This is a genomic window from uncultured Modestobacter sp. (genome assembly GCF_947486615.1).
GTDB lineage: Bacteria > Actinomycetota > Actinomycetes > Mycobacteriales > Geodermatophilaceae > Modestobacter.
The window spans coordinates 512,699-568,307 of sequence record NZ_CANKUD010000002.1; the positions used below are offsets into that span (position 1 = coordinate 512,699).

Sequence of the window (55,609 nt, forward strand, 5' to 3'; positions counted from 1 at the left end):
GTGTGGCACCCGGTCACGGGCACCCTGTCGTCCTCTCAGTCTGCAACAGCGCCAGGATGGGCACATGTCCAGCCCCGTCGCACCGTCGTCCGTCTCCTCGTCCGGCACCGCCCCGTTCGCCGGGCAGGGCCGCGTCGCCGTCGTCACCGGAGCCTCCAGCGGGATCGGCGCGGCCACCGCCGAGCGGCTGGCCGCCGACGGCTTCTCCGTGGTCCTGGCCGCCCGGCGGATCGACCGGCTGACCGAGCTCGCCGAGCGGATCGGCGGCCGGGCGGTGCAGCTGGACGTCACCGACGCCGACTCCGTGGCCGCGCTCGCCGCCGGGCTGGACCGGGTGGACGTGCTGGTCAACAACGCCGGCGGCGCCTTCGACACCAACCCGGTGGCCGACGCCGACCTGGCGTCCTGGGAGAAGACCTACGCGGTCAACGTGCTGGGCACGGTGCGGGTGACCAAGGCGCTGCTGCCGGCGTTGCGTGCCTCGGGCGCCGGTGACCTGGTGTTCGTCAGCTCGACCGCCGGGCTGGTCAGCTACGAGGGCGGCGCCAGCTACACCGCGGCCAAGCACGGGGTGCACACCATGGTCGAGACCCTGCGGCTGGAGCTCGTGGCCGAGCCGGTCCGGGTCGTCGAGATCGCACCCGGCATGGTCAAGACGGAGGAGTTCTCGCTCAACCGCACCCGCTCGCAGGAGCGTGCCGACGCCGTCTACCGCGGGGTGCGCGAACCGCTGGTCGCCGCGGACGTCGCCGACTGCATCGCCTGGGCGGTCACCCGGCCGCACCACGTCAACGTCGACCTGCTCGTCGTCCGGCCCCGTGCCCAGGCCGCCCAGCACAAGGTGCACCGCGAGACCGACTGAGGAAGGACCCCGTCCTCCCCACCCCTCGCGAGCTCGGGGCGGTGCCCTGGACGGGGCCGAACCGGGACGAGGTGGACGCCGCACTCACCGCGGCCGGCACGCGGGTCGGCACGCTGGCCTTCGCCGTCCCCGCGCCGGTCCTGCTCGGCGAGCCGATGGTCCTCGACGTCCGGTGGCTGGCCGCGGTCGCGGCCTCCCGGACGCCGTCCGAGCGGCTGGTGCTGCGGGTCTGGGCGGTGCCGGACGCCGACGTGCCGGTGGTCGCCGGGCTGCTGACCGGCGGCGGGCTGGCCCGGGCGTGCGCCTGGGCGGCCGCGTCGACCGCGCGGGAGTCCCCGGCCGGACGGCGGTGCGTGCTCACCCACGCCGGCGGTGCGCTGCACGTCCTCGAGGGCTGAGGCGCCCGCATCGAGACGCGTCCGACCGCTGGGACCGGACGACTCGACCCAGCAGCCGGCCACACCTCGCGGCCTCGTCGATCCAGACGGCCCCGTCCGACATGATCTCCGGGTGCCCGCTGCCGAGGTCGCGATCCGCCACGCCGTCCCCGCCGACCACCCCGCGGTGCAGGCGCTGGCCGGCGAGCTGACCGCCGGCATGGCGCCGTGGCGACCGGCCGCCGGGGTCGCCGCCGCAGCCGCGGGCTGGGTCACCGACGCCTGCCGGGCTGCTGAGGACGAGCAGCACGTGCTGCTGGTCGCCTGCACCCCCGCCGACGAGGTCGTCGGCTTCGCCGGGGCGAGTGCCCGCAGGCACTTCAGCGGTGAGCGGGAGGCCTACCTGGGCGAGCTCGTCGTGGCACCGGCCGCGCGCCGTCGCGGGGTCGCCGGGCAGCTCATCACCGCAGTCGAGGCCTGGGCCCGGTCCCGCGGTCTGCACCGGGTCACGCTCGACACCGGCGCGGCCAACCACCCGGCCCGGGAGCTGTACGCCCGGCTGGGCTACGCCGAGGAGCAGGTCACCCTGACCCGGGCGCTCGGATGACCGTCGTCCGACGGTGAGGCGCTGGGGCTGGGTCGCGGCCGGGTGGGCCGTCGCGTTCGCCGTCCTGCACGTGTTCTGGGCGTTGGGCGGTTCGGTCGGCCTGGCCAGCTCGGCGGGTGACCGGCTCGCGGCCGAGCGCCCCGGTTGGTTCGTGGCCGGCGGGTTGTGGGGTGTCGCCGTGCTCCTGCTCGTCGCTGCCGGCCTGGCCGTCGCCCTGGCCCGGGCGCGTCGCCGGCGGTTGCTCGTCCTGGCCGGCGCGGCGGTCGGGCTGCTCCTGCTGCTGCGCGGCGTCGGGATCGAGGTGCTGCTGCTGTCCGGGGCCTACGACGGCAACGCCGCCATGAGCGACGCCCAGCGGCACTGGTCCCTGGTGCTGTGGAACCCGTGGTTCGTGCTCGGCGGGCTCGCCTTCCTGCTGGCGGCGCGGCGGTCGACCGTTCCCCCGCCGGCGTGACCGGTCAGTCCTGCTGGCCGGCCCGGCGGAGCAGCAGCTCGTAGGCGCGGGTGACGCGGGTCGGGTCGGCGGAGGTGCCGCTGCGCTGGAACAGCGACTGCGCGTCGGTGACCTCGTCCGGGGTGGCGGTGCCCGAGTTGAGCACCCGGGAGATCAGCCCGGCCAGCGCGGCGTCGGCCTCGACCCGCGCCATCCAGCCGGTCAGCTGGGTGGGGTCCGCGGGCATCGGGGCCGGCGTGCGCAGCGCGTCGTAGAGGGCGCCCAGCTGCAACGACTCGTCCGGCCTCACGGGCGCACCGCCGTCGGCTCGGGCACCAGCGTGACGCCGAACTGCTCGCGCACCGCGGCGACCACCCGGTCGGCGAAGGCCATCAGCTCGGCGGCGGTGGCGCCGGGCTCGGTGGTCAGCGCCAGGCTGTGCCGGGACGACGTCCCGACCTTGCCGGCGCGGGTGCCCCGGCCGTAACCGGAGTGCTGCACCAGCCAGGCGGCGCTCAGCTTCACCTGGGCGGCGCCGTCCGCGCCGATCCCGGCCGGCCAGGACGGGCACTCAGGCACCGCGGTGCCGACGGGCACGACCGGGTTGGTGAAGAAGGAGCCGGCGCTGCGCGAGTCGGGGTCGGCCGGGTCCCAGACCATCCCCTTGCCGCGGCGCAGCCCGAGGACGGCGTCCCGCACCTGCGCCAGCGGCGCGGTCTCCCCCAGCTCGACGCCGAGGGTCTTCGCCAGCTCGGCGTAGCTGACCGGGCTGGACTGCACCGACTCGCGCAGCGCGAACGTGACGGCGAGGACGACGTACGCGCCGGGCTGCTGCTTGAGCCGGCTGTCCCGGTAGGCGAAGCCCAGCTCGGCGGGGCCGAACACCTGCTCCACGCCGGCCGCCCGGTCGTACACGGTGACCTGGGTGATCAGCGCCGCGACCTCCTGGCCGTAGGCACCCACGTTCTGCACCGGCGTCGCACCCGTGGAACCGGGGATCCCCGACAGCGCTTCCATGCCGGCCAGCTGCGCCCCGACGGTGTGCGCGACCAGGTCGTCCCAGGGCTCGCCGGCCTCGACCTCGAGCTCCACGCCCTGGGCGGTGTCGGTGCGGGCGATGCCGCGGCTGCGCACCAGCACCACGTCACCGGGCCAGCCGGCGTCCGGGGCGACGATGTTCGAGCCGCCGCCCAGCACCAGCAGCGGGGTGCCGGCCTCGTCCGCGTCGCGGACCGCGGCGACCAGTTCCGCGCGGGTGGTCACCTCGACCAGCCGGTCGATCGGACCGCCCACCCCGAGGGTGGTCAGGTCCGCCAGTCGGGCGTTCCGGCGTACCTGCACCGCACCACCGTAATCCGCCCGGCGGCTAACCTCGTGCACCGTGAGCGACCACACCCAGCGTGCGTCGCTGCCTCCGGCCCGCAAGGCCCCCCGGCTGGCCGCCGGCCGGGCGCGGGCGCTGGGCCTGCCCACCAGGGGCACCACGAACGCCAACCGGCTGCGCCGGGTCGACCGCTGGCTGGTCGCCACCCAGGTCGCCCGGCTGCGGGACGCCGCCCGGCCGCTGGTCGTCGACCTGGGCTACGGCGCCTCGGCGGTGACCACCCTGGAGCTGGTCGACCGGCTGGCCCCGGAGTGCGACCGGCTCGAGGTCGTCGGCCTGGAGATCGACCCGGAGCGGGTGACCGCCGTCGCCGCCGACCGCGACCCGCCGCGGGTGGACTTCCGGGTCGGCGGGTTCGAGCTGGCCGGGCTGCGGCCGGTGCTGGTGCGGGCGTTCAACGTGCTGCGCCAGTACGACGAGGAGTCCGCCGGCCGCGCCTGGGACACCATGCGGAGTGCGCTGGCCCCCGGCGGGCTGCTCGTGGAGGGCACCTGCGACGAGTGGGGACGGCGGGCCAGCTGGGTGGCGCTGGACGAGGACGGCCCGCTCACCCTGACCTTCGCCGCCCGGGTGTCGGACCTGGAACGCCCCTCCGACCTGGCCGAGCGGCTGCCCAAGGCGCTGATCCACCACAACGTGCCCGGTCAGCCGGTGCACGACTTCCTCCGCGCGTTCGACGCCGCCTGGGCCTCGGCCGCCGGGTTGTCCACCTTCGGCCCCCGCCAGCGGTGGGCCGCGGCGGTGGAGAGCCTGGCCGCCGACGGCTGGCCGCTGGTCGGGCCGACCCGGCGCTGGAAGCACGGCGAGGTCAGCGTCCGCTGGTCCGCCGTCTCGCCGTCGTGAGCCGGCGCGCCCGGGGTCACCTGACCGCGCTGCCCGGGCCGACCGAGGTCGCCGGCGGGACGGCGGAGCTGCTGGCCGACGCCGACCGGGACGGCTCCTGGCAGCTGCTGCTGGACGGCACCCCGCAGTCGCACGTGGACCTGACCGACCCGACGTACCTGGAGTTCGAGTACGTCCGCCGGATGGGCCACGTGCTCGACCTGGTCGCCGAGCCCGGTACCCCGCTGGACGTCGTCCACCTGGGTGGCGGTGCGCTGACCCTGCCCCGCTACGTGGCGGTCACCCGGCCGGGCTCGGCGCAGCGGGTGATGGAGCTGGACGAGCCGCTCACCGAGCTGGTCCGCCGCGAGCTGCCACTGCCGCGGGGCGCCCGGGTCCGGGTGCGCGGCATCGACGCGCGGGCGGGTCTGGCCGCGCTGCCCGACGCCAGCGCGGACGTCGTCCTGGTCGACGTGTTCGCCGGCGCCCGCACCCCGGCACACCTGACCACCGTGGAGTTCGCCACCGACGTGGCCCGGGTGCTGCGCCCGGGCGGCACGACCGCCTGGAACGTCTCCGACGGCCCGCCGCTGCGGTTCGCCCGCGCGGAGGCGGCGACGCTGCGCGCGGTGTTCGGGCACGTGGCCCTGCTGGCCGAGCCGGGCACGCTGCGCGGCCGGCGGTTCGGCAACACGGTGGCGGTCGCCTCGGACGGCGAGCTGCCGATCCCCGCGCTCACCCGGCGCTGCGCGGGCGACCCGATGCCCTCCCGGGTGGTCAGCGGGGACGAGCTGGACCGGTTCGTCGGCCAGGCTCCGCCGGTGACCGACGCCGACGCCCAGCCCTCACCGGCACCACCGGCCGGCGTCTTCGACTGATCGCCGGCGCGGGTGTCCGGTCACGCCGTCCGGCCGTAGGGTCGGGGCCATGACTGCTCCCGCGTCCCGACGGCTCACCCGCGACAGCCGGCACAAGGTCATCGCCGGCGTCTGCTCAGGCCTCGCCCGCCGGTTCGGGCTGTCCCGCACCGGCCTGCGCGTCGCCTTCGTGGTGTCCTGCATCCTGCCCGGACCGCAGTTCATCGCCTACATCGTGCTGTGGGTCGTCATGCCCTCCGACGACCGCTACTGAGGCACCCCATACGGGGGCGCCGGCTCACCAGCTGGTGTTGCCCCGGCGCAGACCGCGGACGGACGGCCGGACGTCCACCAGGTAGACGACGGCGGCGATCACCGCGGGCAGGCCCAGGAAGCTGAGCGGGCCCTGCCACAGCAGGACGAGCGTGGCGATGCCGGTGATCGCCATCCAGGCGGGCTTGGTGAGCTTGCCGGCCGCGACGAACCCGGCGGCCGGGCGGATCACCGCGTCGACGAACGCCCACACGCCGAGGGCGAGGGTCGCATAGAACACCACGAGGTTGACGAGCCCGTCGAAGGAGGCCATGCCAGCAGGATAGGCGCGTCCGCGGCCCGACCGGCCCGGTGCGCCTGCCGACTCCCCGCGGATGCCCCGGCGGGGTGAGACGCATCGCGCCCCGGCTCCCGCGGGTGCGGGCGCCGGGGCGCGGTGTCAGGTGCCCACTGCGGGCGAGGGCAGCGTCAGCCGGCGGTGTCGGGGGACTTCGCCGGGACGGCCAGCGGGTCGGGCAGCGTCTCGGCCGCCGGCGCCGTGGGCGTGGTCGCCTTCGCCGTCCGCTTCGGGGTCGCCTTGGCCGGGGTCGCCTTCGTGGCCTTCGCCGGCTTGCTGGTGGCGGGCTTGGTGGCCCTGGCGGTGGTGCCGCGAACCGTGCGCTTGGCCGACTCGGCCGCCATCTCGGTCTCCTGCCCGACCTCCTCCAGGGTCTTGTCGGCGCGCGCCTTGGTCTTCTGCGCGACCGAGGTGACCTGGTCGGAGGCCTTGCCGACGGTCTCGCCGGTCTCGGCCAGCACGTCCTCGACGCCGTCCTCGACCGCGTCCACGGCGCGCTCGGTGCGGGCGGCGACCTTGCGGAACACCGGCTGGGTACGGAGGCCGCCGACGACCTTCTCACCGCGGCCGGCGAGCTCCTCGATGGCGGACAGCGCCTGGGTGCGGGCGGTGTCGACCAGGCCGGTGACCGTGCCGAGCACCGTCTCCGGGCGCACGGTGGAGGCCGCACTGGTCACCGCGGCGCGGGCCTGGGTGGCGGCACCCTCGGCCTGGCTGCGGGCCTGGCCGGCCCGGGTGCGGGCCTCGGCGGCGGCACGGGCCGCCCGCTCGCGGGCCTGCTCGGCGCGGGTGCGGGCGTCCTTGGCGGCCAGGTCGGCCTGCACCTGCGCCTCGCCCGGCAGGGCCTCGGCGCGCGAGCGGAAGGTGCCGACGACGGAGCGGGCGCGGTCGACCGCCGCGTCACCGGCGCCGAGGGCGGCCAGCAGGCCGGTGCGGACGATGTTCTCGCTCTGCTGCTTGAAGGTCTGGGTGTCGGTGCGGCTCATGCCGTCTCCTCCTGGGGGTTCGGGGTGGTGGGGGCAGCGGCCTGCTCGCGGACCAGCTGGGCGGCGTGCTCCCGGGCGTAGGTCTCGTACAGCTCGAGGAGCACGGCCTTGTGCCGCTCGGACAGCGCCTCGTCGGCGCGGATCGCGGCGACCGTGCCGGCGGTGCCGGAACGACGGTCGAGGATGCCGGCCTGTTCGTAGAGCGTCTCCGCGGAGATCTTCAGGCCGCGGGCGATCTGCGCCAGGATCTCCGCCGAGGGCTTGCGCAGGCCGCGCTCGACCTGGGACAGGTAGGGGTTGCTGACCCCGGCCGCCCGCGCGAGCTCACGCAACGACACCTGGGCGGCGCTGCGCTGGCTGCGGATGAAGTCGCCGACCTGCGAACCGACGGCGGGCACGTTCGAGGCCACCGTCGACGCCTCGGCGGCGGCCGTGGTCACGGTCGCCCGGACCGCGGTCACCTGGTCGCGGACGAACTCCGTGGGTCGCTGCACGGCCCCACACTAACCCAGGGTGCTAGCTCCTGCAAGCGCGGCGCTAGCACCTCGGGGCCCGGCTTCAGCCGCGCCGGGCAGGGATGAGCCGCGTGCGCACGCGGCTCATCCCCACCGGGCGCGGGTCGAGCCGGTCACCGTCACGCCACCACGGGCAGACCGGCGGAACCGGGGCAGTACCCGGCCGGGCCGGGCAGCCCGGGCCGGGCAGCCGAGGACGGTCAGGCGAGGACGGCGGAGGCGCGGACCGAGCCGACCACACCCTCACCACCGGAGACCGGGGTGCTCACCCAGCGGGACAGCGCCTCGGCCGGCACGCCCAGCCGCAGCAGCCCGGCGGCCAGCGCCGGCGTGCGGCCCCGGTCGCCGCCGTCGTCCAGCTTCAGCGCCACCGCGCCCCGGCCGGGCAGCGCGGCGACGTGCACGCCGTCGGCGCCGCCCTTGACCAGCAGCCCGGGCACCGCCTGCATCAGCTCGGTGTCCTCCCGGCCGGTGCCGGCGATCAGCCACGGGTGGGCGCGCATCGCGTCGGCGACCAGCCGCTCCGGGGTGCCCGGCTCGGCCTGCACCAGCGACAGCACCCCGCGGGCCAGCCCGGTGACCGAGATCGCGTGCTGCGGGGCTCCGCAGCCGTCGACGACGACCGCGGCCACCGGCTCACCGGAGGCCTCCCCCAGCCGCGCCTCGATCGCCCGCTGCAGCGGGTGCTCGCGCTCCAGGTAGCCCGCCGTCGGCCAGCCGGCGGCCACGCAGGCCGACAGCATCGCCGCGTGCTTGCCCGAGCAGTTCATCGCCAGCCGCTCCGGCGCCCGGCCGGCGACCAGCCACTGCGCCCGGGTCGCCTCGTGGCCCGGCAGCGCGGGCGGGCAGCCCAGGTCGTCGGCGGTCAGGCCCGCGGCGGCGAGCAGCTCGGCGGCCAGCTCGCGGTGCCCGTCCTCGCCACTGTGCGAGGCAGCGGCGATCGCCAGCTCGCGGTCGTCCCGGGGGCGCCACCCGGCCCGCAGGTACGCGGTCGCCTGCACCGGCTTGTTCGACGAGCGCGGCAGTACCGGCCGGGCGACGTCCCCGGCGGTCAGCAGCGGCTCGCCGTCAGCACCCAGGACGACGAGCGCCCCCCGGTGCACCGACTCCAGCACCTCGTCGTCGAACCCGGCCCGCCACACCTCGACCAGCACCGGGTCCTCGGGCCAGGTGGTCAGGTCGCCGGCCATCGGCATCAGGCGCCGTGCCGGGACTCGTCGGCCAGCAGCTGGGCCACGTCGGCCAGGCCGTCGCGGTAGCGCCGGGCCAGCTCGCCGGCGACGGCGTCCATCACCTGCTGCACGCCGCGGCGCCGCTCGGAGAGGTTCCGCTCCCCCTCACCCAGGGCGCGGGCGGCCTGCTCCAGCCGCTCGTCGGACAGCGACGGCACGTCGGAGAGGTCGACCCCGGGCGCCAGGCCGTTCACCCAGGTCTCGAACTGCTCCGGCGAGGTCGGCTGCACGGTCTGGTGCCGGCCGAGGCCGTGCGCCGGGCCGCGGCCCTTCTCCGAGAGGATCTCCGGCAGCAGGTCGACCAGCGACCGGCCGTCGTGCTCGGCCCGGCGCTGCAGCTCGCGGCGGACGATGTCCAGCCGGCCCTGCAGCAGCCGCCGGGTGTAGGAGAGGTTGACCTCCTCCTGCTCGGCGCGGTGGCGCAGCGCACGCACCTCGGTCATCGGCAGCTCCTCGACACCGTCCAGGAACGACGGGTCGAGCAGCTCGTCGACGCCGGCGCCGCCGGCGGGAGCGGGGGTGGGGGCAGTCATCGCGGGACCTCCACGGGAACGGGGGCGGTACGGGGGCGGATGCCCAGCAGCTGCCGGGCCTCGGTCGTGGACAGCGGCGGACGCTGGGCGATCCGGGCGAGCCCGGCCGCGCGGGCCACCAGCTGGGCGTTGTCGCGCACCGGCTCACCCGGCGCGTAGGTCAGCGTGTCCTCCATGCCGACCCGGAGGTGCCCGCCGGCCGAGAGCGCGGCCAGCATCACCGGCAGCGAGGTGCGACCCACGCCGGTCGCGGCGAAGGTGGCCCCGGCGGGGAGGAACGGCAGGCAGGCGGCCAGCGCCGCCGTCGTCCCGGGCATGCCGCCGGGCACGCCCATCACCAGGTCGACGTGCACGTGGCCACCGTGCGGCGGGCCGTGCCGGTCGAGCAGCCGGGCGAGCGTGGCCAGGTGGCCGAGGTCGAAGGCCTCGTACTCCGGGACGATGCCGCGCTGCTGCATCTGGGTGTGCAGCTCGACGATGAGGTCCCACGGGTTGGCGAAGACGTCGCGACCGAAGTTCACCGTGCCCAGCGAGAGCGACGCGGCGTCCGGCTCGGCGTCCAGCACCGCCAGCCGGGCGTCGGCCGGGTCGGTGACGGCGCCACCGGTGGACAGCTGCACCACCAGGTCGGACTCCGCGCGCACCGCGGCGACCACCTCGCGAACCCGCGGCAGGTCCAGCGTCGGGAGGGTGTCGGTGCCCCGCACGTGCAGGTGCAGCACCGCCGCGCCGAGCGCCTGCCCGTCCCGGGCGGTGGCGGCCACCTCCTCGACCGTCACCGGCAGCGCGGGCACGTCGGCCTTGGCCGACTCGGCCCCCGTGGGCGCGAGGGTGATCAGCGTGCCGGAGGTCACCCGCGCATCGTCGCAGACCGGACGGCCCGCACCCGGTCACGGGCGGCCGCCACGTCCGCGTCGGGTCCGACCGGGACGTCGTCGGGGTCGATCGCGGCGACCGCCTCGCCGACCTTCAGCTCCGCGTCCGGCGCCACCGACTGCTTGACCAGGGCGAGGGCGACCATGCCCAGCTCGTGGTGCCGCACCGCCGTGCCGACCCGGCCCACCTCGCGGGTACCGGCGGTGACCGCGGTGCCCGGCGCGGGCGGCACCTCGCTCATCCCGTCCAGGTGCAGCAGCACCAGCCGGCGGGGCGGCCGGCCCAGGTTGTGCACCCGGGCCACGGTCTCCTGACCGCGGTAGCAGCCCTTCTCCAGGTGGACGGCGGTGCGCAGCCACTCCAGCTCGTTGGGGATCGTGCGGTGGTCGGAGTCGACGCCGGCGCGCGGCCGGCGGGCCTCGACCCGCAGCGCCTCGTAGGCGTCCAGCCCGGCGAGCACGGCGCCGGCGGCCAGCAGCTCGTCGGCGCGCGCGGCCAGCTCGGCCCTGGGCACGAGCAGGTCGACGACCGCCGCCGTCCCGTCGCCGATCGCCGGCATCCGGCGGGCCCAGCCGCCGCCGTCCAGCGGCACGACCGAGTAGGGCGCCACAGGCAGCGGCCAGCCGGCCGCCGTCAGCACCGCGTCGCCCTGCGGGCCGACCAGCGACAGCACTGCCCACTCGCCGGTGACCAGCGCGGGGTCGACCCGGAGCATGAACCGCATCCGCTCCAGGAAGGTGACCAGCGCCGCCCCGGTGCCCGGCTCGACGTCACCCCAGGTGGTGCCGGCCAGCTCGGTGAGGACGACGTGGTGCTCGACGTGGCCCTGCGGGGAGAGCACGAGGGCCTCGGAGCCGGCGGCGTCGCCGAGCCGCTCCAGGTGCTGGCTGGTCAGGCTGTGCAGCCAGGTCAGCCGGTCGGCGCCGGGGACGACGAGCACGTCGCGGTCGCTGCGGTCGACCAGGCCGGCGCCCTCGGCCAGCCGGCGCTGCTCGGGCAGCGGGTCGCCGTAGTGGGCGGCGACCGGGCCGCCCCCCTCGACGTCCAGGGCGACGGCGCCGGGGCGCCGCAGCAGGGGTGAGGTCTCGATCCGCTCGCCCGTCGTCTCCGCGCTCATGCGTTCTCCTTCTCCGCGCAGGCTCGACAGGTGCCGGACAGCGCCACGTGGCCCACGTCCAGGGTGAAACCCAGCTCGGCGCCCAGACGTTCCGCCGCCGCGTCGAGCACCGTCGGGTCGACCGAGCTGATCTCCCCGCAGGACTGGCAGGCGACGTGCACGTGCCGGTGCTGCTGGCCGGCGTGGTAGATCGGTGCGCCCTTGCCCAGGTGGGTGTGCCAGACCAGGCCGAGCCGTTCCAGCAGCTCCAGGGTGCGGTAGACGGTCGAGGTGTCCGGGGCGGCGCCGTCCGGGCCGGCGTCGGCCCGCAGCCGGGCACCGATCTCCTCGGGCGTGCCGTGCTCCAGGGCGGACACCACCGCCAGCACCCGCTGCCGCTGACTGGTCAGCCGCAGCCCGCGGGCGCGCAGCTCGGCCGCCAGGGGCTCACGGGCCGGAGGCCGCGTCGACTGGGCGCTCTCCTCACCGGACACGCTCGGAGCCTAGTTCGCCGGTACGGCAGGGTGGACCCGTGAGCACCCAGCGTGTGGCGGTCTGGCGGAACGGCGCGACCTCGGTGGTCGGTCCGGACGAGCCGGTGGTGACCGCCTTCGACCTGGGCCTGGGTCGCGGCGACGGCGTCTTCGAGTCCGTCCTCGTCGCCGGTGGGACGACGCCGCACCTGGACGCGCACCTGGACCGGCTCCGCCGCTCCGCCGGGATCATGGGCCTGACCCACCCCGGGGACGACGCCGTGCGCGCGGTGGTCACCGCGGTGACCGCCGACTGGCCCGCCGGCACCGAGGGCGCCTGCCGCGTCTTCCTCACCCGCGGCCTGGGCGACGGCACGCCCCCCACCCTGCTGGCGCTGCTGGCGCCGGTGCCGGCCGAGACGCTGCGGCAGCGGGCCGCGGGCATCGCCGTGGTCGCCCTGTCCCTGGGCGTGCCGGCCGACTTCCGCGCCACCGCGCCCTGGCTGCTCGGCGGGGCGAAGACGCTGTCCTACGCGGTGAACATGGCCGCTCAGCGGCACGCGCACGCCGTCGGTGCCGACGACGTCGTGTTCGCCTCGCTGGAGGGCCGGCTGCTGGAGGGCCCCACCTCGACGGTCGTCTGGGCGGCCGGGGGCCGGCTGCACACGCCGCCGGTGGAGACCGGGATCCTGCCCGGCACCACCCAGGCCCGGCTGTTCGCCCGGGCCGAGGCCGACGGCTGGCCCACCGCGGTCAGCTCCGGCACGGTGGACGACCTGCACCGGGCCGACGCGGTCTGGCTGCTGTCCGGCATCCGCGGCGCCACCCCGGTCACCCGGCTGGACGGCGTCGACCGCGGGGACGGCGGGCTCACCGGGCGGGTGCAGGAACTGCTCGCCCGGTAGTGTCATCCGAGGTGCGCCGGGAAGTCTGGTCGGCAACTCCCTTCCCGACCCCGCACATCGGAGCCGCCACGTGACCACACCCACCCGCCTGTTCAGCCGCGGGTCCTACCCGGAGGCCACGCGCATCGCCGCGATCCTCCGCAAGGAGACCATCGGCGGGGCCCTGCTCCTGGTGGGCACGGTGATCGCCCTGATCTGGGCGAACTCGCCGTGGGCCGAGTCCTACGAGTCGCTGCGCGACACCCGCGTCGGCCCGGAGTCCCTGCACCTGGACCTCACCCTCGGCACCTGGGCGGCCGACGGGCTGCTGGCGATCTTCTTCTTCGTGGTCGGGCTGGAGCTCAAGCGCGAGTTCGTCGCCGGCGACCTGCGCGAGCCCCGGCGGGCGGTCCTCCCGGTCGCCGCGGCGGTCGGCGGCATGGTCGTCCCCGCCGCCCTCTTCGTCCTGGTGAACCTGGGCACCGGCGACGGCGCGCTGCGCGGCTGGGCCATCCCCACGGCCACCGACATCGCCTTCGCCCTCGCCGTCCTCGCGGTGATCAGCACGCACCTGCCCACCGCACTGCGCACCTTCCTGCTGACCCTGGCGGTGGTCGACGACCTGCTCGCCATCACGGTCATCGCGATCTTCTACACCTCCGAGCTGGCGATCACGCCGCTGCTGCTCTCGCTGGTCCCGCTCGCCGTCTTCGGGTTCCTGGTGCAGAAGCGGATCCGCTCCTGGTGGCTGCTCATCCCGCTCGCCGTCGTCACCTGGGTGCTGATGCACGAGTCCGGCGTGCACGCCACCGTCGCGGGCGTGCTGCTGGCCTTCACCGTGCCGGTCGTCCGCAGTCAGGCCGCCGGCGGCCCGGACGCCGGGCCCGGCCTGGCCGAGCACTTCGAGCACCGCATCCGCCCCATCTCCGCCGGGTTCGCCGTCCCGGTGTTCGCCTTCTTCGCCGCCGGCGTCACCATCGGCGGGTTCTCCGGTCTGGTCGAGTCGCTGTCCGACCCGGTGGCGATCGGCATCGTGGTCGGCCTGGTGGCGGGCAAGACGATCGGCATCACCGGGGCCACCTGGCTGGTCTCCCGGTTCACCCGCGCCGAGCTGGACGAGTCGCTGGGCTGGCCCGACGTCATCGGCCTGGCCATGCTCGCCGGGATCGGCTTCACCGTCTCCCTGCTCATCGGCGCGCTCGCCTACGGGGAGGGGTCGCTGCGCGACGAGCACGTCAAGGTCGGCGTCCTCGTGGGCACCCTGACGGCGGCGCTGCTGGCCTCGATCCTGCTCAAGACCCGGGACCGCCGGTACCGCCGGATCGCCGCGACCGAGACCGAGGACCGCAACCAGGACGGCGTGCCCGACGTCTACCAGACCGAGGACGGCCGGGAGATCCACACCGTGGACGACAAGGCCAACCACGACCCGGACTGGAAGGGCACGACGCCGCCGGGGCGCCCGTCCGCCGAGGGCTGAAAAAGGTCGTTGCCGAGCCCCTCTCCGCGTCGTACCGTCGAGGTACACGAGAGAGGAGGTGGTCCCTAAGTTGATGACTTACAGGACGCGTGAGGTGGCTGTCCGCTAGCCGCCGTCCAGATGGGCCGCCCGCTCAGCCCCTGTGGAAGACCCACAGCCAGGACTGAGCAGCGGCATCCCGCCCGTCCGTCGATGGCGGCGAGCGAGAACCGGACAGTCACCCGACCCCCGGGCTGCCGACGTTGTCCAGTCGGCCCGTGCGCAGCTGTCCCACTACGGTGGGCACAGCGCCACGGAGCAGCCCGGGGGTTGTCCGTTGTCCGGGGGAGGTCAGACCGTGCAGTTCGCCGGCCGGCCCGTCGCCCTGGACACCTCCGCCGGCATCTGGCTGGCCGAGTCGGCCGGGGCCGCCGCCCCCGGGACGGTCGCCGCCCTGGTCCCCGCCTCCTTCGAGGCCGTCGCCCGGGTCTTCCACCCGGCCGTGCGCTACGTCGGGGACGACGACGTCGAGGTCCCCTGGGCCTCCGTCGCCGCGGCCAACGGCACCACCGCCCACCCGCTGATGCAGTGGGGGTCGGTCACCGGCTCGATGGAGTACTTCGAGAACGACGACCAGGCACCGCTGTGGCACGGGGCGCCGGCGCGGGGGCACCTGCCCGCACCGGTCGCCGAGCGACTGGTCGACGTGCTCACCCGCTGGACGACGACGCCGGACGTGTGCTGGCTCGCCGTCGCGCAGGGCGGCGCGGTGATCACCGACCACCCGACGCTGAGCCTGCCCGGCCGGGAGTACTGGGTGGTCAACGGGCCCGTCTCGCTGGCCGCGGTGAACATGGCCGCCGAACCGTTCGAGCAGAGCGCCAACCTGTGGTGGCCGGCCGACCGCGCCTGGTGCGTGGTGACCGACATCGACCTGGTCACCACCTACGTGGCCGGCGGCGCCGACTGCATCGCCGACGTCATGGCCGCCGAGGGTCTGGAGACCGCCCCGGCCGAGTTCCGCGAGCGCACCACCTGGGACGCCGACCAGGTCAACCCCACCCCCGCCGACGCCCCCGACTAGCCAGCCCCCGTCCCACCCTCGGCCATGTTCGCCAACATGGCCGCTGGCGCCGGGCCGCCCGGGCGCGGGTCCCGTCCCAGCCCCGGCCATGTTCGCCGACATGGCCGGGGAGCCGGGCGAGCTGCGCGACTACAGCTGGGCGAGCTCGGCGGCGAGGTCGTCCAGGCCGAGGCTGCCCTGGGAGAGGGCGGCCATGTGCCAGGCCTTCGGGTCGAAGTCGGCGCCGCGGGCGGCCTGGGCCGCTGCCCGGCCCTCGAGCCAGGCCCGCTCCCCCAGCTTGTAGCTGATCGCCTGCCCGGGCATGCCCAGGTAGCGCACCAGCTCGCTGTCCAGGAAGTCGGCGTCCCGGCCGCAGTTCTCCCCGAAGAACGCCCGGGCCAGCTCCGGCGTCCAGGGCTTGCCCCGGTACTCGGCCACTGCACCCTCGGCGTCCTCAGGGATCGGCAGCTCCAGGTGCATGCCGATGTCGACGACGACCCGCACCGCGCGCATCTGCTGGGCGTCCAGGTAGCCCAGCCGGGCACCCGGGTCGGCGAGGAAGCCCAGCTCGTCCATCAGCCGCTCGGCGTACAGCGCCCAGCCCTCGACGTTGGCCCCGACCGAGCCCAGCGACGTCTGGTAGCTGGACAGGTCACCGGAGACGTACGCCCACTGGGCCAGCTGCAGGTGGTGACCCGGGACGCCCTCGTGGTACCAGGTCGACACCAGGTCCCAGAGCGGGAAGCGCTCCTTGCCCAGGGTGGGCAGCCAGGTGCGCCCCGGGCGGGAGAAGTCCTGCGCCGGCCGGGTGTAGTACGGCGCCGCGGCGCTGCCCGGCGGGGCGATCATCGCCTCCACCTGGCGCACCGGGCCGGCGATGGTGAAGTGGACGCCGTCGAGGGCCTCGATCGCCTCGTCCATCATCGCCTGCAGCCGCACCCGGATCGCCTCGACGCCCTCGACGGCCTCGCCGTGCTCGGACAGCCAGCGCATCGCCTCCATCGGCGTCGCGCCGGGCAGCACCTTCGCAGCCTCCGTGCGCTGCTCGGCGAGGATCCGCTGGTGTTCGGCCCAGCCCCAGGCGTAGGCGTCCTCCAGGCCGGTGCCGGCACCGAGGTCCGAGCCGTTCCAGGACCGGGCGAAGCGGGCGTACCGCTCCCGGCCGACGGCGTCGGGGGTGCCGGTGGCCTGCCAGGCGTACTCGTCGCGCAGGAAGTCGCGCACCTCGGCCACCGCGCCGTCAGCGGCCGCGGCCGCGGCGTCCAGCTCGGCTCGCAGCTCGTCGGGACCGGCCGCGACGACACCGGCGAAGTACGGGCCGGCCAGCCACTCGTCCAGCTGACCGACGACGGTCAGCACCTGGCGGGGCGCGGCGAACAGACCGCGGGCCGCCCCGGCGGCCAGCGACTCGCGGTAGCCCCGGTAGGCCTCCGGCACCCGCGCCATCCGGCGGGCCAGCACGGCCCAGTCCTCGGTGGTCCGGGTCGGCATCATCGAGAACACCTGCCGGATGGAGTGCACCGGCGAGAACAGGTTGGAGACGGCGCGGAGGTCCTCCCCCGCCTCGTGCAGGTCCAGTGCCGCGGTGAGCCGCTCCCGCAGCAGCCGGGCACAGCGCCGCTCGACCGGGTCGTCGTCCAGGCCCGGGTCCGCGGCGAGCACCCGGTCCAGCTCGGCGAGGGTGGCCCGCATGAGGTCGGCCTCGGCGGCCAGGCCGGCCGGGCTGGTGTCCGGCAGCCGGTCGTCCCCGGGGCGGGTGCCCAGCTGGGTGGCGACGATGGGGTCGAGGTCGCAGACCGCGTCGACGTAGGCGTCGGCGACCTGGCGCGGGGTGGTGGGGGCGCTCACGGGGTCAGCGGATCCTCTCGAGGCGGGCGGACATGGTGGGGCGCAGCGGCTGGTCGCCGGCCGCGCGGTCGACGGCGTAGAGCAGCGCCCCGTCGACGATGCCGTAGAGCCGCTTGGCCCGGCTGGTGTCGGGGTGGTCGGGGGTGCGGGCCAGGACGTCGGTGTCCAGCTCCCAGCTGGTCGTCGTCCGGGCCGTGCCGACGTAGATCTCCACGAGGCCGGCCGGGGAGCTGACCAGCAGCTCGACCTCGTCGCCGTCCCGGGGCCGCAGGAAACCGGACTCGCGCTGGTCCGGGCCGGTGACCTGGCCGTCCTCGCCGATCCGCCAGGTGCGTGACTCGTAGGTCAGGAAGTCACGGCCGTCGTGGGCGAAGCGCACCCACTGGCCGAAGCGGTGGTCGCCCTCGGTGCCGGCCGCCTGCCCCTCGCCGTGCCACTCCCCGAGCAGCGGCAGCACCGACAGCAGCTCGTGGGCGACCTCGGGGCCCTCCCGGACGTCGACGGTGTCGATCACCGGCAGCTCGGTGGGGCCCTGGACCGGGCCGGTGGGCAGCCCGGGCGGGACGGGGGCGCTCATCGCGTCCGCTCCGGCCGCTGCTCGGTGCGCGTCGCCCGCCACGCGGAGGCGGCGAACCCCAGCGCGGCGAGCCCGGTGAGGGTGATGAGCACCCAGGCGGAGACCAGACCCATGGCCGTCACGGTAATCCGGGCCCCCGGCACCCATCGGGAGCGGGGCGGTCTCACCCGGCCGAGGGGGAGCACCGCCGCCTCCGCTCAACGGCCCCCGCCACCCGGTCGAAGGAGGGAGGACACGACGGATCCCGAACCCGCGGATCCGAGACGGGGTGGAGAGATCGCATGTCGGTGGAGTCGGCCACGGAGCCGGTGGAGGTCCTGCCCGGACCCGTGGCGCAGCGGCTGCACGTGACCAGCACGGGCGACCCGGACCGGCCGGTGCTGCTGCTGGCGCACGGCTTCGGCTGCGACCAGGGCATGTGGGACGGCGTCCTGCCCGACTTCGGCGCCGACCACCGCGTCGTCCGCTACGACCTGATGGGTTACGGCCGGTCCGACGTCGCGGCCTACGACCCGGAGCACTACTCGACCCTGGACGCGCACGCCGCGGACATCCTGGCGATCTGCGCGGAGCTCGACCTGCACGACGTCACCCTCGTCGCGCACAGCGTGAGCACGATGATGGCGCTGCTGGCCGCGGTGCGGGAACCCGGGCGGTTCCGGCAGGTCGTGCTGGTCGCGGCGTCCCCGTACTTCCTGGAGGACCCGGCCACCGGCTACGACGGCGGCTTCTCCGCCGCCGACATGGCCGAGGTCGCCGGCGCGCTGGACAGCAACTACTTCACCTGGGCCGAGGCGATGGCCCCGGTGATCATGGGGACGCCGGACGCGCCCGAGCACGGGGAGCGCCTCACCGCGAGCTTCTGCCGGGTCGACCCCGACGTCGCCCGCCAGCTGCTGGTCGTCATGTTCACCACCGACTTCCGCCCGCTGCTGCCCCGGGTCACCACCCCCACCGTGGTCGTGCAGAGCCGGGCCGACGCCCTGGTGCCACCGTCGGTCGGCGAGCACCTGCACGCCCACCTGGCCGGCTCGACGCTGGTCCAGCTCGAGGCCGTCGGGCACTGCCCGCACATCAGCGCACCGGAGGAGACGGCCGCGGCCATCCGCGCCCACCTCCTGCCGCGGTGACGAGGCACCGGTGACGCAACGGGACTACGCCGAGCTCTGGCAGCGCGCCCCGGGCGGGCACCTGCTGCTGGACGACGACGGCCTGATCACCGCGGTCAACGCCACCTTCACCGGCTGGACCGGGTACACCGCCGAGGAACTGCTGGGCACCCCGTTCCCGAAGCTGTTGCCGATCGGCGACCGGGTGCTGTACACCACGCACTCCCTCCCCCAGCTGATGGTCAGCGGCCGGATCGCCGAGGCCTCGGTGCAGGTCGTCGGGCGTGACGGGTCGCGCCACCCGGCACTGCTGAGCGCCACCCGGGTCTCCGGCCCGGACGGCCCGGAGACCCAGCTCGTGCTGGTCGACGCCCAGCAGCGCCGCCGCTACGAGGAGGAGCTGCTGGCCGCGCGGCGGCGGGCCGAGGAGTCCGAGGCGCGGATCACCCGGGCCGAGGCCGAGCTCGCCGAGCTCGTGCACCACGACTCGCTGACCGGGTTGCTCAACCGGCCCGGCCTGCTGCGGGCGCTGCACGACCGGCTCGGGGCCGCGCGCGCCGACCGGGGTGACGGTGCGGTGCCGACCGTGCTGTTCATCGACCTCGACGGCTTCAAGACCGTCAACGACGACCTCGGGCACGCCAGCGGGGACGAGCTGCTGCAGGTCGTCGCGCGCCGGATCCGCTCGGCCTCCCGCGCCGGCGCCGACGTGGCCCGGTTCGCCGGCGACGAGTTCGTCGTCCTGGACGACGTCACCCCCTCCGGCGCCGCGCGGGTCGCCGACCGGCTGCTGGACCTGCTCGCCGAGCCGGTCGTGCTGCAGGGCGTGGAGGTCGTGGTCACCGCGAGCGTCGGGATCTGCTCCGCCGAGGTCCCGGCGTCCGGGCCGGATGCGGCCGAGCTCGTGCTCCGCCGCGCCGACAACGCCATGTACCGGGCCAAGGCGCAGGGCAGCGGCCGCTGGACCGCCCACCGCCCCGGGGACAGCGACCCGGGCGCCGACCGGCTCGTGCTGCTCGAGCAGCTGCGCAGCGGCATCCGCCAGGGCCAGCTGCGCGTCTTCTACCAACCCCGCCTGCACCTGCCGACCGGCCGGCTGAGCGGGGTCGAGGCGCTGGTCCGCTGGGAGCACCCGACCCGCGGGCTGCTCCAGCCCGGCGCCTTCATCGACGCCGCGGAGCAGTCCGGCATCATCCGCGAGCTCGGCGCCTGGGTGCTCGCCGAGGCCGTCGAGCAGGCCGTTCGCTGGGACGCCACCGGCGGGCCGGCGGGCCTGCAGGTCGCCGTCAACCTCTCCGCCCGTCAGCTGGCCGACACCGACCTGGTGCCGCTGGTCGCCCGCACCCTGGCCCGCGCCGGCCTGCCCGCCGCGCGGCTGGTCCTGGAGATCACCGAGACCGCGCTGATGAGCGACCCGGACGCCGCCCTGCGGTCGCTGCAGGCGCTCAAGGAACTGGGCGTGCTGCTGGCCGTCGACGACTTCGGCACCGGCTTCTCCAGCTTCACCTACCTCAAGCGGTTCCCGGTCGACGAGCTGAAGATCGACCGCTCGTTCGTCACCGGGATGACCACCGACCCCGGCGACCACGCGATCGTCGCCAGCTGCGTGCACCTGGCCCACGCGATGGGCCTGGTCGCCGTGGCCGAGGGCGTGGAGAGCGCCGCCGAGTGCGACGCCCTGCGCGCGCTGGGTGCCGACCAGGCGCAGGGCTACTTCTTCAGCCGGCCCGTACCGGCCGACGACATGCCCCTCCCGATCGTCGTCGCCTGAGCCGTCGCCTGCACCACCTCCGCCCAGGGGGTGGCCTGCAGGCCCAGGACGGCGGTGGTCTCACTGCTGTCCAGCACGAAGTCGGCGTCCCACTGGTGCCGGATGGCCGCCACCTCGCGCGGCTCCAGGCCGCCCGGGACGGCTCGAGCCGGACGACGTGGGCAGACGCGACAGCGCCCGCCCCGGCCGGAGCCGGTGCGGGCGCTGTGCGGTCGCTCCGTGGAGCGGCGAGGTGGTGCGTCAGTCGATCGCGAGCGTCGTCTCGTTCAGGCCGACCTCGGCGTCGACGGCGCGCTCGGCGCGGCCGACCGGCGACAGCGACCGCAGGGTCCACTGCCCCGGGGCGGCGAAGAACCGGAACTCGCCCTCCGGGCTGGTCACCACCTCGGCGGTGAACTCACCCGTGGCGTCCAGCAGCCGCACGTAGGCGCCGGCCACCGGCGACCCGTCGTGCCAGACCGACCCCTGGATCACCGTCTGGGTGCTCAGGTCGACCCCGGCGAGACCGCCACCCTGCTTCGGGGCCCCGCACACGGTCAGGCGCCCTTCTGGATCGGGACGCCGACCAGGGAGCCGTACTCGGTCCAGGAGCCGTCGTAGTTCTTGACGTTGGCGTGCCCCAGCAGCTCGCGCAGCACGAACCAGGTGTGGCTGGAGCGCTCACCGATCCGGCAGTAGGCGATGGTGTCCTTGCCGGTGTCCAGGCCTGCGTCGGCGTAGAGCTTGGCGAGCTCCTCGTCGCTCTTGAAGGTGCCGTCCTCGTTGGCCGCCTTGCTCCACGGCACGTTGACCGCCGAGGGGATGTGGCCGGCGCGCTGCGCACCCTCCTGCGGGAGGTGGGCCGGGGCGGTCAGCTTGCCGGCGAACTCGTCGGGCGAGCGGACGTCGACCAGGTTCTGCTGGCCGATCGCCGAGACGACCTCGTCGCGGAAGGCGCGGATGGAGGTGTCGGGCTCGGCGGCGGAGTACTGCGTCGCCGGGCGCTGCACGGCGTCGGCGGAGAGCGGGCGGCTGTCCAGCTCCCACTTCTTGCGGCCGCCGTCGATCAGCTTGACGTCGCGGTGGCCGTAGACCTTGAAGTACCAGTAGGCGTAGGCGGCGAACCAGTTGTTGTTGCCGCCGTAGAGCACCACGGTGTCGTCGTTGCTGATGCCCTTGGCCGACAGCAGGGCGCTGAAGCCCTCGCGGTCGACGAAGTCGCGGGACTCGGCGTCCTGCAGGTCGGTCTTCCAGTCCAGCTTGACGGCACCCGCGAGGTGCCCCTTGTCGTAGGCGCTGGTGTCCTCGTCGACCTCGACGAAGACGATGCCCGGGTTGCCCAGGTGCTCCTGGGCCCAGTCGGCGGTGACGAGCACGTCAGAACGGCTCATGGTGGTTCCTCCATCAGTGGGGGCTGGCGGTGCGGACGTCGTTCGTGTGCATGCAGTGCGGTGCGTGCGGTACGGAGCCGGTGCCCACGGTGCCGGTGGCACGGGGCGGCGACGGACGGCGGTCCAGGCGACGGGACGGTCACGTCCGGGCGGGGAGGCCCTCAGCAGGCCGGACAGAGGCAGCTGCCAAGGCGGCACAGGTCGACTGTGCGGCGCGAGGTCAGCAGGGTGCCCACGGCGCGAGAGTATCGGATCACCGCGCCACCGGCGTGTGGACGTCGACCAGGGCGGCCAGCTCCGCGGCGCCCGGCGCGCCGGTGGACCGGGTGACGACGGCCCCGGAGCGGTCCAGCCAGAGCACGGTGGGCGTCACCCGGACGTCCAGGGCCCGGACGGCGTCCAGGTGGCTCTCCGCGTCGACGTGCACGTGCACCAGACCGGTGCGGGTCCGCTGGAGCTGCTGCAGCCGGGCCCGGGTCGCGCGGCACGGGCCGCAGAAGGCGGTGGAGAACTGCACGGCGGTCAGCTCGGCGTCACCCGGGCGCACGCCGAGCCCGGCCAGGACGGCGAGCACCCGGTCGTCGGGCGCGGCAGACGGGCTCACCCCAGCGTCAACGGGTGCCCTGCCGGGGGCATTCCGCCGGCGCTCAGCCCTGCAGCACCGTGTCGGTCGCCTCGACCCGCACGTCCACCCCGTCGGCCGCCGGCTCGACGCTGGTCAGCTGCAGCCCGAACGGCAGCGCGGGCACCGCGTAGGAGAAGTCGAGCAGGTCCGCCGCCCGGTCCACGACGACCCCGGGCACGTCCACCCCGGCCGCGGCCGCGGTGCCCACGTCCACCACGACGTCCTGCCCGTCCAGTGCCAGCGAGCCGGTGGCGGTGACCGGGAACTCGACGCCCAGCACCTCCAGCGTGCGGGTGATCCGCAGCCCGTCGCCGTCCTGCTCCAGCATCGTGTCGCCGCCGAGCTGCTGGGCCAGCAGGTCGTAGGAGAGGGTGGCCGTGCCGTCGACCTGCTCGACCGGGATCTCCTGCACCGACCCGGACAGCGCGTCGGACAGCGGCACCTGCACCCCGCGCAACGACACGTCGGCCCGGGTGCCGGCCGGCTGCCCGAGCTGCTCGGCGGTCAGGCTGATCCGCACGTCCTCGTACCGGCCCGCCACCGCCTGGGTCAGGAACGGGAACCCGGTGATGTCCACCTCCGGGGTGCCCGCGAGGCCGCCCCGGTCGGCCAGCTGCTCGGCGACCCGCCCCTCGGCGACCCGCACGCCCACCCGGTCGGCGACCACGAGCAGGCCGACGACGATCAGCAGGGAGACCAGCAGCGCCTTCACGCTCCCGAGTGTGCCTGCCCGGTCAGCCGGTGCCGTGCACCGCGAGGGCGTAGGCCACCGGCGCGGCGGCGGCCAGCGGGAGCACGGCCTGCACCACCGGCAGCGCCCAGCTGCGCTCGTCCCGTTCCACCGCGACGTAGGACGCCGCGAGGGCCGCCAGCGCGGCCACCCCGCCCAGCGCCGCTCCGTAGATCGCCGCCGACAGGGCGTCCAGCAGCACCCCGTCGGTGCGCCGCAGCACCGCGACCGCGACCGCCGCGGCCACCGCCAGCCCGAGCCCGAGCAGCCCACGCGGCACGCCCGCGGCGATCTGCGGGCGGGGCAGCACCAGGTCGACCAGGTGACCGACGACCAGCGCGGCGCCGACCGCGAGCACCGCCGTGTCGACCGCCCGCCCGCCGCCGTCCAGCCGGGCCACGGCCAGCAGCACGGCCAGCGCGCACACCGCGCTCAGCAGCAGGACGACGCCGGCCAGCGAGGCCACCAGGTACAGCCGGGGCGCCGGCCGGGTCATCTGGTGGACGACGGCGGCCAGGAAGCCCAGGCCGAGCACCGCCAGCACGGCGTCCAGCTCGGGGCGGTCGGGCAGCAGCAGCGCCAGGTCGGCGCCGACGGCGGCGACCGCGCCCAGCGCGAGCGACCCGGTGAAGCCGCGGATCCCGGTGGCCACGACCCACCCGGCGACCAGCGCGAGCTGCAGGACCAGCACCGCGACCACCCGGCCGGCGTCGCCCAGCAGCGCCGGCAGCCCGGCGGCGAGGAGCGTCACGGCGAGGACGGCGCCGGCGGCCGGCAGGTGGTGGGCGCGCGGCGACAACGTCTCGTGCACGTCGGCGTCGCTCACCCTGCGATCGTCGCAGAGAGCGCCGGGCCCGCCGGGACGGTGCGCCCGGCCGTGTCGTCCGCACCGACCGCGGCAGCCGCCCACCGGCCGATCCGCTCGGCGACCCGCGCCGCGCGCACCGCGGCGTCGGCGAGCTCCGGGTCGCCACCCGCCGCCGTGCCGCCACCCGAGGAGCCGTGCCCCCGGGAGTCCAGCGCCCGCACGTCCCCGGACGCGGTCAGCCAGCCGGCCAGCCGGGCGAAGGACTCCCGGGACACCGAGTGGGTGAAGCCGTGCGCCACCACGAAGGTGGGGTGCCCGGCAGGGACGTCCGGGCCGGCCGGGAAGGCGAGCCCCGCCAGCCGCACCCCGTCGCTGCTGCGGACCCGGATGACACGTCCCTCCGCGCGGAGGAGGGAACGGCGGCGCACGTCGGCTATCCTGCCCTCTCACCTCGACAGCGCAGTCGACGGCCTGGGATCACACCCCAGTGAGGAGACGACATGCGACTCGTGCTCATGACCTCGGCCCGCCAGGCGACCACCGAGGTCCTCCCCGCCCTGGGGCTGCTGGCCCACCAGGTGCGCGTGGTGGCCCCAGAGCTGTCCAGCCTGCTCGACGGGGACGCCGGGGACGTCGTGCTCGTCGACGCCCGGCACGACCTCGTCTCCGCCCGCACGCTGTGCTCCCTGCTCGCCTCGACCGGGGTCGCCGCCTCCCTCGTCGCCGTCCTCTCCGAGGGCGGGCTGGTCGCGCTGTCGGCCGACTGGGGCGTGGACGACGTCCTGCTGGACACCGCGGGCCCGGCCGAGGTCGACGCCCGGCTCAAGTGGGCGACGGCCCGCCGGCTGGCCGCGGCCACCCCGGCCGACGGCGCCGACGGCGGCGTCACGAAGGCCGGCGAGCTGGTGATCGACGAGCACAGCTACTCGGCGAAGCTCCGCGGCCGCCCGCTCGACCTGACCTACAAGGAGTTCGAGCTCCTCAAGTACCTCGCCCAGCACCCGGGCCGGGTCTTCTCCCGCGCGCAGCTGCTGCAGGAGATCTGGGGCTACGACTACTTCGGCGGCACCCGCACCGTCGACGTCCACGTCCGCCGGCTGCGCGCCAAGCTCGGCACCGAGCACGAGGCGCTGATCGGCACCGTCCGCAACGTCGGCTACAAGCTGGACCAGCAGGTCGCCGACGCCACCGCCGCAGCGAACGTGGCGGCCGGCGACGCCGGCGCCCCTGTCTCCTGAGCCCGGTCCGCTGAGCACCGCCCCCGTCCTCGTCGAGGCCGGCGACCGCCTGCCGGCCGCCGCCGTCCCCGAGGTGCAGGCGCTGCTGGCGGCGGCGTCGGCCGCCGACGGGGTCCGGCCGGTGTCGGAGGAGGCCGAGCTGCGGCTGCAGCACGGCGGGCCGGCCGGCGGCGCCGACCTCACCGCCCGCTCGGCCGACGGCACGCTGCTGGGCTACGCCCGGCTGGAGGTGCCTCCGGGCGAGCCCGAGGCCGAGGCCGAGCTGGTCGTGGCCCCCACCGCCCGCCGCCGCGGGATCGGCACCGCGCTGGCCGCGCGGCTGGAGACGATGGCCGGCGACCGGCCGCTGCGGGTGTGGGCACACGGGGAGCTGCCCGGTTCCGCCGAGCTGGCCCGCGGCCGCGGCTACCAGCGCGCCCGCGTGCTGCTGCAGATGCGCCGTCCGCTGGCCGGCGTCGACCCCGACCCCCGGCCCGCGCTGCCCGACGGGGTGCGGATCGCCGCCTTCCGCCCCGGCGTGGACGAGGACGCCTGGCTGCGGGTCAACGCCCGGGCCTTCGCCGCCCACCCCGAGCAGGGCCGCTGGACCCGCGAGGACGTGGCGCTGCGGGAGGCCGAGGCCTGGTTCGACCCGGCGGGGCTGTTCCTGGCGTGGCGGGACGATGCCGCCGGCCCCCAGCTGCTCGGCTCGCACTGGACCAAGGTCCACCCGGCCGGCGACGTGGACACCGAGCCGGTCGGTGAGGTGTACGTGCTGGGGATCGACCCCGACGCCCAGGGCATGCGGCTGGGCCGGGCGCTCACCGACGTCGGGCTGGCCCACCTGCGCGCGGCCGGGCTGTCCCAGGTGCTGCTCTACGTGGAGGAGGACAACACCGCGGCGGTCTCCCTCTACGAGCGCAGCGGCTTCACCCGGCACGCCGTCGACGTCTCCTGGCGGCGCGTCCCTCGGGGCTGAGCACCGTCCAGACGCCTCTGCGAGCCCCTCCCCGAGGCCCGTTCACCCGTTGGACGTACACCGTCGGCCGAGTCGTGTCCCAGGTCTCAGGACGCGTTCATCCCTCGTTCATCGAGGCACCCGGATCCGTCCACCTGCCCTGCTTAGCGTCCTCGTCGTTCGGTTCCCCCTGCCCGGCTCCGACGTCCGGGCACACCAGCGAAAGGCACTGAGTTGAAGCTCAGCACCACGACGCGCGCCACGGCCGTGTCCGCGGCGCTCGCCGCATCCCTCGCTCTCGCCGCCTGTGGCGCCTCCAACGAGGACACCGGCAGCGACTCCGGCTCCGGGGGCGACAGCGCCGAGCAGCTCAGCGGCACCCTCGTCGGCGCCGGCGCCAGCAGCCAGGAAGCCGCCATGCAGGGCTGGCGCGCCGGCTACTCCGAGGTCCAGTCGGGCGTCACGGTCAACTACGACCCGATCGGCTCCGGCGGTGGCCGCGAGCAGTTCCTCGCCGGTGGCACCGACTTCGCCGGCTCCGACGCCGCGCTCGACGAGGAGGAGCTCGCCGCCGCCGAGGAGCGCTGCGGGGCCTCCGGCATCTTCGAGCTGCCGAACTACATCTCGCCCATCGCCGTGGTCTACAACCTCGAGGGCGTCGACGAGCTGAACCTCTCCCCCGAGGTCGTCGCCGGTATCTTCAACCAGCAGATCACCACCTGGGACGCCCCGGAGATCGCCGCGGACAACCCCGACGCGGAGCTGCCGTCCACCGCCATCACCCCGGTGAACCGCTCCGACGAGTCGGGCACCACGGAGAACTTCACCGAGTACCTGGTCGCCGCTGCCGGCGACGCCTGGCCGCACGAGGCCAGCGGTGACTGGCCGGTCGCCGGTGGCGAGGCCGCGCAGGGCACCTCCGGTGTCATCCAGGCCGTCGGCGCCGGTGACGGCACCATCGGCTACGCCGACCTGAGCCAGGCCGGCGACCTGGGTGTCGCCAGCATCGGTGTCGGCGAGGAGTTCGTCGCGCCGTCCGCCGAGGCCGCCGCCGCCGTGGTCGAGAACTCCGAGACGCTGGAGGGCCGCGGCGAGTACGACTTCGCCATCGAGCTCGCCCGCGACACCACCGAGTCGGGCAACTACCCGATCGTCCTGGTCAGCTACCACGTCGGTTGCATCGAGTACGACGACCAGGAGAAGGCCGACCTGGTCAAGGACTTCATGACCTACGTGATCAGCGAGGACGGTCAGGACGCCGCGGCCGAGGCTGCCGGCAGCGCCCCGATCTCCGACGCGCTGCGGGAGCAGGCCCAGACCGCGGTCGACGCCATCACGGCCGGCAGCTGACAGAGTCAGGCACCACGCGGCGGCCCGGAGTGTCCACTCGGACACCCCGGGCCGCCGTGGCACGTCCCACCCCCCGCAGGCCCCTGCACACCGCACCACGAACACGACGGAGCGATCGGTGACGACCACCAGCGCACCTCCTGCCACCCCGCGCCCCAAGCGCCGGCCGGGCGACCGCATCTTCGCCGGCAGCGCCAAGGGCGCCGGCATCCTCATCCTGGTGATCCTCGCCGGGGTCGCGATCTTCCTCATCAGCGAGTCCGTCCCCGCGCTGACCGCGCCGGCGGAGGACGTCCCGGGCGGTGAGGGGCTCTTCTCCTACATCGGCCCGCTGGTCTTCGGCACCCTGATGGCCGCGACGATCGGCCTCCTGGTCGCCACCCCGCTCGCTGTCGCGATCGCCCTGTTCATCACCTACTACGCCCCCCGCCGGATGGCCGCGGGGCTGGGCTACCTGATCGACCTGCTGGCCGCCGTGCCGAGCATCGTCTACGGCTTCTGGGGGATCACCTGGTTCGCCCCGCGACTGGTGCCCTTCTACCGCTGGCTCGAGGAGAACCTCGGGTTCATCCCGCTGTTCGCCGGCCCGGCCTCGGCCACCGGCCGCACGATGCTGACCATCGGCCTCGTACTCGCCGTGATGATCCTGCCGATCATCAGCGCGATCTCCCGTGAGGTCTTCACCCAGGTGCCCTCACTGCACCGGGAGGCGGCCCTGGCGCTGGGCGCCACCCGCTGGGAGATGATCAAGATGGCGGTGCTGCCCTACGGCAAGTCCGGCATCATCGGCGGGGCCATGCTGGGCCTGGGCCGCGCACTGGGCGAGACGATGGCCGTGGCGATCATCCTGTCCGGCTCGGCCGCCGGCATCACCTGGACGCTGATCTCCAGCGCCAACCCCCAGACGATCGCGGCGAACATCGCCCTGCAGTTCCCGGAGTCGACCGGACTCGCGGTCAACACCCTGATCGCCAGTGGTCTGGCGCTCTTCGTGATCACCCTGCTCGTGAACATGCTCGCCCGATGGGTCGTCAACCGCCGGGCCGACTTCTCCGGAGCGAACTGATGAGCACGTCCACGCAGCAGTCGAGCACCGGGTCCGCCGCCCCCATCGCTGCACCGCAGCCGGGTGGGCACCGCAAACTGCCCTCCTGGGCACCCTGGGCGGCCTTCGCCGTCGCCGCGGTGGTCGCCGCGGTGTTCAGCCTGGCGACCAGCTGGAACATCGTGCTGTTCGTCATCTACACGGTCGTGCTCGGCACGCTCGGTACCTACGTGGCCTCTCGAGTGGTCGAGGGGCCGCGGAAGGCGACCGACCGACTGGTCACCTGCCTGGTGGTCAGCGCCTTCGGCATCGCCCTGGTGCCGCTGATCTCCCTGGTCTACGAGGTCGTCCGCCGCGGTGCCCAGCGCTTCGACGCGGAGTACTTCACCGCCTCGCTGGTCGGCGTCATCGGTGAGGGTGGCGGCGCCTACCACGCCCTGATGGGCACGCTGATCATCACGCTGCTCACCACGCTGATCTCGGTGCCGATCGGCCTGATGACCGCGATCTACCTCGTCGAGTACGGGTCCGGCCGGCTCAAGCGGTCGATCACCTTCCTGGTCGACGTGATGACCGGCATCCCCTCGATCGTCGCCGGCCTCTTCGCCTACGCCCTGTTCGTGCTGATCTTCGGCCCCGGCATCCGGCTGGGGATCATGGGTGCCGTGGCGCTGTCGGTGTTGATGATCCCGGTGGTCGTGCGCTCCTGCGAGGAGGTGCTCAAGCTCGTCCCGAACGAGCTGCGCGAGGCCGCCTATGCCCTCGGCGTGCCCAAGTGGCGCACCATCCTGAAGGTGGTCATCCCCACCGCCATCGCCGGCCTGGGCACCGGCATCACCCTGGCCATCGCCCGGGTCGTCGGGGAGACCGCCCCGCTGCTGATCACCGTCGGCATCACCAACGCCACGAACTTCAACCCGTTCGACGGTCGGATGGCGACGCTGCCGGTCTACGCCTTCTACCAGCTCACCCAGCCGGGCGTGCCGCCGGAGAACGCCATCGCCCGGGCCTGGACGGCAGCCCTCCTGCTCATCATCCTGGTGATGGCGCTCAACGTCGTCGCCCGCCTGATCAGCCGCTTCTTCGCACCCAAGACCGGTCGCTGACCGACCCGATCCGGAGGATCCACCTGTGGCCAAGCGCATCGACGTGTCCGACCTGGACATCTACTACGGCAACTTCAAGGCCGTGGAGGGCGTCAACGTCTCCATCGAGCCGCGCAGCATCACCGCGCTCATCGGTCCCTCGGGCTGTGGCAAGTCGACCTTCCTGCGGTCGCTGAACCGCATGCACGAGGTGATCCCGGGCGCGCGGGTGGAGGGCAAGGTCGTCATCGACGGCCAGGACCTCTACGGCTCCGACGTCGACCCGGTCGACGTCCGCCGGCAGATCGGCATGGTCTTCCAGCGGCCCAACCCGTTCCCGACCATGTCGATCTACGACAACGTCATCGCCGGCGTGCGGCTGAACAGCGCGCGGATGAAGAAGTCCGACATGGACGACCTCGTCGAGCGGTCCCTCAAGGGCGCCAACCTCTGGACCGAGGTCAAGGACCGGCTGAACCGGCCCGGCTCGGGCCTGTCCGGCGGTCAGCAGCAGCGCCTCTGCATCGCCCGGGCGATCGCGGTGCAGCCCGAGGTACTGCTGATGGACGAGCCGTGCTCGGCCCTGGACCCCATCTCCACCCTCGCCATCGAGGACCTGATGACGGAGCTCAAGGAGCAGTTCACCATCGTCATCGTCACGCACAACATGCAGCAGGCGGCCCGGGTGAGCGAGTCCACCGGCTTCTTCAACCTCAACGGCGTGGGCCAGCCCGGCCGGCTGATCGAGTTCAACCCGACCGAGAAGATCTTCAGCAACCCCGACCAGAAGGCCACCGAGGACTACATCTCCGGTCGCTTCGGGTGACCCCCCGCTGAGCCCGGCGCCCCGGTCGCTCAGCTGCAGGACGACGCGGCCCCGGCCTCCGTGCTCACGGAGGCCGGGGCCGCCGTCGTCGGTACCGGGGCGCCCAGCCCGACCGCCGCGAGGCCCGCGTAGTCCGGGCCGATGACCAGCTGCACGGCGGCGCCCACCTCGTCGGTCTCCAGCAGGACCGAGCCGGGGACGGCGGCGGCCACCGTCCGGGCCGGCTCCAGGGCCGCCGGGCCGTACCGGACGACGGTCCGGGTCACCGCGGCCGGCTCCACGCCCCGCGCGCCCACCCGGAACCCAGCGGCCGCCAGCCCGTCGGCGACCTCCGCCGCGCGTCCGGCACCGCTGGCGTCGAACACGTCGACGGTCACCCCGGCCGGCTCCACCGTCACCGTCGTGCCCTCGGGCACCGGGTCGGTCACCGCCGGCTCGGGCACCGTCTCGGCCGCGGCGGCCGGGTCGCCCTCTGCCGGGACCTCCTCCACTGCCGCGACCGGAACCCACCCCTGGTCGATCACCGCGTCGAACAGCTCACGGGTCGCGGTCGCGTCGACCACCACGACTGCCTGGTCGCTGCCCGCCGGCACGTGACCGACCTGGGCCACCGGCAGCGCCGTCCGCTCCACCGCGTCCCCGTCGAGGTCGCCCAGCGTCGCGCCCAGGGCCCGGACGTCGCCCAGCGTCGTCTCCGCGTCGACGGTGAACGCGTCCCCGACGCGGGTGAGGAAGCGGGTGAGCGTCCAGGGGTCGGCCAGCGTCCCGGCGTCCAGGGCCGAGCGCAGCGTCGAGCTGAGCACCCGCTGCTCCCGCTCGGCCGCCGCCGCGCCGGTGACGTCGGACCCGGCGCCGGCCGCCTCCAGGTAGCCGCCGACCTCCTCGGCGCCCAGCTCGTGCGGCCCGGCGGGCAGCCCCAGGCCGGCGTCGGCCTGCGGCAGGCAGACCGGGACACCACCCAGGACGTCGACCAGCCCGGGCAGCCGGCTCACGTCCAGGGACAGGTAGTGGTCGACCCGCAGGCCGGTCAGCTGCTGCACCGACCGCACCAGGCAGGACGGTCCGCCGTCCACGAGTGCGGTGGCGAACGGCTCGGTGACCGGGCCGCGCACCGACCCGCCCGCCGTCCGGCAGGTGGGGGTGTCGCTGAGCGCAGTCGGGGGGACGGTGACGAGCACGGCGCGCTCGTCCTCCCCGTTCCCGGAGACGTGCACGATGAGCGTGCTCACCGCCGACAGCCCGCGCCGGCCGGGCAGGTCGGTGCCCACGACCAGGTAGGTGCGGGAGGCCTCCTGCAGCTGCGGGGCCAGCACCTCCGGCCCGTCCACGACCAGGGCGTCGACCTCGTCGATCGACTGGTCCACGTAGAAGTACAGCCCCACGTACCAGCCGGCCACCAGGCCGAGCACGGCCGCCAGGGCGAGCGCGACCCGGGTCAGCCGCCGGCGGACCGGGCCGGCCGGTGCCCGCGCGGGCTCGACCCGGGCCGCCGTCGAGCCGTTGACGGGCAGGTCCCGACCGGGGATCGGCGGGACCGGCAGGCTGCGCCGCACGCCGGGCACCGGTACCGACGGCTGTGCCGAGACCGCCCCGGGACCAGGACCGGGCGCCACCGGCCCGCCCGCTGCCGGCGCGGGTGACGGGCCGCTCACGGACGCGGCAGCCGACGGGGATGCGGCAGGCGGAGGCGGGGTGGACGGCTGAGGAGACGCCGGGGGCGAAGGCGGGGTGGCCGGCCGGGGGGACGCCCCGGGCGACGCCACGGGCGCAGGTGTCGGACGGGCGGGCACCCCCGGTGCGCCTGCCGGGCGGGACGGCGGAGGTGCGGCCGGTGTCGGGGCAGCAGCAGCGACCGGGGACGCGGGTCCGGCAGCAGGAGGGGCGGGCGCCTCGGCCGGCACGGGGCGCGCGGCCGGGCGTGCCGGCGGCGAGCTGTCGCTCCGGGAGCCCGGGCCGGTCGGCCGGACGGGCGACGGGACGACCGGCGGCGGAGGAGGCGTGGCACCCAGCCGGGAGCCGGGCGACGGGGCAGCGGGGGGCGCCGCACCCGGCCGGGAACCGGGCGCTGGGCGCGACGGGGCGACAGCGGGCGCCGGGGGTGCCGGGGGTGCCGCGCCCAGCCGGGGACCGGGCGACGGGACGTCAGGGGCGGCCGGAGGTGCCGCACCCGGCCGGGAACCAGGCCCTGCCTGGGCCGGGCGGTCAGGGGGCTGGGGGGCGGGCGATCCCGCGCCGGACGACGAGGGCCCTTCCTCGTCGGTTGCCGGGCCGGGCATCGCGGGCTGCCAGCCGGTCGGCAGCACCGGCGGCGACGGTGGGGCCACCGGGTCACGGCGCACGCCACCCCGGGGCGCCGGGCCGGCCGGCGACGTCCCGGCCGGCACGTCCGGCCGCCCGCTGCGCCCGGAGGCCCGGCCCGCCTCGTCCACCGGCTCCTGTCGGCCGGTGGCCTCGGCCTCCCGACGTCCGGCGCGCCGCCGGGGCACGCCACCGTTGCCCTGCCGGGCGAGCAGCTCGGCCACGGTCAGCGGAGCGGCCGGGGTGCCGTCCTCGGCCCCGCCTCGCGTCGGCTGGTCGGCCACCGGCGTCGACATCCCATCGTCGTGGTCGGTGCAGCCCCGGCCGGGGCTGCTCGTGCTGCGCGCGGTCGGACCGGTGGTCGTCGACCTGGCGACCGGTCCACGATACGGGCGGTGCGGCCGCCCGCCGGCCGGACGCGCGGGCAGCTCGACGATCGTCGAACCGGTGACGGACCCGTCCCGACCGGCAGCCCGAGGGGCCGGACCGTAGCGTCCTGCAGGTGAAGCTGCCCTTCCCCGGCCCGTCGGACGTGCTCAGCGCAGCAGGCGGGCTGCGTGACGGAGTCACCGAGGCCCTGGCCCTGCTGCCCCGCGTGGTCGGCATGGTCGACGAGTTCGAGCACCTGCTCACGCGGGTGACCGCCCTCCTCGACCGGGTGGAACGGGTCGCCGACCGCGCGGAACTGGCGGTCACCGGGATCGACGCGACCCGGATGCTGGCCGAGGAGGCCATGGCCCGGATCGCGGTCACCCAGGCACGGGCCGACGAGGCGGTGGGCCGGATCGGGGTCACCAACGACGCCGCGGACGCCGCAGTGGCGAGGATCGGCGCCACCAACGACGCCGCCGACGCAGCCGTCGCCCGCATCGGGACCACCAACGACGCCGCCGATGCGGCCGTGGCGAGGATCGGGGTGACCAACGACGCCGCCGACCTCGCCGTCGCCCGGATCGGCGTCACGAACGACGCGGCGGACGGCGCCGTGGCGAGGATCGGGGTCACGAACGACGCGGCCGACGCCGCCGTCGCCCGGATCGGGGTGACCAACGACGCCGCCGACCTCGCCGTCGCCCGGATCGGCGTCACGAACGACGCGGCGGACGGCGCCGTGGCGAGGATCGGGGTGACGAACGACGCCGCGGACGGCGCCGTCGCCCGGATCGGCGCCACCAACGACGCCGCGGACGGCGCAGTCGCCCGGATCGGGGCGACCAACGACGCCGCCGACCTCGCCGTGGCCCGGATCGGCGGGACGACCGATGCCGCCGACGGCCTGCTCGACCGGACGGAGACCCTGCTCCGGGCCGTCCAGCCGCTGCTGGACGAGTACCACCCCGCCCTCACCGCCCTGGCGCCGGCGTTCACCCGGTTCGTCGCCCAGCTGGACGACGATGAGGTCACCGCGCTGATCACCCTCATCGACCGGATGCCCGCCATGGTCGTGCACCTGGACGACAACGTGCTACCGGTGCTGGCCACCCTCGGCGACGTGGCGCCGGACGTGCACACCCTGGTCGACACGGTGCAGGACATGCGGCAGATCGTGAAGGGCTTCCCCGGCTCCCGGCTGTTCCGCCGCCGCGGCGCGGAGGAGATCGCCGAGGAGGAGGCGGAGGCGGCCGACGGCGCCCACTGACGCGCCGCACCCCCGGAGCCGGACACACCACCGGCGCCGCCCCAGGAGGGACGGCGCCGGTGGGCTCAGCGCGGGTGCGGACCCGGCCGGTCAGGTCTCGGTGGGGTACCCCAGCGCCCGGACCACGTCGCCGATCCGCTCGTAGACCTCGCCCTCGGGGAGCCGGGACAGCTCGTCGGCGACCACGTCGGGCGCGCGGTGGTCGCGCGCGGCCTCGACCAGCTCGGGCCCGGTGCTGGGGAAGTCCGCCCGGTCGAGCCAGCGGGCCAGCTCGGCGCGCGCGGTGACCGCGTCGGCCGTCATGCCGACCGGGATGCCGCCGGTGAGGCTGCCGGCCGGATCTGCGTCGACGTCGGGCTGGCCCTCGCCGACCGGCTCGACCTCGCGCCACTCCTCGGAGCGGGTGGCCCGCTCGGCCTTCATCATCCCCTGCACCTCGTGCTCGAGCTCCTCGTCGAGCCGGGGGTTGTGCTTGGTGCTGCGGCTCCCGACGAAGCCGGCGTCGTTCTCGCTCATGTTCTCCTCCTCCGTGCCACCGCTGGCGGCAGCGTCAGTCCTCGTGCAGCGCACTGCCCTTGTGCACCGCCGTGCCACCGCTCTTCTCGCTCGTCACCTCGTACTGAGGCTCGTCCTTGCTCGCGCGCACGGTCCGGCCGGCCGCCTCGGTGTCCTCGGTGATCGTGCGCTGGACGGTGCCCTCGGCCTCGCCCCCGTGGCTCTTCCAGCTCACGTGGTCGCCCTTGGCGAACTCATCGGCCATGTCGCGTGCCCTCCTCAGCGGTCGGTGGACAGGTGCCTGCCCGGGGCGCGGCAGTGCCACACATCTGCCCCCGTCCGTCGATCACCCCGGTCCGGTTCACCGCATCGGACTCACTCGATCGGGGGGACTGTGCCCCGAGCGTGGTGCTGCCCCGAGAACCGTCACGTAGCGTGGTCATCCGACGGGGTCCACGGAGCGTCTCCCCCGGTCAGCGCAGTCAGCTGATCACGTTCCGTGACAGCCCCGTCCTCGATCGCCGGCCCGGCCGGCCCCATTCCCCCGGGGCTGGTCGGGTCGGCCTCGTTAGGCTCGCTCCTCGTGAACCCGCCCGAGGATGCCGCTGTCCGTCCGGTCGACGTCCTCACCGTGACCGCCGTGTGGGACGTGACCCCCGCCGTCCGGCGGGTCACGCTCACCGCGCCGGCCGAGGTGGTCGCCGCCGCCGGGCCGACGCTGTCCCTGCTCGTCCCCCGCGTCGACGACCCCGCCCCACGTTGGCCCGAGGTCGCCCGCGACGGCCGGATCGTCTGGCCGCAGGGCAGCCACGGGGTCGCCCTGCGCAGCTACACCTCCCGCCGCCAGGACCCCGACGCCGGCGAGCTGGACATCGACTTCGTGCTGCACGGGGACGGGCCGGCCGCGAGCTGGGCGGCGGCCGCGGCCCCCGGCGCCGTCCTCGCGGTGGCCAGCGCCGCCCCGCTGGGCGCCGCGCCGGCCGGCTGGCTGCTGCTGGCCGGCGACGAGACGGCGATCCCGGCGATCAGCCGCATCCTTTCCGCGGCCGGCCCGCAGACCCGGGGGCTCGCCCTGCTGGAGGTGGCCGGGCCGGCCGAGGAGCAGGACCTTGCGGGGCCGCCGGGCGTCGAGCTGCGCTGGCTGCACCGCGCGGACGCCGACCCCGGCAGCAGCCTGCTGGCCGACGCGGTGGCGGCCCTCCCCCGCCCGGAGGGCGAGGACCTGTTCGCCTGGGTCGGCGCCGAGTCGGCCACCGTCCGCACCGTCCGGGCCGACCTGCGGGGGCGCTGGGGGCTGCGCCGGCACCAGCACCACGCCATCGGCTACTGGCGCCAGGGCCGGGCCATGTCGCCCGCCGGCTGACCTGCGTCCAGCGTCCTCACAGGTAGCGTCCAGCTCAGCCGAAGCCGGGCGGCCCATCCTGACGGGATGACGACGACGGCCGCACAGGGTCCATCGGGAGGGGTCGTGTCCACCAGTTCCGGTCAGCCCGCAGCCGGCTCCGCCAAGCCCGAGGCCCGCCTGCTCGTGGTCGACGACGAGCCGAACATCCGCGAGCTGCTGTCGGCCAGCCTGCGGTTCGCCGGGTTCGAGGTCGCCACCGCACCCGACGGTCAGCAGGCGCTGGCGGCGGTCGACCAGTTCCGCCCCGACCTGCTGGTGCTCGACGTGATGATGCCCGGCCTGGACGGCTTCGGCGTCGTCCGCCGACTGCGGCAGAACGGCACCCACACCCCGGTGCTCTTCCTCACCGCCCGGGACGGCGGCGAGGACAAGGTCACCGGCCTCACCCTCGGCGGCGACGACTACGTGACCAAGCCGTTCAGCCTGGACGAGGTGCTGGCCCGCATCCGGGCGGTGCTGCGGCGCAGCCAGGCCGTCCAGCAGGCGAGCGAGTCACCGAAGCTCGTCTTCGCCGACATCGAGCTGGACGAGGAGTCCCACGAGGTCCTCAAGGCCGGGAAGCTGGTCAGCCTCTCCCCCACCGAGTTCAAGCTGCTGCGCTACCTGTTGACCAACGCCGGCCGGGTGCTGTCCAAGGCCCAGATCCTCGACCACGTGTGGAACTACGACTTCAACGGCGAGGCCAACGTCGTGGAGTCCTACATCTCCTACCTGCGCCGCAAGATCGACACGACCGAGCCACGGTTGCTGCACACCCTCCGCGGCGTCGGCTACTCGCTCCGGCTGCCGCGCGGCACGTGACGACGACGCCCCTCCCGCTGGAGCCGGCATCCGCGCCGCCCTCCTCGGCGGCGGCACCGCCCGACGGTTCCACCCCGGTCGCACCCCGCCCCGGCCCTCGGGTGCCACTGCGGGTCACCCTGGTCGCGCTGCTGGTTGCCCTGGTCACCCTGGCGCTGGCGGCGACCGGCCTGACTGCGACGTCCCTGCTCCGTGGCTACCTTATCGACCAGCAGGACCGACAGCTCGTCGAGGCGGTCAGGGAGGTCGCCGACAGGGACCCGACCTACCTGGCCAACGCCTGCAGCCAGCCCACCATCGCCATCCCCGGCGGCTACCTGGCCTGCCTGGGCACCAACGGGTCGATCCGCGAGTTTGCCATCCGCCCTTCGCTCTCCTCCCTGCCCTACGTCGACGACATCACCGCGGCGAACGTCGACGAGTACGGCTCCGACCCGTTCACGGTCCGCTCCCGGGACGGCAGCACGTCGTGGCGGGTGATCGTCGTGCCCGTCACCGACGACCTCGCCGTCCTGATCGGCACCGACCTGGGCGAGGACCGCGACGTCGTCGCCCGGCTGGTGCGGATCGAGCTGTTCGTCGGCCTGCTGGTCCTGGTGGTGCTGGGGGTGGCCGGCTACCTGCTGGTGCGCAGCAGCCTGCGGCCACTGCAGGAGGTCGAGCACACCGCGCAGGCGATCGCCGCCGGCGACCTGTCCCGCCGCGTGCCGGTCGGCGACGAGCGGACCGAGGTCGGCCGGCTCTCCACCGCACTGAACGGGATGCTGGGCCGGATCGAGAGCTCCTTCCGGGCCCAGCAGGCCTCCGAGGAGCAGGCGGTCGCCTCCGAGGCGCGGATGCGCCGCTTCGTCGCCGACGCCAGCCACGAGCTGCGCACGCCGCTGACCTCGATCCGCGGGTTCGCCGAGTTGCACCGGCAGGGCGCGGTCCGCGGCCCGGAGGACACCGGCCGGATCATGCAGCGGATCGAGGCCGAGGCGACCCGGATGGGCCTGCTCGTCGAGGACCTGCTGCAGCTGGCCCGGCTGGACCAGCAGCGACCGCTGACCCTGGTTCCGGTCGACCTGGCCGAGCTGGCCGGGGACGCCGTCCACGACGCCCGGGCGGTGCAGCCCGACCGGCCGCTGGGCCTGCAGCTGGACCCCTCGCTCACCGACGTACCGGTGGTGCGCGGCGACGAGGCGCGGCTGCGCCAGGTGATCGGGAACCTGGTCACCAACGCGCTCACCCACACCCCCGCCGACGCCCGGGTGACCGTGCGGCTGTCGGAGGACCCGGCCGAGCCGGGCACCGTCGTGCTCGCGGTCAGCGACGAGGGGCCCGGGCTGGCACCGGCGGACGCCGAGCGGGTGTTCGAGCGGTTCTACCGGGTCGACGCCTCGCGCACCCGCGCCGCCGGGGGCACCGGCCTCGGCCTGTCCATCGTCTCCTCGCTGGTCGCGGCGCACGGTGGCCGGGTGGAGCTGCTCACCGCCCCCGGCGAGGGGGCCACGTTCGCCGTCCACCTGCCCCGGTCGGGGCCGGCCACGGCCGAGCCGGGACCCGGCTGAGCGGACCGGCCCGGCCGGCTGGTCTGATCCACCGGTGACCACGGACAGCACGGCGGACCAGGCGGAGCTGCTGGCGGCCGTCACCGAGCTCGGCAGCGCCCTGCGGGAGCTGGTCGACGCCTCGGTGAGGACGACGGCGGACCCCACCGAGCTGCGGGCCGCGACCGCCACGGCCCGCGAGCTCAGCGCCCGGCTGACGGCCTCCCGGCGCCACCGCGACCAGCTGCCGGTGCTGGACGACCCGGTGCGGTTCCGTCGGGTCTTCAACCCGGTCACCGGGGTCGGCAGCGCGCTGGCCCCGCCGCTGGCGATCCGGCGCGAGGACGGCGGCGTGGTCGCCGAGGCGGCGCTCGGCCTGCCCTACGAGGGGCCACCCGGCTACGTGCACGGCGGCGTGAGCGCCCTGCTGCTGGACCAGCTGCTCGGCTCGGCCGCGATGGTCGCCGGCCTCTGGGGCATGACGGCCCGGCTCGAGCTGGACTACCGCCGTCCGGTGCCGCTGGAGACGCCGATCGTGCTGCGCGCCGCGGTCACCGGCACCGCCGGCCGCAGGGTGCTGGTGAACGGCACGATCGCGCTGGCCGACGCTCCGGAGCAGCCGCTCGTGGAGGCCCACGGCGTCTTCGTCGCCCCGCGGCCGGAGCGCTCGGCGGAGTACTTCGGCTCGATCACCGACGCCGACGGACAGCACGCGCCGCCCGGCCGGCCCAGCGACGCCACGGCGGTCGCCGAGGACTGAGGCGCACCGGGCGACCGGCCCACGAGGTCCATGTCGGACACTGGTGCCCGGGAATCCCCACCACTCCGATGGGGTTGCCTCACTGAACTGCGTCACCGGCCGGTGGCGCGCGCCGCCGTCCCCGGGAGCCCGACAGCGTGACGACCCCCGATCACCGGCTCACCCAGCTGCAGACGCTGGAGGCCGAGTCCGTCCACGTGCTGCGCGAGGTGGCCGCCGAGTCCGAGCGGCCGGTGCTGCTGTTCTCCGGCGGCAAGGACTCCATCGTCATGCTCGAGCTGGCCCGCAAGGCCTTCGCGCCGGGCCGCATCCCGTTCCCGGTCATGCACGTCGACACCGGGCTGAACTTCCCCGAGGTGCTGGAGTTCCGCGATAAGCGGGTCGCCGAGCTGGGCGTCGAGCTGGTCGTCGCCTCCGTCCCGGACGCGATCGCCGCCGGCACCGTCCGGCAGGAGCCCAACGGCTCGCGCAACCGCATCCAGACGCCGGTGCTGCTGGACGCGGTCGAGCAGCACGGCTTCACCGCCCTGTTCGGCGGGGCCCGCCGGGACGAGGACAAGGCCCGGGCCAAGGAGCGGGTGTTCTCCTTCCGCGACGAGTTCGGCCAGTGGGACCCGAAGAACCAGCGGCCCGAGCTCTGGGACCTGTACAACGGGCGCACCCACCTCGGTGAGTCGATCCGGGTGTTCCCCCTGTCGAACTGGACCGAGCTGGACATCTGGGGCTACATCGCCCAGGAGGAGATCGCGATCCCCCAGCTCTACCTGGCGCAGGAGCGGGACGTCGTCGACCGGGCCGGGATGCTCTACGCGGTCAACCAGTTCATCACCCCGCGGGACGGCGAGCAGGTGCTGCACGAGAGCGTCCGGTACCGCACCGTCGGCGATGCGAACCTCACGGCGGCCGTCCGCTCGACCGCCACCACGGTCGAGGAGGTCATCGCCGAGATCGCCGTGACCCGGCTGACCGAACGGGGCGCCACCCGCGGCGACGACAAGGTCAGCGACGCCGCCATGGAGGACCGGAAGAAGGAGGGCTACTTCTGATGAGCGCCGCAGAGAGCCCGATCGACGTCCACTCGGCCGCCGCCGAGCAGGCCCACGAGATCGCCGTCGCCCGCAAGGACATCCTGCGGATCGCCACCGCAGGCTCCGTCGACGACGGCAAGAGCACGCTGATCGGCCGGCTGCTGTACGACAGCAAGGCGGTGTTCGAGGACCAGTACGCCGCGATCGAGCGGGCCAGCCGGGGCGACTACGTCGATCTGGCGCTGCTCACCGACGGCCTGCGGGCCGAGCGCGAGCAGGGCATCACCATCGACGTCGCCTACCGGTACTTCACCACCCCGCGGCGCACCTTCATCCTGGCCGACACCCCCGGGCACGTGCAGTACACCCGGAACATGGTCACCGGCGCCTCCACCGCCGACCTGGCGATCGTGCTGGTCGACGCCCGCAAGGGCATGGTCGAGCAGAGCCGGCGGCACGCCTTCCTCGCCTCGCTGCTGCGGGTGCCGCACCTGGTCGTGGCGGTCAACAAGATGGACCTGGTCGACTGGTCGGAGGAGGTCTTCGAGGGCATCCGCGACGAGTTCGCCGCCTTCGCCACCAAGCTCGAGGTACCCGACCTGACCGTCGTCCCGATCTCGGCGCTGCAGGGCGACAACGTGGTGACCCGCTCGGTGAACATGCCCTGGTACGAGGGCACCTCGCTGCTGCACCACCTGGAGCACGTGCACGTGGCCAGCGACCGCAACCTGGTCGACGCCCGCTTCCCGGTGCAGTACGTGATCCGGCCGCAGTCCGACGCGTTCCACGACTACCGCGGCTACGCCGGCCGGGTCGGCGCGGGTGTGCTGCGCCCCGGCGACGAGGTGCAGGTGCTGCCCAGCGGGCTGACCACCACGATCGCCGCGATCGACGGCCCCGACGGCCCGCTGGACGCCGCCTTCCCGCCGATGTCGGTGACGGTGCGGCTGGCCGACGACCTGGACGTCTCCCGCGGGGACATGATCTGCCGGCCGCACAACGCCCCGCAGGTCACCCAGGACCTCGACGCGATGGTCTGCTGGATGGCCGATGCCCCGCTGGTGCCGCGGATGCGGCTGGCGGTCAAGCACACCACCCGCTCGGTGCGGGCGGTGGTGAAGGACGTCCAGTACCGGCTGGACGTGAACTCGCTGCACCGCGACTCCGACGCCGACAGCCTGGGCCTCAACGACATCGGGCGGGTCCGGCTGCGCACCACCCAGCCGCTGTTCGTCGACGACTACCACCGCAACCGGGTGACCGGCCGGTTCATCCTGATCGACGAGGCCACCAACGCCACCGTCGGCGCCGGGATGCTCACCCCCGCGGGCTGATCCCTGCGGGGTGCCCGCGACGCCGTCCGGCCGGACGGCGTCGCGGCGCCCGTGTCAGGCCTGCGGGTCCGTGGCCGCGCCGGGCGCGGGGGTCTCGGCGGCCTCGCCGTTCCAATCCCTGCCGGCCTCGTCGGCGTTCTCGGAGGCGCTGTCGGTCTGGCCGGCGACGGTCTCGACCATCTCCTGGTCGGACAGCCCCTCACCGGCGGCCTCGGTGTGGCTGGTCGGCTCACTCATGCGACGACTCCTCAGTGTGGCGATCGCGGTCCCCCCGACCGTCCCCTCGGGGGGTGGGGCGCAAACCCGGGCCGATCAGCCCCCGTCCGGCTCCCCGACCCCGGCGGGCGAGAGCTCGAACCAGACCCGCTTGCCGCCGCGGTGCTCCTCGGCACCCCACCGGTCGGCGATCGAGGCGACCAGCCGCATCCCGCGACCGCGCTCCTCGGTGTGCGAGAGCTCCCGGACCACCGGCATGATCGCCGACCCGTCCAGCACGCCGATCCGCAGCCACGCCCCGGACAGCGACAGCTCCAGGGTGAGCACGTCGACGCCCGCGTGGTCGACGACGTTGGCCACCAGCTCGGTCACCAGCAGCTCGGCGTCCTCCCGGTCCTGCGGGGCGTGCCAGGTGCGCAGCACGTCCCGCACGAGCCGGCGGGCCAGCGGCACGCTGCTGGGGATCGGCGGCAGGTCGACGCTCGCGGTGTAGGAGGACACGTCGTCTCATCTCGGCAGAACGGTTCCGATTGGGCGCAACTGTTTGGCCCACCGCCACTCTGACACCGATCCGTCTGGTTTGCAATGGCCATTGCATGTCACCCTCATTGCACGCAACGGCCATTCAGTCCGGTAGGGTGCAACCGAGTGGTGGGCGCCAGTGACGTCCGCGCCAGCCGCGAGGAGGACGAGGACGTGACCGGGACCGGCCCCGCCGGCGAGGACGACGCCACCCAGGCGCTGCGCACCCTCCTCACCGAGCTGGACTCCTGCACCGAACAGCTGACCCAGGCCCGGGCCCGCGCCGAGGCCCTGCTCGTCGCCCGCGAGTCCGGCCGCTCCTGGGCCGACGTCGTGGGCAACGAGCCGCGGCCGCTGATCGTGGAGCGGATCAGCACGGTGCTCGCCACGCTGTCCACCGCCGGCCACGACTGGCGACGCGAGCAGGCGGCCGCGCTGCAGGCCGAGGACGTGAGCATCAACCGGATCGCCGCGATGTTCGGCGTCACCCGGCAGCGCATCTCCGCCCTGCTCAAGGAGACCGACGCCGACACCACCGACTGACCAGCCCGCTCGGGCGGGGGTCAGCCGACGGCGACCTGGTCGATGGCCTTGTAGACCCGCTGCTCGGAGACCGGCCGCGGCGTGCCGACGTGCTGGGCGAACAGCCCGACCCGCAGCTCCTCGATCATCCAGCGCACCCGCATCACCGGGTCGTCCGGCGCACCGGACGGCGGGACGGCGGTGCGCAGCCGCTCGTACTCCGCGGTCACCGCCGCCACCTGCGCCGTCCAGAGCTGGTCCCGGGCCGCGGTGGCCGGCAGCTTCTCCAGCCGGTAGGCCATCGCGGTCAGGTAGCGCACCAGGTCCGGCAGCCGCCGGCGCCCGGCGGTGGCGACGAACCCACGGTGCAGCAGCCCGCCCATCTGCCGGCGCAGGTCGGCGATCGCGGCCTCGGGCACCCGCCGTCCGGGTGCGGCGCCGATCGCCACGGCCACCTCCCGGGCCTGGGTGAGCACCGCCTCCACCCGCCGGACGGCGTCGGTGGTCAGCGGCAGCAGCTGCTCCCGCGCGGCCGACACCAGGGCGGTGAACGCGGCCTCGGTGCGCGGCGGGCCACCCGCGGCGGCGATCAGCTCGTCGGCCGCCGCGTCGACGCAGTCGGCCACCAGGTCGGGGATCTCGCCGTCCGGGTTGAACTGCAGTGCCAGCCGGGTGCGCGGCGCGATGCCCTTGACCACCTGCTTGACCGGCGAACCGGCGACCAGCACCAGCAGCCGCCGCGCGCCGCGCCAGCCCAGCCGGGTCGCCTCCGCCTCGCTCGGCACCACCCGGACGCCGACGGTGGCGCCCTCGTCGACCAGCGCCGGGAACGCGGTGACCACGTGCCCGCCGCGCTGCACCTCCACGGTGGCGGGCAGGTCGCCGAAGGTCCAGGTCGTCTCGCCGGTGCGCTCGTAGGTGGACGCCGCCCGGGCCAGGCTCGCCCGCGCCTGGGGGGCCACCTGGGCGCGCAGCGCGGACAGGTCCTTGCCCTGGGCGAGCGGCCGCTGCTGGTCGTCGAGCACCCGGTAGGTCGCCCGCAGGTGCGCCGGCACCTGCGCCGGCTGCCAGGCGTCGGGCGGGATGACCACGGAGGTGGCCCGGCGCAGCTCGCGCTCCAGCGCCGGCAGCAGCGGCTCGGTGACGTCGATGTGCGGCAGCACCTCGCGCACCCGGTCGGGGATCGGCACCAGCCCGCGACGCAGCTGCTTGGGCAGCGACCGCAGCAGCTCGGTGACCAGCTCGGCCCGCTGGCCGGGCACGGTGAAGGCCAGCGACTCCCCCGACGTCCGCGCGGCGACGGTGTCCAGCACGCCCAGCGGCACGTCGACGGTGACGCCGTCCTCGACCGCCCCGGGGGCGAACGCGTAGGACAGCGGCAGGGTCAGCCCCTGGGTCAGCCGCACCTCGTCCGGATAGTCCTCGACCTGCACCTGCCCGGCCGTGGCGGCGTTGGTGAGCATCTCCGGGGTGAAGGTGAGCAGGTCCGGAGAAGTGCGCCGGGTCTCCTTCCACCACCGGTCGAAGTGCCGGGTGGAGACGACGTCGGCGGGCAGCCGGGCGTCGTAGAGCTCGAACACCGTCTCGTCGTCCACCCGGATGTCGCGCCGCCGGGCGCGCTCCTCGAGCTCGGCGACCCGTTCGATCGCGGCCTGGTTCTCCCCCCAGAACCGGTGATGCGTCGTCCACTCGCCCTGCACCAGGGCGTGCCGGATGAACAGCTCGCGGCAGACGACCGGGTCGATCGAGCCGTACTGCACCCGCCGGCCCACCACCAGCGGCAGGCCGTAGAGGGTGACCCGCTCGGTGGCGACGACCGACCCGCGCTTGGCGTCCCAGCGCGGCTCGCTGTACTGCCGGTTCACCAGGTGGTCGGCCAGCTTCTCGACCACCTCCGGGTCGACCCGGGCGACGGTGCGGGCGAACAGCCGGCTGGTCTCGACCAGCTCAGCGGCGACCACCCAGCGCGGCGGCTTCTTCGCCAGCGGCGTCCCCGGGGCGATCACGAAGCGGGTGTTGCGGGTGCCCAGGTACTCCCGGCCCGGACGGCCGGGCTTGCCGTCGCGCTGCTTGACGGGTTCGGCCTGCATGCCGACCTGGGAGAGCAGGCCAGCCAGCAGCGCGGCGGTGACGCCGCGCTCGTCAGGGGCCGGGGCCAACGAGCCGGTGGTCATGCCGAGACGGCGGGCGGTGCTGCGCAGCTGGCCGTGCAGGTCCTGCCACTCGCGGATGCGGAGGTAGTGCAGGAACTCGCGCTTCACGGTGCGCCGGAACTGGTTGCCCGACAGGGCGTCCTGCTGCTCACCCAGGTACCGCCAGAGGTTGAGCAGCGCCAGGAAGTCGGAGTTCTCGTCGGCGAACCGCCTGTGCAGCTCGTCGGCGGCCTGCTGGTGCTCGGCCGGGCGCTCGCGCACGTCCTGCACGGTGAGCCCGGCGGCGATGACCAGCACCTCCTCCAGCACCCCGCGCCGGTCGGCCTCCACGACCATCCGGGCGATCCGGGGGTCCAGCGGCAGGGCGGCCAGCGCGCGGCCGGTCTCGGTGAGCTTCCCGTCGCCGTCGAGGGCGGCGAGCTCCTCCAGCAGGGCCAGGCCGTCGGCGACCGCGCGGCGGTCCGGCGGGTCGATGAAGGGGAAGTCGCTGACGTCGCCCAGATCGAGCGAGGCCATCTGCAGCAACACCGAGGCGAGGTTGGTGCGCAGGATCTCCGGGTCGGTGTACTCGGGACGGGCGTCGAAGTCGTCCTCGGTGTACAGCCGGATCGCGATGCCCTCGCTGGTGCGCCCGCACCGGCCCGAGCGCTGCCGGGCCGAGGCCTGGCTGATCGACTCGATCGGCAGCCGCTGCACCTTCGTGCGATGGCTGTACCGGGAGATGCGCGCGGTGCCGGGGTCGACGACGTACTTGATGCCGGGCACCGTCAGTGACGTCTCGGCGACGTTGGTGGCCAGCACGATCCGGCGGCCGGTGTGCGACTGGAAGACCTTGTGCTGGTCGGCGGCCGACAGCCGGGAGTAGAGCGGCAGGACGTCGATCGGCGTCCCGTTGCGCTCCGTCGTCCCGCCGAGGGCCTCGGCGGTGTCCCGGATCTCTCGTTCGCCCGCGAGGAAGACCAGCACGTCGCCCGGCCCCTCGGCGACCAGTTCGGCGCAGGCGTCCACGATCGCGGTGACCTGGTCGCGGTCGGGATCGGCCTGCGGGTCGTCGGGGTCGATGACGGGCCGGTAGCGGACCTCGACCGGGTAGGTGCGCCCGCTGACCTCGACAACCGGCACCTGCGCGCCCTCGACGGAGAAGTGCTTGGCGATCCGGTCGACGTCGATGGTCGCCGAGGTGATGACCAGCTTCAGGTCCGGACGGCGGGGCAACAGCCGGGCGAGGTAGCCCAGCAGGAAGTCGATGTTGAGGCTCCGCTCGTGGGCCTCGTCGATGATGATCGTGTCGTACTGGCGCAGCATCCGGTCGCGCTGCACCTCGGCCAGCAGGACGCCGTCGGTCATCAGCTTCACCAGCGTCCGGTCGCCCACCTCGTCGGTGAACCGCACCTTCCAGCCGACGACGTCGCCCAGCGGGGTGCCGATCTCCTCGGCGATCCGCTCGGCCACCGTGCGGGCGGCGATCCGCCGCGGCTGGGTGTGCCCGATCCGGCCACGCACGCCGCGGCCGAGCTCCAGCAGGATCTTCGGCAGCTGGGTGGTCTTGCCCGATCCGGTCTCGCCGGCCACCACGACCACCTGCGAGTCGCGCAGGGCGGCGGCGATGTCGTCCCGGCGCTGACTGACCGGCAGCTCCTCGGGGTAGCTCACCACCGGGACGGCGGCGCGCCGGGCGACGATGCGCTGCTCGGCGGCGGCGACGTCCGCGGCGATCCGCTCACGCTGCTGGGCGCGGGCGGCGGGGTCCTTGGTGCGGCGGGTCGCGTCGAGCCGGCGGCGCAGCCGGTGCTCGTCGGCCAGGGTGAGTGCGGACAGCCGGGACCGCAGGTCGTCGTGCGGGGTGGTCACGGGGTCTCGCAGTTCCTTCCAGGGGGATGCCTCCAGGGTCTCACCCCCGACGGCGACGTCGCGCGGATCACCATTCATGCGAGGTACAACTGGTTGCGTGCATCGCGCAACGGCTTGTACGTTGCAACTGTTCCTCCGGCGCAGTGTGGCGCCTCCCGCCCGACGTCCGGAGCCCCGATGACCGATCTCGCCGCGCCGGCCGCCGGTGCCGCACTGGGCGACGAGCTCGCCCGGCTCATGCGGGTCATGCACGCGTTCAAGGCACAGGGCCTGGGTGCCGAGGCCCGGGAACGCGCTGCCCACGTGCTGCTCTTCCCGCTCACCCGGCTCGGCCCGCTCCGTCAGGGCGCGCTGGCCGAGCTCGTGCACGCCGACCCCTCCACGGTCAGCCGGCACGTCACCCTGCTGGTCGACCGCGGACTGGTCCGCCGGATCGCCGACGAGCAGGACGGCCGCGCCAGCAAGCTGGTCGTCACCCCGGCCGGCGAGCAGGCCCTCGAGGCGCTGCGCGACGAACGCAACAGCCACCTGGCCACCGTGACCGCCGACTGGTCACCCGCGGAGCTGGACTCCTTCACCGCGCAGCTGCAGCGCTTCGTGCAGGACCTCACCGCTCACCTCGGTACCGCCGCCGGCGGCACCGCGAACGACTCCGAGAAGGACCGATGACCCAGACCAGCGACCGCGCGACGGGTTCCGACCGCCGGAACGCCCGGGCCGCCGCGGCGGCACCCGACGCCTCCGGGGTGTTCACCCACCGCCAGATCATGACGATCCTCGGCGGCCTCCTGCTCGGCATGTTCCTCGCCGCGCTGGACCAGACCGTGGTCTCCACGGCGATCCGCACGATCGCCGACGACCTCAACGGCTACGACCTGCAGGCCTGGGCGACCACGGCCTTCCTGATCACCTCGACGATCACCACGCCGCTGTACGGCAAGTTGAGCGACATGTACGGCCGCCGGCCGTTCTACCTGTTCGCCATCGCCGTCTTCGTCATCGGCTCGATGCTCTGCGGCCTGGCCGACACGATGTACCAGCTGGCCGTCTACCGGGCGGTCCAGGGCATCGGTGCCGGTGGCCTGATGTCGCTGGCGCTGGCGATCATCGCCGACATCGTCCCGCCCCGGGAGCGCTCGAAGTACCAGGGCTACTTCATGGCCGTCTTCGGCACCTCCAGCGTGCTGGGCCCGGTCATCGGCGGGTTCCTCGCCGGCCAGTCCTCGATCCTGGGCATCACCGGCTGGCGCTGGATCTTCTACGTCAACGTGCCGCTGGGCATCCTGGCCTTCGCCGTCGTCTTCAAGGTGCTGCACCTGCCGCACACCAAGCGCGAGCACCGGATCGACTTCCCCGGCGCGCTGGCACTGATCACCTTCCTGGTGCCGCTGCTGATCGTGGCCGAGCAGGGCCGCACCTGGGGCTGGGGCAGCACCGGCGCCCTGGTCTGCTACGCCCTCTCCGCGGTTGGGTTCGTGCTCTTCGTGCTCGCCGAGCGGGCCTACCGGGACGACGCCCTGCTGCCGCTGCGGATGTTCGCCAACCGCACGTTCGCGGTGAGCAGCCTGTCCAGCATCGTGCTGGGCGCCGGCATGTTCGGCGGCATCCTGCTGCTGCCCCAGTACCTGCAGATCGTGCACGGCTCCAGCCCCACCGTCGCCGGGCTGCAGATGATCCCGCTGGTGCTCGGCATCATGGTCGGCTCGGTCATCGCCGGTCAGGTCATCGCCCGGACCAGCGTCTACAAGCCGTTCCCGCTGGTCGGCGTGGTCTTCATCGTCACCGCGCTGGTGTCGCTGTCGTTCATCGTCGGCGCGGACACCTCGATCTGGGCGATGTTCCCCTTCATGCTCCTCATGGGGCTGGGCCTGGGCTTCAACTTCCAGCCGGTGATCCTCGCCGTGCAGAATGCGGTCAGCCCGCGGGAGATCGGCGTCGCCACCTCCTCGGTGACGTTCTTCCGTCAGATGGGCGGCACCCTGGGGACGGCGGTCTTCCTGTCGGTGCTGTTCACCCGGCTGCCCACCGACATCGGCAGTGCGGTCTCCGACGCGGCGGCCGCCGACCCGCAGCTGGCACCGCAGCTGCAGGCGGCCGCCGGCAACGCGAGCGACCTGTCGGACACCTCCTTCATCCAGGAGCTGCCCAGCGCCGTCGCCCTGCCGTTCAAGACGGGCTTCTCCGACTCGATCGACCTGGTGTTCCTGATCGCCGCGGCCGTGGTCGCCGTGGGCTTCTTCGTCCTGCTCTTCCTGCCCCAGCTGGCGCTGCGCACCCAGTCCGGGATCCAGGCCCAGCAGGCCGGCGAGGGTCGTCCCACCGACCCCGCCGCCGACGACCCGGCCACCGCCGCGGCGCACGCGGCCGGTGCCGCCGCGCCGACCTCGGTGGAGCCCATGGTCGACGACGTCGACCGGACCGCCGAGCAGGCCGACGACGCCGTCCCGGCGCAGCAGGCGGCGCAGGGCCGGCACGAGGCGGCCGGTGACCAGGTCGACCAGCCCGAGGGCGGCCGGCACGAGGCGACCGCGGCGGACCAGCCGACCGGGCTGGCCAGCGTGCCCGCCGATCACCTGCCGGACGACGTCCGGCGCGGCTGATCCCAGACGCAGACGGCCCCTCCCGCGATCGCGGGGAGGGGCCGTCTGCGTTACCGGTGCGGGTCAGCTGCCGGGGGTGAAGACGGCGCGCACGCAGCCGTCGGTCTTGTCCTTGAACATCTGGTAGCCCCGGGGTGCCTCGCTGAGCGGCAGCACGTGGGTGGCCAGGTGCTCGGTCACCAGCTCGTCGCGGGCCATCCGTTCCAGCAGCTCGGGGATGTAGCGCTGGGCGTGCACCTGGGCTCCCCGGAAGGTCAGGCCCTTGTTCATCAGCGCGCCCATCGGGAACTTGTCCACCATCGCGGCGAAGACGCCGAGACTGAACACCGAGCCGCCCTTGCGGCAGGCCAGGACAGCCTCCCGGAGCGCGGTGGGCCGGTCGGTCTGCAGCCGCAGCTGCTGCTTGACCTGGTCGTACACGCCCGCCACGCCGGTGCCGTGCGCCTCCATGCCGACGGCCTCGATGCAGACGTCGGGCCCGCGGCCACCGGTGCGCTCGCGGAGCTCGGCGAGCACGTCGGTGGTGGTGTAGTCCACGGCCTCGGCGCCCACGTGCTCGCGCACCTGCTGCAGCCGCTCCGGCACCCGGTCCAGGACGACGACCTGCTCGGCGCCGAGCAGCATCGCCGCGCGGGCGGCCATCTGCCCGACCCCGCCGGCGCCCCAGACCGCGACGACGTCCCCCGGCTTCGTACCGGCCAGGTCGGCGCCCATCCAGCCGGTGGAGGCTGCGTCGGAGGCGAACAGCGCCCGGGTGTCCGAGACGTTCTCCGGCACGAGGAAGGTGCCGACGTCGGCGTAGGGCACCCGCATGTACTCGGCGTGGCTGCCGGCGTACCCGCCCATCGCGTGGGAGTAGCCGAAGCAGCCGCCGGGGCTCTGCCCCCACAACCCCTCGGTGATGCCGGGGTTGGCGTTGCCGTTGTCGCAGAGGGAGTACAGCTCCTGCTTGCAGTACCAGCAGTTGCCGCAGGCGGCGAACGGCGCGACGACGACGCGGTCGCCGACCTTGCGGTTCCGCACCGCCGGCCCGGCCTCGACGACCTCGCCGATGAACTCGTGGCCGAGCACGTCACCGGCGCGCATGAAGGGGATGTAACCGCCGAGCAGGTGCAGGTCGGAGCCGCAGGTGACCGACTGGGTGATCTTCAGGATCACGTCGTGGTCGTTGAGCAGCTGCGGTTCGGGCACCTCCTCGACGGAGACCTCGTTCACGCCGGTCCAGGTCGCGGCCTTCACAGCACGCCCTCCTTCGATGCCTGCTCGTCCATGCCGTCGAGCACCTTGCCCTGCGGGGTCTGCGCGCGGTGGCCGTGCGGCTGCGGTTCGTTGCGCAGCACCTCGCCCACCTCGACCAGCTGCTTGGCCTCGCGCAGTGCCGAGCGCAGCTGGCCGATCTCCTCCTCGGTGACCGGGCCGCGGAACCGGGCGGCCAGCTCGGCGCCGCGGTCGCCGGGAGCGGGGCTCACCCGCACCTCCAGCCGGTCGCCGAAGGCCGCCAGCGGGGCCGGGGTCGCCGTCCGCAGCTGCTCGGGGTCGGTGAGCACGGTGACCGCGCGCCAGCGGCGGGCGGCCGTGCGCGGGTCGTCGGTCACCGACGTCTGCCCGACGCCGGGGATCCGGACGTGCTGCAGCTGCTTGAGGGCGGTGCCGCCGGCCTCGCTGGCCAGCCCGGCGGCGCGGGCGACGATCTTCGGTAGGGGCATGGGGCTGCTCCTACCCGGCGGCGACGTGGGGCCAACCCGCGGAGTGCGATGCGCTGCACGTGAGCGGGCCCGGGCTGGTCACCGAGCCCGACCGGTGCGGCCGCGGCGGCGCTTAACCTCAGGGGGTGGGCGCCGGTCGCCCGCGCCGACACCGCCGTCGTCCCAGGAGTCCATCGTGCGCTCGTCGCTCGTCCTGTCCCCCCGTGACCTCGAGTTCCTGCTGCACGAGTGGCTGCAGGTCGAGACGCTCACCAAGCGCGAGCGGTACGCCGAGCACTCCCGGGAGACCTTCGACGCGGTGCTCGAGCTGGCCGCCGAGATCGCCACCGAGCACTTCGCGCCGCACAACCACGCCGCCGACGAGAACGAGCCGCACGTCGTCGACGGCAAGGTGGTGCTGATCCCCGAGGTCGCCGCGGCCCTGCGGGTCTTCGCCGAGGCCGGGATGACCGCGGCGGCGCTGCCGGAGGAGCTCGGTGGCCTGCAGCTGCCGGCGGTGGTGAACCAGGCGGTGCACGCCTGGTTCCAGGCCGCGAACATCGGCACCTCGGCCTATCCGTTCCTGACCATGGCGAACGCGAACCTGCTGGTCGCGCACGGCACGCCCGAGCAGGTGCAGACCTACGTGCCGCCGATGGCCGAGGGCCGCTGGTTCGGCACGATGGCGCTCTCGGAGCCGCAGGCGGGTTCCTCGCTGGCCGACATCACCACCCGCGCGGAGCCGCAGGACGACGGCAGCTACCGGCTGACCGGCAACAAGATGTGGATCTCGGCCGGCGACCACGAGCTGACCGAGAACATCGTCCACCTGGTGCTGGCCAAGGTGCCCGGGGGTCCGGCCGGGGTGAAGGGCATCTCGCTGTTCATCGTGCCCAAGCACCTCGTCCGGGACGACGGCAGCCTCGGCGAGCGCAACGACGTCGTCCTCGCTGGGCTGAACCACAAGATGGGCTACCGCGGGACGACGAACACCCTGCTCAACTTCGGCGAGGGCGTGCACACCCCCGGCGGGCGGCCCGGCGCGGTCGGCTTCCTCGTCGGCGAGCTGCACCGCGGCCTGACCTACATGTTCCACATGATGAACGAGGCGCGGATCGGCGTCGGGATGGGCGCCACGGCGCTGGGCTACACCGGCTACCTGCACGCCCTGGACTACGCCCGCACCCGCACCCAGGGCCGCCCGCTGGCCGGCAAGGACCCGCACCAGCCGCCGGTGCCGATCATCGAGCACCCCGACGTGCGCCGGATGCTGCTGGCCGGCAAGTCCTACGTCGAGGGCGGGCTGGCGCTGGGCCTCTACTGCGCCCGGCTGGTCGACGAGGAGCGGACGGCGGAGAGCGAGGAGGAGCGCACCCGGGCACACCTGCTGCTGGAGGTGCTCACCCCGATCGCGAAGAGCTGGCCCTCGCAGTGGTGCCTGGCCGCCGACGACCTGGCGATCCAGGTGCACGGCGGCTACGGCTACACCCGCGACTACCCGGTCGAGCAGTTCTACCGGGACAACCGGCTCAACCCGATCCACGAGGGCACCCACGGCGTGCAGGCGCTGGACCTGCTGGGCCGCAAGGTGGTGATGAACGGTGGGGCCGGGCTGGCGCTGCTGGGCGAGGCGATCGCCGCCACCACGCAGCGGGCCGCGGGTACGGAGTGGGCCGACCTCGGCGAGCAGCTGGACGGGCTGGCGCAGCAGCTGGGCGCGGTGACCGCGACGCTGTGGGGCCAGGGCGACCCGCAGGTGGCGCTGGCCAACGCCACCGTCTACCTGGAGGCCGCCGGCCACGTGGTGGTCGGCTGGCTGTGGCTGGAGCAGGCGCTGGCCACCGAGGGCCGGGACGGCGACTTCTACACCGGCAAGCGCCAGGCGGCGCGGTACTTCCAGCGCTGGGAGCTGCCGAAGGTCGGTCCGCAGCTGGCCCTGCTGGCCTCGCTGGACACCACGGTGCTCCAGATGCGGGGCGACTGGTACTGACGGCGGGCCCGGGAACAGCGACGGCGGCCCTCCCGCTGGAGGGCCGCCGTGGGGTCGTTCGCTCCGGCGCCGAGGGCGCCGGGTGTCTCAGGCGGCTGCGGTCGCCGTGGCCGGCTGTCGCGAGCTGGACTCCGGGGCGGCGTGGCGGGCGCGAGGGGCCGATGCTGCCCGCTTCTCCGCCTCGTACCGCGCCGTGGACTGCGTGCCCATCGCGATCACCAGGGCCGTCAGCACCAGGAAACCGATCAGGCTCAACGCCGGCCACAACACCATCTGTCACTCCACGTTCTCTCGGGGCCCGCCGGAACGCTCCCGGCGACTCAGGTCCGCAACCGCACTGCCCGCCCCCACGAGTTCCGAACCCTCCCGTACGCGATCGTCCGGTCACGATCGTGTGACGTTGCTCCCACGGCGCAGCGGCGACACGCCGCAGGGTGCGCCGTCCCGCCCCGGAACCGCCGTCCAGCGGGGCGCGAGACCGCCCGGGGCCGGAATCGGCCGGCACGAGGCGTGCGACCGGTGCTGCCGGGGCACCCATCGCACCGACCAGCCCGCGTTCGACCCCCCCGGAGGCCCCGATGGCCGGAGCAAGCGCACGTCCCCCACACGAGGGCCGCGACACCACCACCGACGACCGTGGGCCAGGCACCAGCCGCGGCGAGCGGGACATCGCCCCCGGCGACGACAACATCACGCACGAGCGGGCCGACTACGCCCCCACCGGCGCCGACCCGAAGCCGACCACCGGCGGCACGCTCAAGCGGACGCTCAAGGAGTTCAGCGAGGACGGGCTGACCGACTGGGCCGCCTCGCTCACCTACTACGGCGTCCTGGCGCTGTTCCCGGCGCTGACCGCGCTGGCCTCGATCGTCGGCCTGCTCACCGACCCGGAGCAGCTCACCACCGCGCTCACCGAGGTGGTCCCGGCCGACGCGGCCGAGACGCTCAACCCGGTGATCGAGCAGGTCGCGGGCAGCTCCACCGCGGCCGGCTTCGGTCTGGTGCTCGGTCTCGTCGGCGCCATCTGGACGGCGTCGGGCTACGTGGGCGCCTTCACCCGCGCGGCCAACGTCGTCTACGAGACGCCCGAGGGCCGCAAGATCTGGAAGCTCAAGCCGCTGCAGCTGCTGATCACGCTGGTCGGCATCCTGTTCGCCGCGCTGATCCTGGCCATGCTGGTGCTCAGCGGCCCGGTGGTCGACGCGATCGGGCAGGCGATCGGCCTGGGCGACACCGTGCTGACCATCTGGACCTGGGCGAAGTGGCCGGTGATCCTGGTGCTGCTCGCGCTGATGATCGCCGTCCTCTACTACGCGACCCCGAATGCGAAGCTGCGTGGCTTCAAGTTCATCAGCCCCGGCGCCGCGGTGGCCATCCTGGTGGCCGTCGTCGCCTCCGCTGCCTTCGCGTTCTACGTGGCGAACTTCAGCAGCTACAACGCCACCTACGGCGCCCTGGCCGGCGTGGTGATCTTCCTGATCTGGTTCTGGCTGATCAACCTCTCGCTGCTGTTCGGCATCGAGCTGGACGCCGAGGTCGAGCGGACCAAGGAGCTGAAGGACGGCGTCCCGCGTGCGGACAAGGAGATCCAGCTGGACGCGCGCAGCGACCCGAAGCCGCAGCAGACCACCTGATCGCACCGCACGCGTCACGGCCCCCGGTCCACTCGGACCGGGGGCCGTCACGCGTCCGGGGTCAGTCGGTCGGCCGGCGCATCGACCACATCTGCGCGGGGCGCTCGAACTGGGTGGCGATCTCCCAGCTGACCCCGGGCGGGCCGGTCTCCTTGCGGAAGTTGCCGACCGCCAGCCGGGCAAGCGCCGGGTCACGGGCCACCCGGGCGGCGAGCTCGCGGGCCCGGTCCTCGACGGCGTCGTCGTCGTGGGTCTCCCAGGCGAGGCCGAGCCGCACCGCGGTCTCGCCGTCGACCTCCTCGCCGAACAGCGCCATCGCGACCGCGGCCTCCCGGCCCACCAGCCGGGACAGCAGCACGAAGTGCCCGCCACCGGGGTGGATGCCGCGCTTGAGGAAGCCGCAGATCAGCCGGGCGTCCCGGGCGACGATCCGCAGGTCCGCGGCGAGCAGCATGTTCATCCCCGCGCCCACCGCCGAGCCGCGGACGGCGGCGATGGTGGGCACCCGCACCTGGCCGAGCCGGTAGAAGGAGTCGTAGATGGCACCCATGCCGGCGTAGGCGTCGGGGGCGGCCGGGTCGCGGCCGGCGTCGGTGAGGGTCTGCACGTCCCCGCCCGCGCAGAACGACTTCCCGACCGCGCGCACCACCAGGGCGCCCACGTCGTCCCGGGCGTCGACCTCGTCGAAGGTGGCGATCAGCTCGGTGGCCATCGCGGGGGTGAGCGCGTTGCGCCGCTGCGGGGCGTTCAGGGTGACGA

Annotated in this window: 58 protein-coding genes (1 of these 58 only partly in view); 30 read left to right on the forward strand and 28 right to left on the reverse strand. The window is 74.5% G+C overall.

The features are described 5' to 3' along the window. The first annotated feature begins 64 nt into the window (after window positions 1-64). From Q1A09_RS05775 to Q1A09_RS05790, 4 genes are all read left to right on the forward strand, one after another. Window positions 65-862: an SDR family oxidoreductase gene (locus Q1A09_RS05775; RefSeq protein ID WP_299952513.1), complete on the forward strand. Its 798-nt coding sequence runs from the start codon at window positions 65-67 to the stop codon at window positions 860-862. Window positions 863-903: 41 nt separating this feature from the next. Beyond that, on the forward strand, window positions 904-1,260 hold the full coding sequence (locus Q1A09_RS05780) for a hypothetical protein (RefSeq protein WP_299952514.1): 357 nt from the start codon (window positions 904-906) through the stop codon (window positions 1,258-1,260). Window positions 1,261-1,372: 112 nt separating this feature from the next. After that, on the forward strand, window positions 1,373-1,846 hold the full coding sequence (locus Q1A09_RS05785; protein ID WP_299952515.1) for a GNAT family N-acetyltransferase: 474 nt from the start codon (window positions 1,373-1,375) through the stop codon (window positions 1,844-1,846). A gap of 13 nt (window positions 1,847-1,859) precedes the next feature. Next, window positions 1,860-2,300 (forward strand): DUF3995 domain-containing protein, encoded by a 441-nt coding sequence (locus Q1A09_RS05790; protein ID WP_299952516.1) that lies wholly within the window; start codon window positions 1,860-1,862, stop codon window positions 2,298-2,300. Between the two features lie 4 nt (window positions 2,301-2,304). Here Q1A09_RS05790 and Q1A09_RS05795 read toward each other — a convergent pair whose 3' ends face one another. Together Q1A09_RS05795 and Q1A09_RS05800 are read right to left on the reverse strand one after the other, a co-directional pair. Continuing rightward, entirely contained in the window at window positions 2,305-2,589 is a 285-nt protein-coding gene (locus tag Q1A09_RS05795) for a hypothetical protein (protein ID WP_299952517.1), read from the reverse strand. After that, window positions 2,586-3,620: a UDP-N-acetylmuramate dehydrogenase gene (locus Q1A09_RS05800; protein ID WP_299952518.1), complete on the reverse strand. Its 1,035-nt coding sequence runs from the start codon at window positions 3,618-3,620 to the stop codon at window positions 2,586-2,588. The genes Q1A09_RS05795 and Q1A09_RS05800 overlap by 4 nt, the downstream gene beginning before the upstream one ends. Before the next feature lie 40 nt (window positions 3,621-3,660). Here Q1A09_RS05800 and Q1A09_RS05805 point away from each other — a divergent pair, with 40 nt between their 5' ends. Genes Q1A09_RS05805 through Q1A09_RS05815 form a run of 3 tightly spaced genes read left to right on the forward strand, consistent with a single transcriptional unit; the run spans window position 3,661 to window position 5,616 of the window. Beyond that, window positions 3,661-4,506 (forward strand): class I SAM-dependent methyltransferase, encoded by an 846-nt coding sequence (locus Q1A09_RS05805; RefSeq protein ID WP_299952519.1) that lies wholly within the window; start codon window positions 3,661-3,663, stop codon window positions 4,504-4,506. Then, entirely contained in the window at window positions 4,503-5,363 is an 861-nt protein-coding gene (locus Q1A09_RS05810; protein ID WP_299952520.1) for a spermidine synthase, read from the forward strand. Before Q1A09_RS05805 ends, Q1A09_RS05810 begins: the two co-directional genes overlap by 4 nt. 49 nt (window positions 5,364-5,412) lie before the next feature. Further along, a complete protein-coding gene (locus Q1A09_RS05815) occupies window positions 5,413-5,616 on the forward strand; it encodes a PspC domain-containing protein (RefSeq protein WP_299952521.1) in 204 nt (67 codons plus the stop codon). Between the two features lie 24 nt (window positions 5,617-5,640). On the opposite strand, the gene Q1A09_RS05820 is transcribed toward Q1A09_RS05815, so the two are convergent. The 8 genes from Q1A09_RS05820 to Q1A09_RS05855 form a co-directional block, all read right to left on the reverse strand. After that, complete coding sequence (locus tag Q1A09_RS05820) at window positions 5,641-5,928, reverse strand: DUF2516 family protein (RefSeq protein WP_299952522.1); 288 nt, start codon at window positions 5,926-5,928, stop codon at window positions 5,641-5,643. 155 nt (window positions 5,929-6,083) lie between these two features. Next, window positions 6,084-6,938, reverse strand: a complete 855-nt coding sequence (locus tag Q1A09_RS05825) for a hypothetical protein (RefSeq protein WP_299952523.1) — start codon at window positions 6,936-6,938, stop codon at window positions 6,084-6,086. After that, entirely contained in the window at window positions 6,935-7,432 is a 498-nt protein-coding gene (locus tag Q1A09_RS05830; protein WP_299952524.1) for a helix-turn-helix domain-containing protein, read from the reverse strand. Before Q1A09_RS05830 ends, Q1A09_RS05825 begins: the two co-directional genes overlap by 4 nt. Before the next feature lie 221 nt (window positions 7,433-7,653). Next, a complete protein-coding gene (locus tag Q1A09_RS05835) occupies window positions 7,654-8,643 on the reverse strand; it encodes an asparaginase (protein ID WP_299952525.1) in 990 nt (329 codons plus the stop codon). 5 nt (window positions 8,644-8,648) lie between these two features. Further along, window positions 8,649-9,218: an aerial mycelium formation protein gene (locus tag Q1A09_RS05840; RefSeq protein WP_299952526.1), complete on the reverse strand. Its 570-nt coding sequence runs from the start codon at window positions 9,216-9,218 to the stop codon at window positions 8,649-8,651. Continuing rightward, a complete protein-coding gene (locus tag Q1A09_RS05845; protein ID WP_299952527.1) occupies window positions 9,215-10,072 on the reverse strand; it encodes a 3-keto-5-aminohexanoate cleavage protein in 858 nt (285 codons plus the stop codon). The genes Q1A09_RS05840 and Q1A09_RS05845 overlap by 4 nt, the downstream gene beginning before the upstream one ends. After that, entirely contained in the window at window positions 10,069-11,211 is a 1,143-nt protein-coding gene (locus tag Q1A09_RS05850; RefSeq protein ID WP_299952529.1) for a folate-binding protein YgfZ, read from the reverse strand. The genes Q1A09_RS05845 and Q1A09_RS05850 overlap by 4 nt, the downstream gene beginning before the upstream one ends. Beyond that, on the reverse strand, window positions 11,208-11,684 hold the full coding sequence (locus Q1A09_RS05855; RefSeq protein ID WP_299952531.1) for a Fur family transcriptional regulator: 477 nt from the start codon (window positions 11,682-11,684) through the stop codon (window positions 11,208-11,210). Before Q1A09_RS05855 ends, Q1A09_RS05850 begins: the two co-directional genes overlap by 4 nt. 38 nt (window positions 11,685-11,722) lie before the next feature. Between Q1A09_RS05855 and Q1A09_RS05860 the strand changes: the two genes are divergently transcribed. From Q1A09_RS05860 to Q1A09_RS05870, 3 genes are all read left to right on the forward strand, one after another. Continuing rightward, complete coding sequence (locus Q1A09_RS05860) at window positions 11,723-12,568, forward strand: aminotransferase class IV (RefSeq protein WP_299952532.1); 846 nt, start codon at window positions 11,723-11,725, stop codon at window positions 12,566-12,568. Between the two features lie 70 nt (window positions 12,569-12,638). Beyond that, window positions 12,639-14,027: a Na+/H+ antiporter NhaA gene (nhaA, locus tag Q1A09_RS05865; RefSeq protein ID WP_299952534.1), complete on the forward strand. Its 1,389-nt coding sequence runs from the start codon at window positions 12,639-12,641 to the stop codon at window positions 14,025-14,027. A gap of 337 nt (window positions 14,028-14,364) precedes the next feature. After that, on the forward strand, window positions 14,365-15,090 hold the full coding sequence (locus Q1A09_RS05870) for a hypothetical protein (RefSeq protein WP_299952535.1): 726 nt from the start codon (window positions 14,365-14,367) through the stop codon (window positions 15,088-15,090). 129 nt (window positions 15,091-15,219) lie between these two features. Here Q1A09_RS05870 and Q1A09_RS05875 read toward each other — a convergent pair whose 3' ends face one another. Then, window positions 15,220-16,917 carry a DUF885 domain-containing protein gene (locus tag Q1A09_RS05875; protein ID WP_299952536.1) on the reverse strand — a complete coding sequence of 566 codons (1,698 nt, stop codon included), beginning with the start codon at window positions 16,915-16,917 and terminating at the stop codon, window positions 15,220-15,222. 4 nt (window positions 16,918-16,921) lie between these two features. Beyond that, complete coding sequence (locus Q1A09_RS05880; protein WP_299952537.1) at window positions 16,922-17,494, reverse strand: FABP family protein; 573 nt, start codon at window positions 17,492-17,494, stop codon at window positions 16,922-16,924. Between the two features lie 281 nt (window positions 17,495-17,775). Between Q1A09_RS05880 and Q1A09_RS05885 the strand changes: the two genes are divergently transcribed. After that, a complete protein-coding gene (locus Q1A09_RS05885; protein WP_299952539.1) occupies window positions 17,776-18,624 on the forward strand; it encodes an alpha/beta fold hydrolase in 849 nt (282 codons plus the stop codon). Window positions 18,625-18,634: 10 nt separating this feature from the next. Next, the gene (locus tag Q1A09_RS05890) at window positions 18,635-20,374 is read left to right on the forward strand and encodes an EAL domain-containing protein (RefSeq protein ID WP_299952540.1); all 1,740 of its coding nucleotides are present in this window, start codon (window positions 18,635-18,637) and stop codon (window positions 20,372-20,374) included. A gap of 240 nt (window positions 20,375-20,614) precedes the next feature. Here the strand turns inward: Q1A09_RS05890 and Q1A09_RS05895 are convergent, their stop codons facing one another. The 6 genes from Q1A09_RS05895 to Q1A09_RS05920 form a co-directional block, all read right to left on the reverse strand. Beyond that, complete coding sequence (locus tag Q1A09_RS05895; protein ID WP_299952541.1) at window positions 20,615-20,908, reverse strand: DUF1416 domain-containing protein; 294 nt, start codon at window positions 20,906-20,908, stop codon at window positions 20,615-20,617. A gap of 2 nt (window positions 20,909-20,910) precedes the next feature. Next, on the reverse strand, window positions 20,911-21,744 hold the full coding sequence (locus Q1A09_RS05900; protein WP_299952542.1) for a sulfurtransferase: 834 nt from the start codon (window positions 21,742-21,744) through the stop codon (window positions 20,911-20,913). 253 nt (window positions 21,745-21,997) lie between these two features. After that, window positions 21,998-22,348 (reverse strand): thioredoxin family protein, encoded by a 351-nt coding sequence (locus Q1A09_RS05905; protein ID WP_299952543.1) that lies wholly within the window; start codon window positions 22,346-22,348, stop codon window positions 21,998-22,000. 43 nt (window positions 22,349-22,391) lie between these two features. After that, window positions 22,392-23,081, reverse strand: a complete 690-nt coding sequence (locus Q1A09_RS05910; RefSeq protein ID WP_299952544.1) for a DUF2993 domain-containing protein — start codon at window positions 23,079-23,081, stop codon at window positions 22,392-22,394. 22 nt (window positions 23,082-23,103) lie between these two features. Then, entirely contained in the window at window positions 23,104-23,925 is an 822-nt protein-coding gene (locus Q1A09_RS05915; protein WP_299952545.1) for a hypothetical protein, read from the reverse strand. Then, window positions 23,922-24,335, reverse strand: coding sequence for a hypothetical protein (locus tag Q1A09_RS05920; RefSeq protein WP_299952546.1), 414 nt, complete (start codon window positions 24,333-24,335; stop codon window positions 23,922-23,924). Before Q1A09_RS05920 ends, Q1A09_RS05915 begins: the two co-directional genes overlap by 4 nt. Before the next feature lie 72 nt (window positions 24,336-24,407). Between Q1A09_RS05920 and Q1A09_RS05925 the strand changes: the two genes are divergently transcribed. The 6 genes from Q1A09_RS05925 to pstB all read left to right on the forward strand — a co-directional run bounded on the left by Q1A09_RS05925 (window position 24,408) and on the right by pstB (window position 30,388). Then, window positions 24,408-25,145 carry a response regulator transcription factor gene (locus Q1A09_RS05925; protein ID WP_299952547.1) on the forward strand — a complete coding sequence of 246 codons (738 nt, stop codon included), beginning with the start codon at window positions 24,408-24,410 and terminating at the stop codon, window positions 25,143-25,145. 49 nt (window positions 25,146-25,194) lie between these two features. After that, entirely contained in the window at window positions 25,195-26,103 is a 909-nt protein-coding gene (mshD, locus tag Q1A09_RS05930; protein WP_299952605.1) for a mycothiol synthase, read from the forward strand. A 213-nt stretch (window positions 26,104-26,316) separates the two neighbouring features. Beyond that, entirely contained in the window at window positions 26,317-27,432 is a 1,116-nt protein-coding gene (gene pstS / locus Q1A09_RS05935) for a phosphate ABC transporter substrate-binding protein PstS (protein WP_299952548.1), read from the forward strand. Window positions 27,433-27,550: 118 nt separating this feature from the next. After that, window positions 27,551-28,498, forward strand: coding sequence for a phosphate ABC transporter permease subunit PstC (gene pstC, locus Q1A09_RS05940; RefSeq protein ID WP_299952549.1), 948 nt, complete (start codon window positions 27,551-27,553; stop codon window positions 28,496-28,498). Continuing rightward, on the forward strand, window positions 28,498-29,583 hold the full coding sequence (gene pstA / locus Q1A09_RS05945; RefSeq protein ID WP_299952550.1) for a phosphate ABC transporter permease PstA: 1,086 nt from the start codon (window positions 28,498-28,500) through the stop codon (window positions 29,581-29,583). The genes pstC and pstA overlap by 1 nt, the downstream gene beginning before the upstream one ends. Before the next feature lie 25 nt (window positions 29,584-29,608). After that, window positions 29,609-30,388 carry a phosphate ABC transporter ATP-binding protein PstB gene (pstB, locus tag Q1A09_RS05950; RefSeq protein WP_299952551.1) on the forward strand — a complete coding sequence of 260 codons (780 nt, stop codon included), beginning with the start codon at window positions 29,609-29,611 and terminating at the stop codon, window positions 30,386-30,388. Window positions 30,389-30,417: 29 nt separating this feature from the next. Here the strand turns inward: pstB and Q1A09_RS05955 are convergent, their stop codons facing one another. After that, a complete protein-coding gene (locus tag Q1A09_RS05955) occupies window positions 30,418-31,941 on the reverse strand; it encodes an LCP family protein (RefSeq protein WP_299952552.1) in 1,524 nt (507 codons plus the stop codon). Window positions 31,942-33,188: 1,247 nt separating this feature from the next. Here Q1A09_RS05955 and Q1A09_RS05960 point away from each other — a divergent pair. Further along, on the forward strand, window positions 33,189-34,325 hold the full coding sequence (locus tag Q1A09_RS05960) for a hypothetical protein (RefSeq protein ID WP_299952553.1): 1,137 nt from the start codon (window positions 33,189-33,191) through the stop codon (window positions 34,323-34,325). Between the two features lie 90 nt (window positions 34,326-34,415). Here the strand turns inward: Q1A09_RS05960 and Q1A09_RS05965 are convergent, their stop codons facing one another. Next, window positions 34,416-34,841, reverse strand: coding sequence for a DUF2795 domain-containing protein (locus tag Q1A09_RS05965; protein ID WP_299952554.1), 426 nt, complete (start codon window positions 34,839-34,841; stop codon window positions 34,416-34,418). Window positions 34,842-34,875: 34 nt separating this feature from the next. Beyond that, window positions 34,876-35,085, reverse strand: a complete 210-nt coding sequence (locus Q1A09_RS05970) for a DUF2945 domain-containing protein (RefSeq protein WP_299952555.1) — start codon at window positions 35,083-35,085, stop codon at window positions 34,876-34,878. 318 nt (window positions 35,086-35,403) lie between these two features. Here Q1A09_RS05970 and Q1A09_RS05975 point away from each other — a divergent pair, with 318 nt between their 5' ends. The 6 genes from Q1A09_RS05975 to Q1A09_RS06000 all read left to right on the forward strand — a co-directional run bounded on the left by Q1A09_RS05975 (window position 35,404) and on the right by Q1A09_RS06000 (window position 41,677). Then, window positions 35,404-36,183: a siderophore-interacting protein gene (locus Q1A09_RS05975; protein WP_299952556.1), complete on the forward strand. Its 780-nt coding sequence runs from the start codon at window positions 35,404-35,406 to the stop codon at window positions 36,181-36,183. A gap of 105 nt (window positions 36,184-36,288) precedes the next feature. Further along, the gene (locus Q1A09_RS05980) at window positions 36,289-37,026 is read left to right on the forward strand and encodes a response regulator transcription factor (RefSeq protein ID WP_299952557.1); all 738 of its coding nucleotides are present in this window, start codon (window positions 36,289-36,291) and stop codon (window positions 37,024-37,026) included. Window positions 37,027-37,127: 101 nt separating this feature from the next. After that, complete coding sequence (locus Q1A09_RS05985; RefSeq protein WP_299952559.1) at window positions 37,128-38,576, forward strand: cell wall metabolism sensor histidine kinase WalK; 1,449 nt, start codon at window positions 37,128-37,130, stop codon at window positions 38,574-38,576. Between the two features lie 34 nt (window positions 38,577-38,610). Then, entirely contained in the window at window positions 38,611-39,315 is a 705-nt protein-coding gene (locus Q1A09_RS05990; protein WP_299952561.1) for a PaaI family thioesterase, read from the forward strand. A 137-nt stretch (window positions 39,316-39,452) separates the two neighbouring features. Continuing rightward, window positions 39,453-40,361 (forward strand): sulfate adenylyltransferase subunit CysD, encoded by a 909-nt coding sequence (gene cysD / locus Q1A09_RS05995; protein WP_299952562.1) that lies wholly within the window; start codon window positions 39,453-39,455, stop codon window positions 40,359-40,361. Beyond that, window positions 40,361-41,677, forward strand: a complete 1,317-nt coding sequence (locus Q1A09_RS06000; protein WP_299952563.1) for a sulfate adenylyltransferase subunit 1 — start codon at window positions 40,361-40,363, stop codon at window positions 41,675-41,677. The genes cysD and Q1A09_RS06000 overlap by 1 nt, the downstream gene beginning before the upstream one ends. A 54-nt stretch (window positions 41,678-41,731) precedes the next feature. Here the strand turns inward: Q1A09_RS06000 and Q1A09_RS06005 are convergent, their stop codons facing one another. Beyond that, on the reverse strand, window positions 41,732-41,914 hold the full coding sequence (locus Q1A09_RS06005) for a hypothetical protein (protein ID WP_299952564.1): 183 nt from the start codon (window positions 41,912-41,914) through the stop codon (window positions 41,732-41,734). Between the two features lie 75 nt (window positions 41,915-41,989). Further along, entirely contained in the window at window positions 41,990-42,394 is a 405-nt protein-coding gene (locus tag Q1A09_RS06010) for an ATP-binding protein (protein ID WP_299952565.1), read from the reverse strand. Window positions 42,395-42,541: 147 nt separating this feature from the next. Here Q1A09_RS06010 and Q1A09_RS06015 point away from each other — a divergent pair, with 147 nt between their 5' ends. Beyond that, entirely contained in the window at window positions 42,542-42,958 is a 417-nt protein-coding gene (locus tag Q1A09_RS06015) for a hypothetical protein (RefSeq protein ID WP_299952566.1), read from the forward strand. 20 nt (window positions 42,959-42,978) lie between these two features. Here Q1A09_RS06015 and hrpA read toward each other — a convergent pair whose 3' ends face one another. Next, the gene (hrpA, locus tag Q1A09_RS06020) at window positions 42,979-46,941 is read right to left on the reverse strand and encodes an ATP-dependent RNA helicase HrpA (protein WP_299952568.1); all 3,963 of its coding nucleotides are present in this window, start codon (window positions 46,939-46,941) and stop codon (window positions 42,979-42,981) included. 177 nt (window positions 46,942-47,118) lie between these two features. On the opposite strand from hrpA, the gene Q1A09_RS06025 reads away from it, so the two are divergent. Both Q1A09_RS06025 and Q1A09_RS06030 read left to right on the forward strand, forming a co-directional pair. Continuing rightward, window positions 47,119-47,610 (forward strand): MarR family winged helix-turn-helix transcriptional regulator, encoded by a 492-nt coding sequence (locus Q1A09_RS06025; protein WP_299952569.1) that lies wholly within the window; start codon window positions 47,119-47,121, stop codon window positions 47,608-47,610. Further along, window positions 47,607-49,541, forward strand: a complete 1,935-nt coding sequence (locus Q1A09_RS06030) for an MDR family MFS transporter (protein ID WP_299952570.1) — start codon at window positions 47,607-47,609, stop codon at window positions 49,539-49,541. The genes Q1A09_RS06025 and Q1A09_RS06030 overlap by 4 nt, the downstream gene beginning before the upstream one ends. Window positions 49,542-49,604: 63 nt before the next feature. Here the strand turns inward: Q1A09_RS06030 and Q1A09_RS06035 are convergent, their stop codons facing one another. Both Q1A09_RS06035 and Q1A09_RS06040 read right to left on the reverse strand, forming a co-directional pair. Beyond that, window positions 49,605-50,780, reverse strand: coding sequence for a zinc-dependent alcohol dehydrogenase (locus Q1A09_RS06035; RefSeq protein WP_299952571.1), 1,176 nt, complete (start codon window positions 50,778-50,780; stop codon window positions 49,605-49,607). Then, window positions 50,777-51,247 carry a hypothetical protein gene (locus Q1A09_RS06040; protein ID WP_299952572.1) on the reverse strand — a complete coding sequence of 157 codons (471 nt, stop codon included), beginning with the start codon at window positions 51,245-51,247 and terminating at the stop codon, window positions 50,777-50,779. Before Q1A09_RS06040 ends, Q1A09_RS06035 begins: the two co-directional genes overlap by 4 nt. Before the next feature lie 175 nt (window positions 51,248-51,422). On the opposite strand from Q1A09_RS06040, the gene Q1A09_RS06045 reads away from it, so the two are divergent. Continuing rightward, complete coding sequence (locus tag Q1A09_RS06045) at window positions 51,423-53,216, forward strand: acyl-CoA dehydrogenase (protein WP_299952574.1); 1,794 nt, start codon at window positions 51,423-51,425, stop codon at window positions 53,214-53,216. A gap of 87 nt (window positions 53,217-53,303) precedes the next feature. Here Q1A09_RS06045 and Q1A09_RS06050 read toward each other — a convergent pair whose 3' ends face one another. Further along, window positions 53,304-53,489, reverse strand: a complete 186-nt coding sequence (locus Q1A09_RS06050) for a hypothetical protein (RefSeq protein ID WP_299952575.1) — start codon at window positions 53,487-53,489, stop codon at window positions 53,304-53,306. A gap of 305 nt (window positions 53,490-53,794) precedes the next feature. On the opposite strand from Q1A09_RS06050, the gene Q1A09_RS06055 reads away from it, so the two are divergent. Further along, window positions 53,795-54,850 (forward strand): YihY/virulence factor BrkB family protein, encoded by a 1,056-nt coding sequence (locus Q1A09_RS06055; RefSeq protein ID WP_299952576.1) that lies wholly within the window; start codon window positions 53,795-53,797, stop codon window positions 54,848-54,850. A 61-nt stretch (window positions 54,851-54,911) separates the two neighbouring features. Here Q1A09_RS06055 and Q1A09_RS06060 read toward each other — a convergent pair whose 3' ends face one another. Continuing rightward, window positions 54,912-55,609, reverse strand: the 3' portion of a protein-coding gene (locus Q1A09_RS06060) for an enoyl-CoA hydratase/isomerase family protein (protein ID WP_299952578.1). It continues 55 nt past the right edge of the window; only the last 698 of its 753 coding nucleotides appear in the window; the start codon falls outside the window, past its right edge; it ends in the stop codon at window positions 54,912-54,914.

Bases quoted from the DNA above. Each gene is read 5' to 3' on its own strand.
- Q1A09_RS05775 (WP_299952513.1), top strand. From the start codon at position 65: ATGTCCAGCCCCGTCGCACCGTCGTCCGTCTCCTCGTCCGGCACCGCC.
- Q1A09_RS05815 (WP_299952521.1), top strand. From the start codon at position 5,413: ATGACTGCTCCCGCGTCCCGACGGCTCACCCGCGACAGCCGGCACAAG.
- Q1A09_RS05820 (WP_299952522.1), bottom strand. From the start codon at position 5,928: ATGGCCTCCTTCGACGGGCTCGTCAACCTCGTGGTGTTCTATGCGACC.
- Q1A09_RS05825 (WP_299952523.1), bottom strand. From the start codon at position 6,938: ATGAGCCGCACCGACACCCAGACCTTCAAGCAGCAGAGCGAGAACATC.
- Q1A09_RS05835 (WP_299952525.1), bottom strand. From the start codon at position 8,643: ATGGCCGGCGACCTGACCACCTGGCCCGAGGACCCGGTGCTGGTCGAG.
- Q1A09_RS05840 (WP_299952526.1), bottom strand. From the start codon at position 9,218: ATGACTGCCCCCACCCCCGCTCCCGCCGGCGGCGCCGGCGTCGACGAG.
- Q1A09_RS05850 (WP_299952529.1), bottom strand. From the start codon at position 11,211: ATGAGCGCGGAGACGACGGGCGAGCGGATCGAGACCTCACCCCTGCTG.
- Q1A09_RS05880 (WP_299952537.1), bottom strand. From the start codon at position 17,494: ATGAGCGCCCCCGTCCCGCCCGGGCTGCCCACCGGCCCGGTCCAGGGC.
- Q1A09_RS05885 (WP_299952539.1), top strand. From the start codon at position 17,776: ATGTCGGTGGAGTCGGCCACGGAGCCGGTGGAGGTCCTGCCCGGACCC.
- Q1A09_RS05900 (WP_299952542.1), bottom strand. From the start codon at position 21,744: ATGAGCCGTTCTGACGTGCTCGTCACCGCCGACTGGGCCCAGGAGCAC.
- Q1A09_RS05925 (WP_299952547.1), top strand. From the start codon at position 24,408: ATGCGACTCGTGCTCATGACCTCGGCCCGCCAGGCGACCACCGAGGTC.
- pstA (WP_299952550.1), top strand. From the start codon at position 28,498: ATGAGCACGTCCACGCAGCAGTCGAGCACCGGGTCCGCCGCCCCCATC.
- Q1A09_RS05965 (WP_299952554.1), bottom strand. From the start codon at position 34,841: ATGAGCGAGAACGACGCCGGCTTCGTCGGGAGCCGCAGCACCAAGCAC.
- Q1A09_RS05970 (WP_299952555.1), bottom strand. From the start codon at position 35,085: ATGGCCGATGAGTTCGCCAAGGGCGACCACGTGAGCTGGAAGAGCCAC.
- Q1A09_RS06000 (WP_299952563.1), top strand. From the start codon at position 40,361: ATGAGCGCCGCAGAGAGCCCGATCGACGTCCACTCGGCCGCCGCCGAG.
- Q1A09_RS06005 (WP_299952564.1), bottom strand. From the start codon at position 41,914: ATGAGTGAGCCGACCAGCCACACCGAGGCCGCCGGTGAGGGGCTGTCC.
- Q1A09_RS06025 (WP_299952569.1), top strand. From the start codon at position 47,119: ATGACCGATCTCGCCGCGCCGGCCGCCGGTGCCGCACTGGGCGACGAG.
- Q1A09_RS06030 (WP_299952570.1), top strand. From the start codon at position 47,607: ATGACCCAGACCAGCGACCGCGCGACGGGTTCCGACCGCCGGAACGCC.
- Q1A09_RS06040 (WP_299952572.1), bottom strand. From the start codon at position 51,247: ATGCCCCTACCGAAGATCGTCGCCCGCGCCGCCGGGCTGGCCAGCGAG.
- Q1A09_RS06050 (WP_299952575.1), bottom strand. From the start codon at position 53,489: ATGGTGTTGTGGCCGGCGTTGAGCCTGATCGGTTTCCTGGTGCTGACG.
- Q1A09_RS06055 (WP_299952576.1), top strand. From the start codon at position 53,795: ATGGCCGGAGCAAGCGCACGTCCCCCACACGAGGGCCGCGACACCACC.